Below are 52,647 nucleotides of genomic sequence, written 5' to 3'. Positions count from 1 at the left end.
GAGCTCGATCTCCTTGGCGATCGACACACCGTCATTGGTGATCGTCGGAGCGCCCCACTTCTTCTCCAACACCACATTGCGACCCTTGGGACCAAGGGTCACCTTCACGGCATCGGCGAGCTGATTCATCCCGCGCTCCAGACCCCGACGGGCCTCCTCATCGAACGCGATCATCTTTGCAGCCATAGGCTCCAGTCCTCCCGGAACAAGACGGCCTGATGGATCGAGCCGACGCCCGCGACGGACGACCTCCCCGACGACTGCCATTCCGCCGCCGGACTGAGGCCTCGTCGCCTCGATCCAGACTGTGGGATTGTCACTCTCCACAGTAGAGTGCCAACCGTTTTTTAGCACTCTACCCTGTCGAGTGCAAGCGGCAACCATCGTCACCAGGGGATACCTCGTCCACCATGCCAGACTTGCCCTGACCTGGGGCGGAACCGTCCGGTGCCCCGGAGGGCAGCATAGCCACCGAGTGCCCGGCCCGAGCCGCCACGTCGGCCGCCGGAACGCCGCCGTTCAGCCACAGCGTCAGGCGGGCATGCCGGAGGTCATACGGTCGCTTCGCGAGGGGCGTCTTGAGCTGGGCATCAGTGAGCACGAGCCCGCCGCCGCACGGATTCGTCGCTGACAGGGGCGAGCCGGTTCCCACCGCTGGGCACGGAACAGCCGCCTGTCTTCCGCCGTCCGAACCCTGCGACGTGCGTGAGGAGGATTGCCACCAGCTCCGGTGAGGCCGGGACCGGCCGCTTCGTGTCCTCGTCGCGTGCCTTGAGGCATCGCGGAGTCAAGAGGGCGGCGTGGGCGCCGGTCTCCAGCGGCGCGCGGCGCGCCGCGCATCGGCGCCGCCCCGGCTCGTCGCCCGGCTGACCGGCGGTCACGGGGGCGCGCCACCGCCCGGCAGAATAGGGCCATGACCTGGCGATTCTGGGGGGCTGGGCTGGAAGGGTGCGGTGCCCCGCCGCCGCTGGGGACGCGGTGGTCCGGTTCACGGGCGGCGATGTCGCTTTGCCTGGTCGCGCGTGCGCTGGAGCCAGGCCGTGGGATCGGCGTCGTACTCGCGGCAGGCGACCCGCCAGCACGCCAACTCTCGCGCGATGTGGGCGTCTGGATGGACGTAGCGCCCTCGGCCTCCATGGCCGATCATGTTCGGCGCCTCAGGTGTTGCGGTCATGTCGAAGCCGTGGAGCCGGAGCAAAGCGCTCCAGACCATCGGGTCCGTGACGGTCGCGTGCTCGCCCTCCACCCACTGGAGCGTCCAGGCGTGCACCGCTTCCCGAGTGGCCGACCCGGTCGTCAAGGCGATCCATCGGGCTTCCACCTCGGTCCGGGAGGGAGGGGCGATGCCGTCCATTGGCCAAGCTTCCCAGGCCGCTGGTCCCTCCGGTCTTCGCGTCGCCCTGGGACGACGCGAAGACCGGAGGTCACGCCCGCGGGATCAGGTGTCGTTGGCGGGCTGGGTGTAGGCGCGGCCGTCCAGGGTGGTCGTCAGCGTGCCCGTGGCCTGGAAGAAGTTGGTGAGGACGTCGATGGTCAGGTGGAACCCGTCGGGGCTGGACTTCTTGGTGCCGTGCACCCGGCCGTCCCGGCCCGTCTGGACGAGGTCGGAGTACCAGTCGACCTTGTTCAGGGTCGGGGTGGGGTTCTGGACCCCCACCTTCTCCGTGCCGTTGAGGATGCGGGCGCCGTCGTCGGAGTAGTTCGTGTAGCTGACGGCGACCGTGCTGATGATGGTGCGGCCGGCGTTCTCGGTGATGGTCACCTTGGCCGAGCCGGACTTCTTGCCCTTCAGGGTGTAGGTGCCCTGCGGCGGGTACGGCCGGGCCGGGGTCGGGCTGCCGGGGACGTACGGCGTGCCCCACGGAACGGTGTCCGAGATCGGGGCGACGGGCTTCGGCCGCAGCGGCGTGCGGCTGGTGAGGCGGGCGATCATCATGCGGGCGGTCCGTCCGCCGGGCGCGGTGGACGGCCGGCACGGGAGCGGGTTGTGGCCGCCGCAGGCGGGCGGGACGGTGAGCGCCTGCCAGTACACGATGCTCGTGCCGTCGGGCGACCACTTCGGATCCGCCCTGCCGTTCCACTCCGGGTCGTTCACGCTGCCGGGGCTGCCGTCGCCCGCCGCGTTGATCCGCTGGCCCTGGTAGGAGCCGCGGTCGCCGTACCGGTCGATGAGGTAGGGCTGGAAGAACCGCCGCTGCCCGTTGTTGCGCGTGGACGAGGTGGCGCTGGTGGTGATCAGGTCGGTGACGGGCGGGATGCCGCGCATGCCGGCCAGGAACATCTGGCGGTCGGTGCCGCGGGTGTCCATGACGGCCGTCCACCGGTCGTCGGGTGAGATGTCGACCGGGTCGACGTACTCGGGGTGGGCGGTGAGCCGGCGGACCTTGCCGGTCTTCAGGTCGGCGGCGAAGACGTCGATGTTGGACGACTCGCCCGGGTACCCGACGTAGGTGACCTCCCGGCCGCTGCCGGAGAAGCCGCGCAGTTCGCCGACCGTGATGGCCTCGGGGTTGATCCGCAGCCGGTCGGGGTGGCGGGGGTCGACGCTGACGGGCTGGGTGTCGGCCGGGTCGAACAGCCTGGTGACCTTGACCAGGTCGTAGCGCGGGGCCCGCGGCGTGCCCGTCTCGGGCGCGGGGTTGAACTTCAGGCGGGCCAGGTAGCCGTACTGGTTGAACTTCCCGTTGGTGACGGTGGCGACGTTGAAGCCCAGGTGGACGTTGTCGGGGTGCAGGCGGAGCTCGCGGATGCTCCCGCCCGGCCCGGAGCCGTCGGGGGTGACGTTCCAGCGGATGGGGTAGATGTGGGTCCGCTCAGGGGTGCACGCCTGGCTGGTGAGGCGGTGCGGGCCGCAGTCGATGATGTTCGTGCCGGCGAGCAGGCGCCTGCCGTCGTCGAAGGTCTGGGGGTAGTCCATCGCTTCGCTGCGGCCGACCGCGTTGCCGTCGGGCACCCCGCAGGTGACGCACTTCCAGGCGTCGCCGCCCGGGAAGGTCGTCCCGTCGGTCTTGACGATGATCAGCTGCCGGCCGGTGTAGACGCTCGCCGGGTCGGGCGCGGCGGGTGCGCCCGCGAAGTCCACGGTGGCGGTGACGTGCCTGCCGTCGGGCAGGAAGTCCCCCGACTGGAGGTCGACGGAGCGGCCGATGCATCCGGTCCGGTGCGGGTTGAGCGCGGGGGTGCACGCGCCTTCGCCGGTGGACGGCGTGACCGGGGGCAGCGGCAGCTCGGTGACCTTGATCGGTTCGGGCTTGGGAGCGGGCGGGCTGACGGGCCTGCCGTTGCCGGTGGCCGCCGCGGGCGCCGCGTCGACGGGCTGCCAGGCCGCGCCGCCGAGGGTCAGCGCGCCGGCCAGCAGCACGGCCGCCCAGCCCCGTGACCACCTGGTTCTTCGGCTCGTCATCGTCAGGTACGGCATGAGCACGTCCTCTCAAGGGGGGGTGGTGAGTGACCGCGGTCACACGGCGCGAGCCCAAAATAGAATCGCAATTCGGAATTCGCCTGTCAAGAACCCCGCTCTCGGTGGACGAGAACGCCATCCCGCCCAGTCCGGGCAGGGGGGAGCGCCCGGCGGGTACGCCGCTTCGCGATCCCGGTGATCTCGCGCGGACGTAGACTGCGCGCATGGAACTCAGAGACGCTGCGGGCATGCTCCTCGCGGAGTCGGCCGCCCATCCGGAGCTGCTCCGGCTCTCGCGGCACGCCTACGACGAGCTCGCCGCCGGACGCGCGGTCGACCACACCGTGCTGTCGGAGATGCTCCGCGAGGGCGCGCGCAAGGACGTCTACGGCGTGCTCAAGCGCAAGTACGGCGAGCAGGCCTTCGAGAACATGGTCATGGTGCTGGCCCGGGAGGTCGACCGGCAGGCTCCGGTCGTCGTCCGGCGCTGACCCCGGGCACGGCGAGGGCCCGGCTTCGGGGAAGAAGCCGGGTCCCGCGCGCTCGATCTATCGCCGGTCAGATGGTGCGCACGGACTCCGCCTGCGGACCCCGGTCGCTCTGCGTGATCTCGAATTCCACCCGCTGCCCCTGCTCGAGGCTGCGATAGCCGTCCATCTCGATGGCCGAGTAGTGGACGAACACGTCCCGGCCGCCGTCCACCGCGATGAAGCCGTAGCCCTTGTCCGCGTTGAACCACTTGACTGTGCCCTGCGCCATCAGCAAAACCCGCCGCTCGTCCGTGGCCCCCGGCCACGGTTGATGCTTCGGACCGACGCCCCTTCTACCGCGCGGCCCGGCGAAACCTCGACCGCGTCCCCACCGTTCTCGAAGGACCGTGACGGAGGTCGACGCGGCGTGATCGGGGTCGACCATATAGGCGCCGTGATAGGGACGACAGCCCTTATGACCGAAGACCGGACGGCCGGTAATGGTCACCGTGCGAGGCGCGTACGAGAGGGCGGACTTCCTCCTCCAGACGCCGGGATATCCGTATCCCGTAGCGGGTCTCCAGCCGGTCCCTGGCGCGTACGAATCGGTCGGCGGCCTCTTCCAGGGTGAGCGGAAGCGGCCGGATTCCCATCGGTTCGAGAAGGTGCCGGTTCATTGTGAGGAGTTCTCCACGGACGCGATCGGTCATTCCGTGGTAACGCTTGCTCACCAGCCACAGTGACCAGTCCCAGAAATGGGAATCGATCGCCGCGAGGGTGTCGGGACCGACCCGCCACGGCGGATTCCGGCTGCGCGCCACGTCCGCGAAGAGGAGATCGACCTTGACGGGGCCGGGAAAGATCAGCAGATAGGACTCGCAGTCGCCCAGCGGATCCCATTGGGCCGCGAGCGGACCGTGGGGCGCGACGATTCCGGGGAGATCGGCCGCCACTTCACCGAAGTCCTCGGCGACGACGCGGAAGTCCCAGTCGGACGCTTCGGTGGCGGTGCCGCGCGCCCGGGACCCGATGGGCTCGATCACGGCCACCCCGGGATGCGCCCCGACCGCTTCCGCGATGTCCTCCGCAACTCCCATGCCAACCCTTTACCCGGCCTAGCAGGACAAAAGCCCCCTTTCACGGGTGTTCTCGGAGAGCGACGACGATCGCCACCCGGGCACACCCGTGAAAAGGGGCCTCAGAAGTACGGCATTAGGGGCTTCCCGTTCGGGAGGCCCCCCCACCGGTCAGCCGCCGGCGACGGCCGGGATGATCGAGACCTGGGCGCCCTCGGGGGTCGGGGTGTCCAGCCCCTCGGCGAACCGCACGTCCTCGTCGCCCACGTACACGTTGACGAAGCGCCGGATCTTGCCGTTGTCGTCCAGGACGCGGGCCGCGATGCCGGGGTGGTTGGCCTCCAGGTCGGCCACCACCGCGCGCAGCGTGGCGCCCTCGGCCTTGACCTCGGCCTCGCCGCCGGTCAGGTTCCGGAGGATCGTCGGGATCCGCACGGACACGGTGCTCATTGCTGGCTCTCCAAGATGCTCTCTGGATCGGACAGGACCTACGACGACGGTACGGCGGGTCAGGCGAGACCCGAGGCGCGGAACGCCTCCAGCGACGGCGCGATGTTGGCGCTCGGCCCCACCTCGCCGGAGATGGCGTCCAGCGTCTTGAGCCCGTCACCGGAGTTGATGATGACGGTCTCGGCGGACGGGTCCAGCGCGCCGCTCTCCACCAGCTTGCGCAGCGTGGCCACGGTGACCCCGCCCGCGGTCTCGCCGAAGATGCCCTCGGTGCGGGCCAGCAGCCGGATGCCCTCGACCACCTGCGCGTCGGTGACGTCCTCGACCGCGCCGCCGGTGCGCCGGACCACGTCCAGCACGTAGGGGCCGTCGGCCGGGTTGCCGATCGCCAGCGACTTGGCGATCGTGGACGGCTTGACCGGCCGTACGACGTCGTGCCCGGCCTTGAACGCCGCGGACACCGGGTCGCAGCCGGCGGCCTGGGCGCCGAAGACCTTGTACGGCTTCTCCTCGACCAGCCCGAGCTTGATCAGCTCCTGGAACGCCTTGTCGATCTTGGTGAGCTGGGAGCCGGACGCCACCGGGACGACGATCTGGTCCGGGAGCCGCCAGCCGAGCTGCTCGGCGATCTCGTAGCCCAGGGTCTTGGAGCCCTCGGCGTAGTAGGGGCGCACGTTCACGTTGACGAACGCCCAGTCCTCCTGCTCGCCGGCGATCTCCGAGGCCAGCCGGTTGACGTCGTCGTAGTTGCCGTCCACGGTGATGAACGTGCCGGCGTACACCGCGGTGGTGATGATCTTCTGCTGTTCCAGGTCGGACGGCACGAACACCGCGCTGCGGATCCCGGCCCGGGCCGCCGCCGCGGCGACCGCGTTGGCGAGGTTGCCGGTGGACGGGCAGGCCAGCACCTTGAAGCCCAGCTCGCGGGCCGCCGCCAGCGCCACCGCGACCACGCGGTCCTTGAACGAGTGCGTCGGGTTGCCGCTGTCGTCCTTCACCCAGAGCCGCGACAGCCCCAGCGACTCGGCCAGCTGGTCGGCCCGGACCAGCCGGGTCAGGCCGGGCTCGGTGTTGGGCGTCTCGGCGACGTTGGACGGCACCGGCAGCAGCCCGCGGTAGCGCCAGATGTTGCGCGGCCCCGCCTCGATGCCCTCGCGGGTGACTCCCCCGAAGTCGTAGGAGATCTCCAGGGGGCCGAAACACTCCTCACAGGCGTAGAACGGGCCGAGCTCCCTGCTGTGCCCGCATTCGCGGCACGTCAGGGCGGTCGCTGGGCCGAGGTTCACGGAGGGGTCGCCGGAGCGGGCGGAGTTCGTGCTGGCAGGCGTGAGTGCCATGGAGCGAGGCCTTTCTCCCCATCTTCCCTGTGCCACCTTGGTCACAGGCCGGAGTTGGCACCATCTCCCGGTCGGCCCCGCAGGATCGCGAGCGCGTACGAACCAGGTGGTTGCCGGGGCTTCGCAGGGCCGGTCCCTCCACCCCTCTGGATGAGCGTTATGAAGTTGTGTGGGGCTGAGCTGGAAGACCGGCCCTTTGGCCACTGTGCTCCCTGCACCCCTCTGGTTGAGCGTTATGAAGTTGTGTGGGGCTGAGCTGGAAGACCGGCCCTTTGGCCACTGTGCTCCCTGCACCCCTCTGGATGAGCGTTATGAAGTTATGGGTTATGGATACACCAGAACCCCACCACCGACTGGGCGGTATCGGGTTCTCTGCGTGACTTTACATGATCTGACCGGTTGCCAGACAGGCGGGTCTCACCCGATGAGACGTTACCCGGCCTCGACCTTGATCATTCTTCTCTTTGACCTTGATCGCCCGTCCGGGGGGTCAGCCGACGGGGCGGCGGCCCCGGCGGAGGCGCGCCCGGTGGCGGCGGGCCGCCTCGGCCCGGGCGGCGGTCGTGGCCTCGCTCTGCGTCGGGTCGAGGAAGACGTGCCGGACGATCGGGAGGTCCTCCTGGAGCCGCCGGTCGATCTCGCCCGCGATGTCCTCGGCCTCGTCGGCGCTGATCTCGTCGGAGAAGTGCACCTTGGCGGCCACCAGCACCTCGTCCGGGCCGAAGTGCATGGTGAACAGCTCGTTCACGCCGGTCACGCCGGGCGCCGAGGCGATCTCGGCGCGGATCCGGCGCTGGGTCTCCGGCTCGACCGACTGCCCGATCAGCAGGTTGCGGCTGTCGCGGCCCAGCGCGAACGCCACCACGACCAGCAGCAGCCCGATCATGATGGAGGCGAGGCCGTCCCAGAACACCGAGCCGGTGATCTCGCGCAGCGCCAGCCCGGCGGCGGCGAACGTCAGGCCGATCATCGCGGCGGTGTCCTCGAACAGCGCCGCCTTGAACGTCACGTCCGGGGTCCGCCGCACGTGCTCCACCAGGTCCCGGCCGCTGTCCCTGGTCTCCCGGCGGGCCTGCACGTACGCCCGCAGCCAGGAGGTGCCCTCCAGCAGCGCCGCCAGTCCCAGCACGGTGAACGCCAGCCAGACGCTCTCCCCGCCGCCGGCCTCGTGGCCGGTGATTGTCAGGACGCCCTCGAAGATCGAGTAACCGGCCCCCGCGACGAAGATCCCGAACGCGGCCAGCAGCGACCAGAAGTAGCGCTCGTTGCCGTACCCGAACGGGTGGCGCCGGTCGGGCGGGCGCGCGCTGCGCCGCAGCGAGGCCAGCAGGAACCCCTGGTTGAGGGTGTCGGCGACCGAGTGCGCGCCCTCGGCCAGCATGGCGCTCGACCCGGACACGACTCCGGCGAGCAGCTTGGTGACGGCCAGGATGAGGTTGGCCGTCCCCGCGACGAGCACGGTTTTGGTGGTCTCGGACCTGCTCATCCGCGACCGGTACCCGACGGCGCGTCGGTTAACCGGCGGCCCGCGGCCTCCCGTGGCCGCCCGCCGAAGTACCCGGCGGGCGACATGGTGGTTTCCTCCGGGCCACTTTGATGGGCGCGGTTCGCAACTGAGACCCTGCCGGTATGAGCCAAGTGCTGGTGGCGTCGAACCGGGGTCCGGTGTCGTTCTCGCTGTCGGACGACGGTGCGCTGACCATGCGGCGCGGGGGCGGCGGGCTCGTGTCGGGGCTGGCCGGCGTGACGGAGGCGGGCACCGCGACGACCACGGACGGCGAGAAGGCCCCCGAGGTGCTGTGGGTGTGCGCGGCCCTCGGCGTGGGCGACCGCACCGCCTCGCGCCGCGCCCCGGACGGACGGCTCGACCTGGCCGGGCACGACGTGGGCCGCGCCGCCGTGCGGATGCTCGACATCCCCGCCGCGACCTTCGACCGCGCGTACAACGGCGTGGCCAACGCGACGCTGTGGTTCGTCCACCACCTGCTGTACGACACCCCCAGCGCGCCGCACTTCGACGCGAAGGCACGGCGCGACTGGCAGTCGTACGAGGCGTACAACGCGGCCTTCGCCGACGCCCTCGCCCGCGACGCCGCGCCCGGCGCCAAGGCCGCGATCCAGGACTACCACCTGTCGCTGGCCCCGCGGATGCTGCGCGACCGGCGGCCCGACCTGAGGATCGTGCACTTCTCGCACACCCCGTGGGCCCCGCCCGAGTACTACGGCCTGCTGCCCGACGGCATCGGCGAGCGGGTGCTGGACGGCATCCTGGGCGCCGACCACGCGGCGTTCCTGTGCGACCGGTGGGCGGAGGCGTTCCTGGACTGCTGCGCGGCGCGGCTGCCGGGCGTCAAGATCGACCGCGCCGCCCGTACGGTGACCCGCGGCGGCCGCACCACCACGATCGGCGTGCACGGCCTGGGCGTGGACGGTGAGTCGCTGCGGCGGCGGGCCGCCGAGCCGGACGTCGCAGCCCGTTCGCTGGCACTGCGCGAGCAGGTCGGCGACCGGAAGCTGATCGTGCGGATCGACCGGACCGAGCTGTCGAAGAACATCGTCCGGGGCCTGGCCGCGTACCGGGAGCTGCTGGTCGACCACCCCGAATGGCGGGGCCGGGTCGTGCACCTGGCGTTCGCCTACCCCTCCCGGTACGACCTTCCCGCGTACCGGGAGTACACGGCGGCGGTGCGGCGGACGGCCGCGCGGATCTCCGAGGAGTTCGGCACCCCATCCTGGGAGCCGCTGATCCTCCAGGTGAACGACGACTATCCGCGCTCGCTGGCGGCCTACGGCCTGGCGGACGTGCTGCTGGTCAACCCGATCCGCGACGGCATGAACCTGGTCGCCAAGGAGGGCCCGGTCGTGTCGGAGCGCGGCTGCGCGCTGGTGCTGTCACGGGAGGCGGGCGCGGCGGCCGAACTCGCCGGCGACGCGCTCATGGTCAACCCGTACGACGTGTCGCAGACCGCCGAGGCACTGCACCGGGCCCTCCTCATGCCGGGCGAGGAGCGCGCCGCGCGCTCCCGGCGCCTGGCGGACGCGGCGACCGCGCTTCCGCCGCAGCGCTGGTTCGCCGACCAGCTCGCCGCCCTCGACTGACCCCTCGCGCTACGCGAAGCGGTCGGGGACACGTGGGGCGGGTATGCGTGGGGCGGGGACGGCCGGTGCTTCTGGAGCGCGGGGCGCGGGCACGAGCGGCGCGGCGGCCGCCGGAGGCACCTGCGGGCCGGTGGCCGCGGGAAGCAGGCAGCGGACCGGGTTGGGTTCGCGGCGGCGCCGCCTGCGCTCCTGCAGGTCGGCCTTGCGGTGCGCCAGCCTCCGATGCGCGCTGATCTTCGTGAACGTGGCGAACTGCCTGGCGGACGGGCGGCACGCCTCGTCGCCGGGCTCGTAGCCGTACTCGGCGAGCCGCTCGCCGAACGCGGCCTCCGCCAGGCCCGCCTCCCACGGCTCCAGCCGTCCGGCCCAGGCGCCGACCCGGGCCGTGCCGACCGGCGACAGGGTCAGGTCGTGCCACACCTTCTGGCTCGGGACGACCCACGGCGCCGGGTCCTGCGGCTCGATCATCGCCGGGTGGAAGTCCTCGCCGAGGAACTCGCACAGGCTGGCCAGCTCCTCCACGGGGTCGGCGACGAGCCGCTCGTACTGCAGCTCGTAGTAGGCGTCGGGGCCGAGCCACGCGGCCAGCCCGCGGCCCGCGTCGATCGCCTCCCGCCACATCGCCACGGCGTGGTAGACGTCCTTCCGGAACCAGGGCATCTCCTTGAGCGAGGCCACGCAGTCCCGGCCGTCCCGGATGAGATGCACGAACTGGGCGTCCGGGAACAGCCGCAGCAGCGTGCCCGCGTACCGGACGTGGCCGGGCCGCTTGTCGCCCCAGCGCTGCCTGCCGAACCGGCGGGCGTACGCGCGGAACACGATGCCCAGCGCGGAGCCGAGCGTGGGCGGCCCCTCGACGATCTCCTCGGTCACCGCCGCCGCGTCCAGGCCGAGATCGCCGAACCGGCCCGCCTCCCGCCCGGTGATCCACTCCGCCAGCGCAAGCCTGTTGTCCCTGTCCTCCAGGTCACCGAACTCGCACCGCGCGGTGTAGGCCGCGAGCAGGAACCGGTTCTCCGCCGGGATCGCGATCCGCGGATGGGAGTGCAGCATCAGCTGGAGCAGCGTGGTTCCGGATCGGGGACATCCGATGACGAACACCGGCCGGTCGGACGGGCCGTCCAGGCCGAGGCCGCCCGGGAACGGATCGTCCAGGCCCAGGCTGCTCATGCCTGCCGTGGTTGAGGAGAGCATGAACGCATGCTGGCGGACGCCCCGGCACCCCGTCCGCCGCCTGGCAGACGGTTGCCCGGGACTTGCCGTTGCTTGACGCCCCGGCCCCGGCCCGTACCGCTCCCTCAGCCGCCCCTCAGGTGTAGGACTCGCCCAAGGTCTGCCGCACCTGCTTGCGCGCCTCGTGGATCCGCGACTTGACCGTGCCGAGCGGCAGCTTGAGCTGCTCGGCGATCTCCGCGTACTCCAGCTGGGAGACGTCGCGCAGCACCAGCGCCTGGATCAGGTCCGGCTTGCGGGCCTCCAGGTCCTCCATGGCGTCCAGGATGTCGACGCGGGAACCCGCGATGACGCTGGTACGGCGCGGGTCGGGGCGCTGCTGGGGCAGCTCGCCCGCCTGCTCCACCGACCGCCGCTTCAGCGAGCGGTACGTGGAACGGGCCGAGTTCGCCACCACGACGTGCAGCCAGGTGGAGAACCTGGACCGCCCCTCGAAGCGGTGGATGTTGCGCGCCACCTGCAGCAGCGCGTCCTGGCAGGCCTCCTCGGCGTCCTGCCGGCAGGGCAGGAAGCGCGAGCTGTGCCGCAGCACGTCCGGCTGGATCTTGCCGAGCAGCTCGTTGAGGGCCGCCTGGTCTCCCTGGGCGGCCTTGACGGCCAGCTCCTCGGTCCTCTCATCGAATGCCATCGCCGCGCCCCATGCTCGTTCGCACACACTCCCCGTTTGTTGGGCATGATACGGGAGTGTCCTTCCCTCCTACGGTCGGCCGTTACCGAATCGATCGCGTCCTCGGCTCGGGGGCGTTCGCCTCGGTGTGGCTGGGCCACGACGACGCCCTCGACTCCCACGTCGCGATCAAGGTGCTGTCCGGAAGCCTGATCGACGACCTCGACGTGCGCAATCGCTTCCTGGAGGAGGCGCGGATCCTCCGCCGCGCGGACTCGGCGCGGCTCGTGCGGGTGCACGACATCGGCGAACTGCCGGACGGACGGCCCTACTTCGTCATGTCGTACGCCGACCGCGGGACACTGGCCGACCGGATGCGAGAACGGCCACTTCCGGTCGCCCAGGCCCTTGCGCTCGCCGAGGAGATCGCCTACGGGGTCGAGGTGATCAACACCCTCGGGGTGATCCACCGTGACCTCAAGCCGTCCAACGTGCTGTTCCAGTCGGCTCCGGACGGCGGGGAGCGGCTCCTGATCGCCGATCTCGGGCTGGCCAAGGCGCTCGCGCACGCCTCGGGCGCGTTCACCCTCCCGGTCGGCACCCCCGGGTACATGTCGCCCGAGCAGGCGCGGTTCGGGGGCGGTCTGGACGTGCGGGCCGACGTGTACGGCCTGGGGGCGCTCACCTACCACATGCTCACCGGCCGTCCGCCGGGGCCGCCGCCGGTACGGGTCGCGCCGAGTTCGCTGCGGGAGGATCTGCCGCCCGCGTTCGACCAGGTCGTCCTGCGGGCGCTCGAAGTCGAGCGTGAGAAGCGCTGGCCTACCGCCGAGGCGTTCGCGGAGGCCCTGTCGACGCTGCGGCCGACCGTGACGCCCTCCGCCTCGCAGCCGATCCGGCCCACGCCCCCGCCCCCGCCCGTGGAGCCAGAGGCGCCGCAGACGATTCAGGACCAGTTCTACCCGCCTTCCTACTCGCAGGGGCCGAGCCAGGGGCCGCCCCCGCCGCCGACCGGCCATGGTCGTCCCGGCCCTCCGCCTCCGCCGCAGCAGGGGCAGGGTTACCAGCAGCCTCCCCCGTCCCAGCCTCCCGGGTATCCCGCCCCGGAGCCGCCCACGCGCGAGGACGCCCCGAGGTCGGAGGATTCGCTCCGTACCTCGGAGATGTCGCCCCCGCCGAGCCAGAGCCAGAACCCGAGGACGTTCGTCGACGACCAGGACCAGACGGTCGTCGACCACCCGAGCAGCCAGTACCGCCAGCCCCCTCCCCCTTCGCAGGGAGACGTGGACGACGGCCGTACGGTCTCGCTCCCCATGCCGCAGCCCCCGCATGGACCCCAAGGCCCCCAGGGGCCGCAGGGACCGCAGCCGCCGGAGGACGGGAAGACCGCGGTCTTCCCCGTTCAGGGCCCCACGGGCGGCCCTCCCCAGGGGCAGGGTCCTGGCCCCGGTCCTGGCCCCGGTCCTGGGCCTGTGCAGGGGCCGCTTCCCACGGGGTTCCAGCCTCCTCCGCCGCAGGGCGGCACGCCGTCCGAGGGCGGCCTGAAGGGACGGCTCAAGAAGATCGGCCTGCCCGGGCGTCCCGGCGGCACCGCGGGGCCGGGCGGCAAGAAGAACAGGGCGCCGCTGATCATCGGCGCGGTGGTGCTGGCGATCGCCCTGGTCGGCGGGCTGGCGCTCGGCACGGTGCTGAACGGGGAGGACAAGCCGACGGGGCCGGAGAAGCCGGCCGTGCCGAAGGACTTCGTCCAGCTCGCCGACGCCAGCGGCAAGATCAGGGCGGCGGTGCCGAAGGTCTGGCCGCGCGGGCAGGAGTCCACCTGGCCCCCGTCGACCGTCGGGCTGGCCGACCAGCAGCCCCGGCCGGTGCTCCGCGCCACCCCGAGCGTCCAGGGGTTCGTGGGCGACGGCAAGACCCCCGGCGTCTTCATCGGCCTCACCACCGACCTGACCGCCGGCAAGCTGCCGCCGCCGAGCGCGACCCGCCACGGCACCTGCACCAAGGGGACCCCGGAGAACTACACCTCCCCCGACAAGGCGCTGACCGGCACGATCACCCGGTACACCGGCTGCCAGGCCGGTACCCCGACGGTCGTGGAGGTCGGGCTGCGCGACAAGAGCGGCAAGTTCGGGGCGTGGGTCCGGGTCAAGGAGACCGACAACCGGAACGCCACCAAGGACATCCTGGACAACCTCAAGCTCGCCGCTCCCTGATCGAGCCTCGCACCGCTCCCTGATCGCGTCTCGCCGCGGGCAGCGGGGTCGAGCGCTGCTCCCCTGCTGATCGTCCGGCCTGCGGTGTGCCCTGCGCGCACACTGCGCCGCACACCGCCCTCTGCCACCGCATGCTGTCCGCTGTGCGCCCTCTCACGCCCTCTCCCCGTCTCGGAGTTGCATCGCGAGCGTTCACCGATATATCGTTAATGCATCGCAACCGATCAGATCAGAGGAGACTGCGATGAGACACGCACGATTCATCACCTCGGAGGAGCGGCCCCGCCGCGGCGACCCGTTCGGCCCCTGGGGCGGCGGGCCCGGCTTCGGCCACCACGGCGGCCGGGGACGCGGCGGCCGCGGCCGGCGCACCCGGCGCGGCAACGTCCGGGCCGCGCTGCTGGCCCTCCTGGCCGAGCGGCCCATGCACGGCTACGAGATGATCCAGGAACTCGACGAGCGCACCGGCGGCGTCTGGCGTCCGAGCCCCGGCTCGGTCTACCCGACGCTCCAGATGCTGGAGGACGAGGGCCGGGTCACCAGCCAGGAGCAGGGCGGCAAGCGGCTGTTCGCGCTGAGCGAGAGCGGCCGCGAGGAGGTCGCCGCGCAGCCCGCCGCGCCCTGGGAGGAGGTCACCGAGGCCGCGGGCGAGAACGCGCTGCGCGGACGCGAGGCCGTGGGGCAGCTGATGGGAGCCCTGCACCAGGTCATGAGCGTCGGCAGCGAGAGCCAGAAGGCCCGCGCGCTGGACGTCGTCAACGACGCCCGCCGCCGGCTGTACGGCATCCTCGCCGACGACCCCGAAGCCGAGTGATCACCTCGCGCCGGGCCGCCGGGCCCGGCGTCCACCGGGGACTCGACGCGCGAAGGGCCCGGGCCATGCGGCCCGGGCCCTTCCGTGCTCGTTCGCGGAGCGCGGGCGGCGGTCAGCGCGGGAAGGGCGCCTCCTTGGCCAGCCGGTCCGCCATGTAGAGCTGCTTCCAGATGTAGAGGCGCAGGTCGGACCGCCTGATCCCCTTGGCGACCGGCACGTCCACCGTCGCCCGTACGAGATAGGACGCTCCGGGCGGCATGTACCTGTCGCCGCCGTCGCCCGGCTCCAGCCGCCCGCCGGAGAGCGTCCGGACGACCTCGCTCCTGATCGGCGGCGTGCACATGGTCTCGGGCACCCCGGCCTGCCACATGCAGCGGCCGCGGGCCTGCGGCGCCACCAGGGCGCGGCGGAGGAAGACGTCGCCGGGGAAGTCCAGCAGCACCCGCTGCCGCGACGGGTTGGTCAGCACGTAGTCGATGTACGGGGAGGACGCGCGCACCGGCGCCGAGGACTGCTGGGGCGCCACGCCGCCATCGTCGGCGCCCGCCGTGACGGCCGCGATCCGGTACCGGGACCCGTCGGCGGTGCCGACCTCGACCGGCGTGCCCGTGCGCGGCGGCCGTCCCTTGGAACCGGTGCCCGGAGCGGTGCCCGAGCCGGTTCCGGAGGTGCCGCCGACCGACTGCGGCTCCGGCCTGACCTCCACGCCCGTCGACCTGGGCAGCAGCACGATCGCGCCGGCGACCAGCGCGGCGGCGGCGATGCCCGACACCAGTCCGGCGACCGCGAACGTCTTGCGCCGCCGCCTCCGCGGGCGGGGCCCCGGCCCGGGCCCGGGGTCGCCCGGCCACCCCGGGGGCGGCTGCCGCGGTGGGACGGCGGGAGCATGGTCACGCGAACGGTCGCGGCCGCGGTTCTTCTGGCCGCGTCCTCCGCGCGTGCCCAGGCGCACCTGGACGCCGCTGGTCTCGCGGGCGCCGAGCGCGCTGGACGGGCGGGCGCGCCGCGCGGGAGGGACGGGCGGTGTCACCCGCCGCTGGTCAGGGCCTCGCGGCCGACGGCGCGGATCTTCAGGCAGGCTCGGCGTTCCCGGCTCCGTGTCCACCTCACGCTCCTCTTCCTCTCCCCCCGACAGCGCACAGTCTTGCGCAGTCAGCACTCTTCACCTGCACGACCCCCCGAAGTAACGCAAAAAACGCCAATCGCACATTTCACTCTTGTGCGGATCCGACAAATCCACCGGGCGGGCGTCAGGGGTAGAGAGCGGGCGGTGCTCAGGCGGGGAGGAGCGTCCCCAGGAGGCCGACCACCCCGGCGGGGCCGTCGACCACGAGGTCGGCGCGTTCGGCCAGGGCGGTCACCTCGGCCGAGCCGCTGCAGACCTTGACCCCGGGCACCCCCTCGGCACGGTAGGCGTCGACGGCGTCGTACGCGGCCAGATCGCCCAGGTCGTCCCCGGCGAACAGCACCGCGGACGGGCCGCCGCCCCCGGGCCGCAGCCCGTCGACGAAGTCGCGCAGCGCCCTGCCCTTGTCCATGCCGGGCGGCCGCAACTCCAGGACGAACCGGCCGGGCTCCACCACCAGACCGGCACGCTCGGCCAGCGCGTCCAGGAGGCCGCGGAGGCGTTCGAGCGCGACCTGGGGCTCGGCGCACCGGCGGGTGTGCACGGCCAGCGCCTGCCCCTTGTCCTCGACGAAGACCTCGGCGGGCGCGCCGGACGCCTTCAGGATCTCGGGCACCTTGGCGCGGGCCTCGGCCACGCCGGGCGGGGGCTCGGGCACGGTCAGCTCGCCCGACTCCCAGCGTTCCAGGCCGTACTGGCCGAGCACCACGAGCCCGTCGATGCCCGCGAACCCGCCGTACTCCACCGCCACGGCGGCGGGCCGGCCGGTGATGATGACCAGCGCGCCGACGCGCGGCGCCAGGCCGGCCAGGGCGGGGGCCGCCTCGGGGTGGGCGCGGGCCGCGGCCGGATCGTCCACGATCGGCGCGAGCGTGCCGTCGAAGTCGAAACCGAGCACGGCCCGGGCCGGGTCGTCACGGAGGGCGTCGAGGCCGGCGGCACCGGCGGCCGTGAGGGGATGCGAAGGGTTCACATGACCAGTGTTGGTCACGTCAGGGCCGGATGCCGAGGCGGCGCGCGGCACGTTGCCGCTGTCGCTGCGAGCGCATCCGGCGCAGGCGCTTGACCAGCATCGGGTCGTGCTCGAGCGCCTCGGGCCGGTCGATGAGGATGTTGAGCAGCTGGTAGTACCGCGTCGCCGACATGTCGAACAGCTCGCGGATCGCCTGCTCCTTGGCGCCGGCGTACTTCCACCACTGACGCTCGAAGGCGAGGATCTGGCGGTCGCGCTCGGACAGCAGATCGGCCGGGAAGGCTTCGTCGGCTTCCAGACCTTCGGTCACCGGTTCCAGGGCTGAGCCATCGTTCATGCTTCCGTCCTGCCGGGGACTCTCTCCGGGGCCTGGCGCCTCCCTCATTGAGGTCCCCTCTGTGGTCACTAATCCCGGGTCGTCCGGGTTCGGCGGTGCCATGCTACGCGTCCCCGCCGGCATCGTCCGGCGTTCGCGCGGAACGGGCAGGGCCGTCCCCGAGAAGGGGTGTAACGCTTCCGGAAGGACGGGAACCAGGGAAGTGCGGGGTCCGTTTGAACACATGCAGGCTACATGCGTCATGCTGGGTACAACACGGGCGACGAACGCGCGGTGAACGGGAGACCATGGGAACGACCAGGGAGAACAGCTCGGCGGACGCCTTGCCCGCGGAGTTCTCCGACCCCGCCGGGCAGGCGCCCGACCCGGTGACCGACATCTCCATCGCGCTGTTCCATCTCAGGCGCGTCTGGGTCAAGCCCGATCTGATGAAACGGATCCGGGCGCAGACCTCCGCCGGTCCGGGCGGCCGGCCGCTGCAGCAGTCCAACCTCATGGTGGTGCACGCGGTCGCCGCGCTGAACGCCGCCGCGGCCGGCCCCGGCGACGAGGTCACCGTGGGCGCGGTCGCCGAGCGCCTGGAGATCGACCCGTCCACGGCCAGCCGGCTGGTCGGGCACGCCATCGACGCGGGCCTGGTGTCGCGGCGCCCGTCCCCCGTCGACGCGCGCCGCGCCAACCTCGGCCTGACCGACGCGGGCGTGCGGGTCAAGCAGGTCGCCGACCGGTTCCGCCGCGCCTACCTCGCGGAGCTGATGGCCGACTGGAGCCCCGAGGAGCGCGCCGGCTTCGCCCGCCTGCTGACCCGGTTCGCCGACGCCGCGGCGCAGGCGCCGATGGACCCCGACAGCGTCGACAAGATCTTCAGAGAGGCCATCGCCGACTGAGCCGCCCGGGTCATGTCCCGTAGCGGAGGGCCGACAGGCGGGCCTGGTACTCCTCCTCGTCGATCTCGCCGCGGGCGAAGCGCTCGGCCAGCACCGAACGGGCCCGCGTCATCGGGTCGGACGCGGCGGCCGCCGCCGCGGCGTTCGCGGTGATCCGGCGGCGCACCAGGTAGAACACCCCGATCGCCACGGCCACCCAGAACAGCCCGAAGGTGATCGGGAACACCGGCCACCAGGCGGGGGCGTCGGCCGCCCCGCCCTCGTGCCACGGCCCCGGACCCGGGCCGGGGTGGACCTGCGCCGCCAGCGCCGTCAGCGTCGTCATCATGGTCATCGACCTCCTCTTTCGCGGATGAGTCGATGCTCGGCGACGGGTCAGGCCCGCGGCATCGTCCGGCCGGAGACTCCGCGGCTACGCCCGCCGTAGTAGCGGGACGCCGCGCCCCGCGCCGCGATCACCACCAGGGCGACCGGTGATCGCCGTCCTCGCCGGACCGGGGCCGGTGGCCGTGCTCGTCCTCCGGGCGTACGGGCGGCGGAGGGTCGTGCGGCGGGGGCCGGTACGGGTCTCCCGGGCCCTTCTCCTCCTGGGGTACGCGGTCGTCCTCGTCGTCGAGACCGGAGCCTTCGAGCGCGCTGCGCCGGAATCTCTCCCACTCCTCGTCGTCGAGGATCGTGTAGTCGGTGTTCCCGGCACCGCCCGCGGGCGCCTCCTCGTACGGCGGCGGCTCCTCGTACCGGACGGGCTCCTCGTACGGGGGCGTCGGCCCGGCGGCGGGCGGCGGGGCGCCGGAGCCGTTCAGATTCGCGAGGTTGTGCGAGCCATTGACGGCGTGCCCGTTCGTCTCATGCCGGTTCGTCTCGCGTCCGGCCGGGTGCTCGGGCAGGTACGGGCGCAGCTCGCTGGGAACGGGCGGCTGCGGCCACGACGACACCGGAGGCTCCGGCGGCTGCGCGGCCCGTGGTGCCTGGAGCGGCTCGTGGGTGGGCGTCCGCGGCGGCGTCGGCCAGGGCGGGACCGCGCCGTTCCGGTACGGCGGCGCCTCCGCCACGCGGTCGGACGCGGCGGGCGGCATCCCCGAGTAGACCTCGTTGCTCTGCCAGAGCGGCGCGTTGACGGGGGCCGCCGCCTGCCGGTGCGGTGGCATCCCGTGCCCGGCCACCGCCCCGGCCTGCGGGGACGGGCGCCGGGCGCCCAGGCCGTAGTCGTCGAGATCGTCGCGGTCGTACTCGTCGTCGTAGCCGTCGTAGTCGCTCTCGGGCCTGCGGCGCTGGCGCCAGGCCAGCAGCACCCCGACGGCGACGAGCGCCCCACCGCCCCCGAGCACCGCGGCCAGCAGCCACCCGCCGTCCTCCTCGGCGGGCTCGACGGCGGGCGCCGGGGACGCGGAGGTCGCGGCGGGCTTCGCGCCGGGGCCGTGCGCGGTCTGCTCGATCCGCCCGGCGGCGGCCAGGGCGCGGACCGCGTCCAGCGGCCCCGCGCAGGCGGGCGAGCCGGTCGGCCGGTTCGGGACGACGCCCTTCACCAGCGCCTGCCGGACCTCGTCCGGGGTGAGCCTGGGGTGGCGGGCGCGGACCAGCGCGGCGACCCCGGCGACGATGGCCGAGGAGGGGCTGGTGCCCGTCCCGATGACGTACCCGCTGCTGGAGTCGGCGCTGACGATCTCGACGCCGGGCGCGCAGACGGCCACGTACGGGCGCCGGTTGCTGTCCTTCCACATCCGCAGCCGCCGGTCGAGGGCGCCGACGGCGATCACGCCCTTGTAGGCGGCGGGGAAGTTGTTGCGGTTGGGGCCGGCGCCGTCGTTGCCGGCCGAGGCGATCAGCACCACGCCCCTGCTCAGCGCGTACCGGATCGCGCTCTCCTCGGTGGAGTTGCCGTCGTAGAACAGCCGCCCGCCGCCGAGGGACATGTTGATGATGTCGGCGCCGTGGTCGACGGCGTACCGGATGCCCTGCGCCACCGCGTCCCGGTTGCGGGCGACCTGGCCGCCCTCCTGGCGCTGCGGGTCGTCGTTCTCCCAGGTCACCCGGATCGACAGGATCCGGCTCTGGGGGGCGACGCCGATGACGCCGCGCTGCTGGCCGGGGCCGTTGCCGTGCCCGGCGATGATGCTGGCCATCGAGGTGCCGTGCAGCCCCCAGAACCTGCCGCCGGGACGGCGCGTGCCGCCGGTGAGGTCGGGGCCGGTGGTGACGCGGCCGACCAGGTCGGGGTGGCGGCGGTCGACGCCGGTGTCGAGCACGGCCACGGTGACTCCGGCGCCCTTGGACAGCCGCCAGGCGCGCGGGACGCGCATCGCGCTCAGGTGCCACTCGCGGGCGCGGATCTGGTCGACCGGCGCGGCCCCGGCCGGCTGGGCGGGATCGCCGGGGGCGGCCCGCCGCGCGGCGGTGGCGGTGTCGTCGGGGAGCATCGCCGCCGGGACGGCGAAGGCGGCGACGAGCGTGAGGGCGGTGGTGGTGGCGGCGAACGCGACGCCGGGCAGGACGGTGCGGCGGGCTCGTGCGGATCGGCGACGACGACCGGCATACGACACGCCAGCGCACCTCCTCCCGGCCGCAGTACGTCGGTGGAGCCTCCCGCGACGGGCCGGCACCCGCCCGCGGGATCACCGAGCGCACCGGCCCCTGGGGCGCGGCCCCTCGTCCCGCCCCGTCGAGCCCGTGAGGCAGGAGCCAACATTGTGCCATGGGCCGGTGTCCGGGCCCGGTCACCCGGCGCATTCGGGCACGCTCCAGGACAGCGGGGGCCTTCCGCTCCCACGGCCACCTGCCCCGACCGGGCCGCCTCTGTGATCTAGTTCACCCGCCGTGCCGTTCACCCCGCGGCCGACGGGCGCCCGCCGCGCGGGCCGCCGCCCTGCGTCCACCCGGCGTTTAACGGGCCGCGCCGCGCCGGCGGCTAGCGGTATTGTGAGCCCGTCGGCGCCCGCGCCGGCAGGCCCCTGTAGCTCAGCTGGCCAGAGCAGCCGCCTTGTAAGCGGCAGGTCGCCGGTTCGAACCCGGCCGGGGGCTCCACCAGTACCTTTCTCCCGGCCCGTCCTCGGGCTCGGCCCGGCAGCCCCCGGGCGGCGATGCCGCAGGCGGCGTGCGGGCATCCGGCCTCGGCGCGGTTAGTATCGGCGTGACCTGTGGGTTCGCGGTCGCGCAGCGGTTCGCGGGAACACAGCGATTACAAGTGTCGTTGTCACCGTTGATGCCCGTTCGCCCCAAGAGAGCCATGGAAACCGATCTACCGACCCCCGCACGGACCCTTGCCCCCGACCCGCGGGCGGCCCGCCGGTGACCACCGCGCTGTCCCTGCTGCTGGGCGTGACGGTGGTGCTCGTGATCACCGCCGCGACCGGCTACTTCGTCGCCCAGGAATTCGCCTACATGGCCGTGGACCGGTCGCGGCTGAACGCCCGCGCCGGCGGCGGCGACGCCGCGGCCGGACGCGCCCTGGCGGTCACCCGGCGCACCTCGTTCATGCTGTCGGGCGCCCAGCTGGGCATCACCGTGACCGGGCTGCTGGTCGGATACGTCGCCGAACCGATGATCGGCCGCGCGCTGGGCGACGTCCTCGGCGTCGCGGGCGTGCCGGCCGGCACCGGCGTCGCGGTCGGGACGCTCCTCGCGCTCCTGCTGTCCACGCTGGTGCAGATGCTGTTCGGCGAGCTGTTCCCCAAGAACCTGGCGATCGCCCGTCCCGAGCCCGTCGCGCGCCGGCTGTCCCGGTCCACGCTGATCTACCTGAAGGTGTTCGGCTGGCTGATCTGGGTCTTCGACCAGTCGTCCAACCTGCTGCTGCGGCTGCTGCGGATCGAGCCGGTGCACGACGTCGAGCACGCGGCCACCGACCGCGACCTCGAGCACATCGTGGCCGACTCCCGGCGCAGCGGCGACCTGCCGCCCGACCTGTCGATGCTGCTGGACCGGATCCTGGACTTCCCGCGGCGGGACGTGGAGCACGCGATGATCCCGCGCTCCCGCGTCGACACCGTCGACGAGCACGAGCCGATCGCCGAGGTGAGGCGGGCGATGAGCACCGGCCACTCGCGCTACCCCGTGCTCGGCGAGGACGAGCGCGTCGTCGGCGTGGTGCACCTCGACCAGGTGCTGACCGCGGGCGACGGCACCCGCCCGGTGTCGACGATCATGCGGCCCGCCACCGTGCTGCCCACCCTGATGACGCTGCCCGACGCGCTGACCAGGCTGGCCGGGGAGCGGCAGCAGCTGGCCTGCGTGATCGACGAGTTCGGCGGGTTCGCCGGCGTCCTGACGCTGGAGGACCTGGCCGAGGAGCTGGTCGGCGAGATCACCGACGAGCACGACACCGGCGAGGAGGAGCCCACCGCCACCGCCGCCGGGAACGCCTGGATCATCCCGGGCGGCTTCCACATCGACGAGGTGGAGCGGACCATCGACCACCGGCTGCCCGAGGGCGACTACGAGACCATCGCCGGGCTGGTGATCGCCGCGCACGGCGCGCTGCCCGAGGTGGGCGCCGAGCTCGACATCCGGCTCCCGGACGACCCCGCGGACCTGGCGCGCAGCGACGATCCGCCGCCGCGGCACATCCGCGTCCAGGTGCTGGAGGTCGACAACCACGTGCCCTCCTCGATCCGGCTGGAGATCGTCGCCGGGAGCCCCGAGGACGCCGCCGGGCGGGAGCGTGAGGAACGTTGAGCAACCCGTGGGTCGTGCTCGCCGCGACCGTCGCGATCATCGCGGCGAGCGCGTTCTTCGTCGCGATCGAGTTCGCGCTGATGGCCGCCAAGCGGCACCGGCTGGAGGACGCGGCGCCGTCCAGCCGGGCCGCCCGCGCGGCGCTGCGCAGCGCGTCCGAGCTGACCGTGCTGCTGGCGGGCGCCCAGCTCGGCATCACCGCCTGCATGCTGGCGCTGGGCGCGATCACCAAGCCGGCCATGCACCACTGGCTCACCCCGCTGCTGGAGTCCTGGGGGCTGGCCCTGTGGGCGGCGGACGTGGCCGGGTTCGTGCTGGCGCTGATCATCGCCACGTTCCTGCACCTGGTGATCGGCGAGATGGCGCCCAAGTCGTGGGCGATCGCGCACCCCGAGCGGTCCGCCACGCTGCTGGCGCTGCCGATGCGCGGCTTCATGCTGCTGACCAGGCCGCTGCTGCGCGCGCTGAACAGCGCCGCCAACTGGTGCCTGCGCAAGGTCGGCGTCGAGCCCGCCGACCAGGTCGCCGCCGGGCAGGACCCGGACGCGCTGCGCCATCTGGTCGAGCACTCCGCCAACGTCGGCGCCCTCGACGCCGCCTATTCGGCGCGGCTGTCGGAGGCGCTGGAGCTCCAGGACCTGCGGATCGGCGACCTGGTCGTCACGGGCGCCGAGCTGACCGCCGTGGCGCCGTCGGCCACCGTCGCCGACGTCCAGGCCGCCAGCCACGCCTCCAGCCACCTGCGCGTCCTGGTGCGGGCGGACGGCACCGACTGGGGCGTGGTCCACGTGCGCGACACGCTGACCGAGCCCGACGACGCCGGCATCGGCCGGATGGCCCGGCCGGCGTTCCTGCTGCCGGCCGACACGCCCGTCTACAGCGCGCTGACGCAGATGCGCGAGACCAGCAACCAGCTGGCGCTGATCACCCAGGACGGCCGGGTGCTGGGCGTGGTCACCATCACCGACATCCTCCACCGCCTGTTCTCCCGGGCGGGATCGCGGCCCCTCCCGGCCGCCCGCTGAGCCGGGCCCGCGTCACGCCCAGGCGAGGTCGGCGCCGGCCGTGCCGGTGGGGTCCGCGATGGCGGCGGCGTCGGGTTCGGCGGCGCGGCGCCGGCGCGCGGACAGCCGGGTGAACGGCTCGACGCGCAGCGACAGCCGGCCGCGGGACCGCCGCTGCCGCCACACGCCGGAGATCTCGCCGTCGACCAGCAGGACGCCCGGGTTGGCGGCGGTCCGCCACACCTGCTTGCGCTGGGCCGGGTCCGGGACGAGCAGCTCGCGGTCGGCCGGTTCGGTGACGGGATCGTAGGGCGGCAGGAGGCGGACGCCGTCCGGGGCCGGCGCCGATTTGAGGGCCTCCTGGTGGTCGGCGTGCGTCCAGTACTTGGCGCCGTCCACCGTGACGGGGGTCAGCTCGGCGGCGACCGGCTCCCACCAGCGGCGGGCGGCGGCCGGGGTGAAGGCCAGCCAGGATGCCAGCTGGGCCGGGCGGGACGGGCCGGACGTCGCGAGGAAGGCCCGGACCAGTGCGGCGCGGGCGTCCGCCGGGTCCGCGGGCTCGAACGGCTCGGCCGCGCGGAAGCGGAACCGGCTCGGGAGGTCGTGGTCCACCTCGATGACCAGGCCCGCCTGGAGGGTGGCCATCCGGAACAGCTTGTCCTGGACGTGGTGCACGCCGCAGCCCTCGCACCAGGGCGCGAGCGGCGCGGCGACCCGGGGGCTGACCGTCCCGCTGAGCTCGCCCTTGGTGGGCGAGCCGCCGCCGGCGACGGCCTCGCGCATGGCGGCGGCGACCTCGTCCAGCGCGGCGCCGAAGGCGATGCCCGCGCCGGCGAGCTCGGCGCCGAACGGGCCGATCGCCTGGGGCGGCAGGTCGCGGCCGTCCTCGACGCGCAGCGCGGCGGCCAGCCGGGCCAGGTCGGCGGCGCGGTGCAGGTGCATGGCGCCCCGGATGGAGTGGACGAGCACCGTGGACGGACCGGAGGGATCGGCCGTGCCGGTGCGCAGCCGCAGGGCGGGCACCGCGGTACGGCCGGGCGGGTAGTCCTGGAGGCCGGTGGCCAGGACGGTGTCGCCGCGGCCTCCGCCGGGTGCGAGGTCGTGCGCGGTGTACCGGTAGGCCAGCACCTGCGCGCGATCCACGGCGCTCATGCCGCTGTGTTGCAGAGTCCCGGCCTACGGCGCTCGCCTGGCGGCTCGCACCTGACCGGGCCTGTGCGAGCGCGGCGTCGCTTCGCGATCCGGCCGCTGAGGCTCGCCTTCGGCGTCGCCTCACCGGCCAGGTGACGCGCTCGCGCGGTTGTCGGCATGCCCTCACGATACGGCTGGGCGGGGTGGTCCGGCGGCGTGATCGTCGTGGCGGTCCGGCCGGGCCCTTGTGGCGCCCCGCACAGTGGACTACTGTCCAGTAACCCAAAGTCTGAAGAATCTTCATGTCTCGGCGGGGCGCCGCCTCCCCCCACGTCCTCCCCACGCCCCCGGGAGGCGAGCGGCGCCGCGTTCACCCACCCCGGAGGTAGAAGATGCGCTTCTCGACGTTCCGGCGCGCCCCCCGATCCGCCGTGCTGGGCGGAGCCGTCCTGGCCGCGGCGGCGGTGACCGCCGCCACCGCCGCCCCGGCCGGCGCGGCGGCCCCCTCCCAGGCCCCCTCCCAGGCCGCCGCCCAGGCCCGGGGCCAGGCCCCCGCCCAGGCCCCGGGCCGAGCCCCCGCCGCCGCGCTGCGCGAGGTGATGTTCGTCGGCAACAACTGGGACGGGACCGCCGACGTCATCCGGTCCAGCGGGACCTTCGCCAGGATCGGCCGGATCAACGTCATCCCCGACAAGGACGAGCGCCTCCGCGAGATCTACTCCGACCCGATCCGGCTCGCCTTCTTCCTCGGCATCCGCCAGACCGTCGGCGAGGGCCACGACCAGTACGTCGACGACATGTACTCCACGCCCGACGGCTCCGCCGTCGTGGTGTCCCGCCCCAGCTTCGCCGACGTGGTCTCCGTCGACGTGACCACCGGCCGGGTGAACTGGCGCTTCCCCGTCTCCGGGTACCGCTCCGACCACATGGCCGTCTCGCCGGACGGGACGCGCGTCGCGGTGTCGGCCTCCACGTCCAACACCGTCCACGTGCTCGACATCCGCACCGGCCGGCAGGCGGGATCGTTCAAGACCGGCGACAAGCCCCACGAGAACGTCTTCTCCCGCGACGGCCGGTACATCTGGAACATGTCGATCGGCGAGGTCAACACCGACTTCGACGCCCCCTGGCTGGACTGGACCAAGGGCGACCGCCGCATCACCGTCGCGGACGCCGCCACGTTCCAGCAGGTCAAGGTGATCGACATGCGGCAGCGGCTGGACGCCTTCGGCCGCTCCGACATGTCCGACGCGGTCCGCCCGGTCGCCTTCACCCCCGACGAGTCGAAGCTGTACTTCCAGGTGTCGTTCTTCAACGGCTTCTTCGAGTACGACGTCGCCACCGACGCGATCACCCGCTGGAAGACGCTCCCGGAGAACCCGGACACCAGCGACGACCGCACCACCTTCGTCAACGACTCCCGGCACCACGGCCTGTCGATGAGCCCGCGCGGCGACAAGCTGTGCGTCGCCGGGACGATGGACGACTACGCCACCGTCGTCGACCGGGCCACGCTGCGGGAGGGCCCGCTGGTGACCGCGGCCAAGCCGTACTGGGCGACCGTCAGCGGCGACGGCCGGGCCTGCGTGATCTCCGAGAGCGGCGCCGACCAGGTCACCGCCATCGACTTCGGCACCGGCCGGAAGATCACCTCGGTGCCGGTGGGCGACCACCCGCAGCGCGTGCGCGTCGGGCACGTCCCGGCGGACTGGACCGGCCCTGCCGCCGGGTAGTCCGCCGGGACGCGCGGTCATCCGCTCACCAGGTGACGGGGAGTTCGACCGGGCCCTGGATGAGCTGGTTCGTCCGCCACCGGACCTCGGCCGGGTCGACGGCCAGCCGCAGGCCGGGGAAGCGCCGCACCAGGCCGCCCAGCGCCGTCCGCAGCTCCGTGCGGGCGAGCTGGGAGCCCAGGCAGAAGTGCGGCCCGTGCCCGAAGGTGATGTGCCGGTTGTCGACGCGGCCGAAGTCCATCGTCTCCGGGTCGTCGAACACGGCGGGATCGCGGTTGGCCGTGATCGACGAGGCCGCGACCATGCTCCCCGCGGGAATCGGCACCCCGCCGATCTCCGCGTCCCGGAGGGCCATCCGCGGGCTGGAGACCGACACCGCCGGGATGAGGCGCAGCAGCTCCTCCACCGCCGACGGCACCAGCGACGGGTCCCGGACCAGCCGCGCGTACCGCTCCGGCTCGACCAGCAGCGCGTGCACGCTGCCGCCGAGCTGGTTCAGCGTGGTCTCGTGCCCGGCGATCAGCAGCGCGATCCCCAGGCCCACCAGCTCCGGCTCGGTGATCCGGTCCTCCTGGTCGCGGACGACCAGCAGCGCGCTCAGCAGGTCGTCGCCCGGTTCGGCGCGCTTGGCCGCGACCATGTCGGTGAGGTAGGCGTGCAGCTCGCGCCGGCACCGGCCGACCTCCTCCTGGGAGCGCCCGGTCCACGACATGATCGCCTCGACCCATTCGCGGAAGGACGCGTGGTCCTCGTACGGGACGCCGAGCAGCCGGCAGATCTCGGTGAGCGGCAGCGGCGTGCACAGCACCTGGACCAGGTCCACCGGCGGCCCGGTCTCGACCATCCGGTCCAGCAGGCCGTCCACGGCCGCGGCGATCTCCTCCGCCAGGCCCTGGACGCGGCGGCGGGTGAACTCTCTGGCCACCACGCGCCGCAGCCGGGTGTGCTCGGGCGGGTCCATGTTGAACAGCGAACTGCCGGAGCCGACCTGCTTGCGCGCCAGTTCCCTGGGCGCCCCGGGACGCATCACCGCCGCGCGGCTGAACGCCGGGTCGGAGAAGAACTGCTGGGCCTCCTCGCAGCGGGTCACCAGGTAGCCGGGGTCGCCCGACATCATCCGCACCCGCATGACCGGCCCGACCTCGCGGACCTCGGTGATCAGCGGCAGGGCCTCGGCGGCCGTCGTGTCGCTCATCGCACCTCCCTCCCTCGCGGCCGCGGCGTGCCGCCGGGCAGGTTCCACGTGATGATGCGCGCGGCACGGATCCGGATGAGCTCGTCGTCGTGGTGCGGCGCCAGCCGCTCCTCCGGCCCGCGGACGGTCCGCGCCTCGGCGCTGCCGCGGATCTCGATGCCCCGGCCGAACCCGGGGCTGGGCGCCTCCGAGCCTTCCGGGGCCACGTCGTCGAGGACGAACGCCGCGCGCGGGTTCGCGAGCAGGTTGTGGTACTTCTGCGTGGTGGCCAGGTGCTTGCCGCCGATGTCGAAGGTGCCGTCGCCGGTGTTGAACCGGAAGGCCACCGGCCGCACCTGCGGGGCGCCGTCGGGACCGACCGTCGCCAGCCGTCCCAGCCGGTGCTCCCGGATGTAGCTGATCTCCCCGTCGGTGAACGGATTGCTCGTCTCGCTCATCTCTCTCCCTCGTCTGCCCTCTCCCCCGGGGCGCCTCGGGGCGCCGCGGACCGCGGTCACCAGGCGCCGAGGACGGCGCCGGTGGAGGTGAAGAGCACGGTGTGGAACGCGGCGTCGATCATGATCAGCGGGCGCGGGCGCTTCTCGAACACCATCGAGCTCGCCAGCGCGCCGCCGGCGATGCCGACGCCGGTGAGCAGCCCCGCGAGCGCACCCGCGGCCAGGCCCGCGTCGCGTCCGAGCAGGAGCGCCAGGACGAAGGCGCCGGCCACCGAGGTCAGGAACGCGAACGCGAACAGGCGGGGCAGCCCGCGGCGGCGCATCGCCGTGGAGTCGAGCCCGACCATGTGCTCCCACGGCCGGCCGAACAGGAGCGGGGAATGCCACAACCCGGCGAGCGGCACCCGGATGGCGGCGGCGGCGAACACCGCGAAGTAGTTGACCTCGTCGAGGGCGGTCAGCGTGTTCATCTGGCCTGTCCTTCCAGTCGGTCCGCCCGGTCCGGGCGGATGTACATGTGGGTCACGCGGACCGGGTCGCCGAGCGCGCGGCTCGCCTCGGCGAGCTCCCGGTGCTCGGGGCTGCGCAGGAAGCGCTGGAACGCCTCCTCGCCCGTCCAGTCGCTGATCACGTAGAAGAGGTCCGCGTCGGTGCGGTCGCGGGACAGCGACTGCGCGAGGTTGTCCGGCCACGCGAAGATCGGGGTGATCAGGCGCCGCCACGTCCGCTCGTACTCCTCGCCGCGGCCGCCGTTCACCCGGAACTCCAGGACCACCCGGAAGGTCGCGGGCGGCGGGCCGGACGACCAGTGGTAGAACTCCGTGGCCTGGGCCTCCCGCATGCTCGGGATCGCGGGGTCGTACGGGGTGAGCAGCTCGGCCATCCGCTGGTCGATCTCGCGGAACAGCGGGTCGTCGCGGGAGGCGAACATGTTGTCCTGGAGGTTCCGGTCGCCCTCGATCAGGTGCAGGTAGAGGCCGTGGTAGTGCAGCAGGGTGCGGGCCCTGACGCCGATGCGGGCCGGCAGGTCGGTGCGGTCGTGGTCGCCGAACGCCGCCGCCACGGCGTCCAGGTTCGCCGGGTCGACCCGGCGGATCATCAGCGCCCGGTGGGTCGGCCGCGATGTCTTGTCGAGCGGTGCCATGTCGTCCTCCTTGCGGGTGGGTCGCGGGTGGGTCGCGGGTGGGTCGCGGGTGGGTCGCGGATGGGGCGGCTACCAGGTGATGGGGAGCGAGAGCAGGCCGCGTCCGAACGACGCGCGGTCCCACTCCAGGTCGGCGGGCGGCACCGCCAGGCGCATCCCGGGCAGCGTGTCGAGCAGCGCGGAGATCGTGATGCCCAGTTCGGCGCGGGCGAGCTGGGCGCCCAGGCAGCGGTGGGTGCCGTGCCCGAACGCGAGATGGCCGCGGGGCCGCCGGTCGACGCGGAGCTCGTCGGGGTCGGGGAACACCTCCTCGTCGCGGTTGGCCGAGTCGATGGCCGCGATGACGGTGTCGCCGGCCTTGATGACGACATCGCCGATCGGGACGTCCTCCAGCGCCACCCGCGGGAAGCCGCCCACCGCGATCAGCGAGGTGTAGCGGACGATCTCCTCCACCGCCGCCGGGATCAGCTCCGGCTCGTCGCGCAGCCGGTCCGCCATGCCGGGGTGGGTCATCATCAGGTAGGCCGTGTCGGCGAGCTGGTTGGCCATGGCGTCGTGCCCGGCGACCAGGATGGCCATCACCAGCAGGATCGCCTGGTGCGGTGCGGCGTCCTCCCGGTCCACGGCCTGGACGAGGGCCGACACCAGGTCGTCGGCGGGGACGGCGCGCCTGGCCTCGATGAGCCGCGCCACGTACTGCCCGAGCCGCTGCCGGGTCGCCTCGATCTCCTCGCCGGCGTCGGCGGTGGACAGCAGCGCGTGCGACCACTCGATGAACCTGCCGTGGTCGGCCTCGGGGACGCCGAGCAGCCGGCACAGCACGCTCATCGACAGCGGCTGGGCGTACCCGGAGACCAGGTCGGCGGGCGGGCCCTGCCGCGCCAGCCGCGTCGCGAGCCGTTCGGCCCGCTGCGCGATCCACGGTTTGAGGTCCTCGACCCGGCGGACCGTGAACGTCTTGTTCACCAGGGCGCGCACCGCGGTGTGCTCGGGCGGGTCCAGGGCGAACAGGGACCCGGCCGGCGGGTTGATGCCCTGGAAGTCGTCCTTGTTGGCGCACGAGGCCGCCCGGCTGAGCCGCTGGTCGGCGAACACGCGGCGGGCGTCGGCGTGCCGCGTGACCAGCCACGCCCGTCCTCCGCTGGGCAGCCGCACCTGGAGGACCGGGCGCTCGGCGCGCAGCCGTGCGTACGCGGGAGCGGGATCGACGCCTTCCCAGTCGCGGAAGGGGAAGGCAGGGCACTCTTCGGCGGCGGTGGTGGTCGGGTCGGTGTCGGTCATGCGGGATCTCCCGTTCTGATGTCGCCGTCCTCGGTGAGCCCGGCGAGGAACGCGGTGTCGTGCGAGGCCTCGGAGAAGCGGGGGTGCCGCAGCACTTCGCGCAGGAAGTCGCGGTTGGTCCGGACGCCGGGCCCGGTGATCCGGCACTCGGCCAGCGCCCGGTCCATCCGCGCCAGCGCGCCCGCCCGGCCCGGCGCCCAGACCACGACCTTGGCCAGCAGCGGGTCGTACTCGGCCGGGACGGCCGACCCGGCGCTCACGTGCGTGTCGACGCGGACGAACGGCCCGGCGGGCAGGGCGACCTCCACCAGCCGGCCGGGGGCCGGGCGGAAGTCGCGGGCGGGGTCCTCGGCGTTGATCCGGCACTCGATCGCGCAGCCGCGCACCCCGTCGGGCGCCCCCTCGCCGGTGGGCCCGTGCGCGACGAGGGGCTCGCCGGCCGCCACCCGCAGCTGCTCGTGGACGAGGTCGACCCCGGTGACCATCTCGGTGACCGGATGCTCGACCTGGATCCGGCAGTTGGCCTCGATGAACCAGTACGCGCCGTCCGGCTCGACGAGGAACTCGAACGTCCCGGCGCCGTGGTAGCCGATCCCGGCGGCGCAGCGCACCGCGTCGGCGGCGATGCGGTCGAGCAGCTCGGCGGGCAGCGCGGGCGCCGGGGCCTCCTCGACGATCTTCTGGTTGCGGCGCTGCACCGAGCAGTCCCGGCTGCCGAGGTGGACGACGGTCCCGTGCCGGTCGCCGAGGATCTGGATCTCCACGTGCCGGGCGCTGCGCAGGAACCGTTCGACGAACACCCGGTCGTCGCCGAAGAGCGCGGCGGCGGCGGACCGCACCCGGGCGAGGGCGGCGGTCAGGTCACCGGGGGCGTCCACCGCCTCCATGCCCCGGCCGCCCCCGCCGGACGCCGCCTTCAGGATCAGCGGGAAGCCGGTCCGCGCCGCCTGCGCGCGGACCGCCTCGGCCGAGCCGACCGGCTCCGGCGAGCCGGGCAGCACCGCCAGCCCGGCCGCCGCGGCGACCCGGCGCGCGCTGATCTTGTCGCCCAGCGTGCGCAGCGCCTCCGGCTCGGGGCCGACGAAGGCGAGCCCGGCGTCCCGGCACGCCTCGGCGAAGTCCGCGTCCTCCGACAGCAGGCCGTAGCCGGGGTGCACGGCGTCCGCGCCGGTGATCCGCGCGGCCTCCAGGATCGCCGGGACGTTGAGGTAGCTGAGCGGAGCGGGCGGCGGCCCGATCCGCACGGCCCGGTCGGCGGCGGTCACGTGCGCGGCGCCGTCGTCGGCGGCCGAGTGGACGGCCACCGTGCCGAGGCCGAGCTCCCGGCAGGCGCGGATCACGCGCAGTGCGATCTCGCCGCGGTTGGCGACGAGCACCCGGGTCACCATGGCGCACCCACCCCCTCAGCCCGCGGGCCGGATCGACAGCAGCGGCTGGCCGTACTCCACCGGCGTCCCGTCCTCGGCGTGCACGGCCGTGACGGTGCCGGCCACCGGGGCCTCGACCGGGAGCATCAGCTTCATCGCCTCCACGATCGCGATCTGCCGGCCCTCCGCCACGGTGTCGCCGACCTCGACGAACGGCGCGGCCGACGGCTCGGGGCGGAGGTAGAAGGTGCCGACGTTGGCGGCCTTGACCTGCACCACGTCATCCGGTGCGGGTTCGTCGCGCGGTGCGGATCCGGCGGGCGGCGCGCTCCCGGCGGGCGCCTGGAGCGGCGGCGCGGGATCCTGGACGGGGCCGGGCCACTCGATCTCCAGGCCCGGCGGGTCGAGGTGGAGCACGATCCGCAGGGGCGGCCCGGGAAGGGCCTCGACGAGCCGCAGCACGTTGCGGCACATGCCGTCCAGGGCCTCGTTCGGATCGTTCTGGGGGCGGCGGCCGCGGGCGGATCCGCCCTCGGCGTCGCGTTCGGTCCTGGTCGCGTTGCTCACAGGCATGGGGCACCGTTCCCTTCCGTGCCCGCCGCCACGAGCTCGCCGTCGGGCGTTCCGGGGTCGGGCCCCGGCATGGCGGGGGCGTCGTTCTCGAGGAGGCCCGCCAGGCGCCGCTCGACCAGGTCGGCGGTCCCGCCCAGGTGGGCCAGCTCGGCCGCGACCGCGTCGCCGACCGCCCGCATCACGGCCTCCCGGTCCGGACGGCCCGCGGCGGTCACGGCCTCCGGGACGACCCCGTCGACCACCCCGGCGCGCAGCAGGCTCGCCGGGTCGAGCCGGAGCGCGGCGGCGGCCCGCGGCGCGGCCGCCTCGCCGCGCCACAGGATCGCCGCGCACCCCTCGGGGCTGATGACGGAGTACACCGCGTTCTCCAGGATCAGCAGCCGGTCCGAGACCGTCAGCGCGAGCGCGCCGCCGCTGCCGCCCTCGCCCGTGATGACGGCGACGATCGGCACCGGCAGCCCGGCCATCAGCCGCAGGTTCGCGGCGATCGCGCCGGCCTGGCCGCCGTTCTCGGCCTCGACCCGCGGATCCGCGCCGGGGGTGTCGACGAAGGTGACCAGCGGGCAGCGCAGCTTGGCGGCCAGCCCGGCCAGGCGGGCGGCCTTGCGGTAGCCCGCCGGGGTCGCCATCCCGAAGTTGCGGTCGGCCAGCTCGCCCGGCGTCCGCCCCTTCTGGTGGCCCATCACCACGACCGTCCGGCCCCGGAAGCGGGCCGGGCCGCCGACCAGCGCCGGGCAGTCGGCCCCGGTGCGGTCGCCGCGCAGTTCGTGGAAGTCGGTGCAGAGGTAGGCGATGTAGTCGAGCGTTGTGGGCCGGTCCAGTTCGCGGGCGCGCCGCACCCGGTCCCAGGGCTCGGCGGGGACGAGCAGGTCCGGGTCGCGGATCACCCCGCCGTCGCCCGCGTCGGCGGCGCGGGCGGGCGGGGCGTCGCCGTCCCGCCGCGCGCACGCGAGCAGGGACGCCAGCACCGGCCGCAGCGACCGCCGCGGGACGACCCGGTCGACGAGCCCGAGGCCGGCGAGCGACTCGGCGGTCTGGAAGCCCGGCGGCAGCGCGGTCCGCGTGATCTGCCGGACGACGCGCGGCCCGGCGAAGCCCATCCGCGCGCGCGGCTCGGCCACGATGACGTCGGCGAGGGTCGCCACCGACGCCGCCACGCCCCCGTACGTCGGGTCGGTCACCACCGTGACGGTGAGGATCCCGGCGCGGTCGAGACGGGCGAACGCCGCCGCGATCCGCGCCATCTGCCGCAGCGAGAAGATCCCCTCCTGCATCCGGGCGCCCCCGGACGCGGTGACGGTGACCAGCGGCACCCCGCGCTCCAGCGCGGCCGCGGCGGCGTCGCACAGCCGCTGCCCGGCGGCCATGCCCAGGCTGCCGCCGAGGAAGGCGAAGTCCATCGCCGCCACCACGGCGGGCCGGCCGCCGATCTCCCCGGCCGCGGCCACGACGGCCTCGTCGATCCCGGTCGCGTCGCGGGCGCGGCGGAGCCGTTCGGGGTAGGGCAGGGTGTCGTGGAAGCGCAGCGGGTCGTCCAGCGCGCTCGCGGCCCCGGGCAGCGGCACGGCCGTGCCGGGGTCGAGGAGCTGCCCGAGCCTGGCCCGCGCACCCACCCTCAGATGCGCGGCGCAGCCGGGGCACACGCGCAGGTCGCGGGCCAGCCTCGGGGCGTACTGCGGCGAGCGGCAGGCGGGGCAGAGCAGCCACTGCGGCTCGGCGGAGGTACGGCCGTTCATCTCGGCTCCTCCGTTTCCCCGGTCTCCTCGGCGGGACGGCATTCCAGGACGGTCCAGTGGCCCTCGCCGGGCCGGTTGACCAGCTCGAACCCGCACCGGCCGAGGAGCAGCCGCCATTCGTCCAGCCGCCGCTCCCGGCCGCCGAAGAGCACGAGCATGTCCAGGTCGAGGAACTTGGCGTGGTCCCAGCGGTTCCCGCCCGACACCACCTGCTCGACGACGAACAGCCGGGCGTCCCGGTCGCCGATCGCCGTCCGCACCGCCCGCAGCACCCGCTCGGCCCGGCCGTCGGGCAGGCCGTGCAGGACGGCCTTGAGGACGTAGGCGTCGCAGTCGTCCGGCAGCGGGTCGGTGAAGAAGTCCCCGCCGACGCGCAGCACCCGTTCGAGGACCCCTTCCGCGGCGAGCGTCGGGTCCACCCGCGGGATCACGCCGGGCTGCTCGAACAGCACGCCGGACGCGTCCGGGGCCCGCCGCAGCGCCGCCGCCAGGAAGTGCCCGTGCCCGCCGCCGATGTCGGCGATGCGGCCGAACCGCTCGGGCCGGACGGCGTCGAGATGCCGGTCGGTCTCCCACCGGCCCAGGTCGGTCATGACCCGGTCGAAGCACTCGCCCTCGTCGGGGTGGTCCTCGAAGTGGCGCCAGATGTCGGAGCCGAGCGCCGCGGTCGTCGCGGGCTGTCCGGTGCGGACGCTGTAGGCCAGCGCGCCGTAGGACATGGTGACGAACGGCTGCGCGCTGAGCTCGGCCAGCGGTAGCAGGCTGAACGGCCGGTCGGAGCGCAGCGCCTCGGCCAGCGGCGTGCTCTCGAACCGCCCGTCGGGCAGCTCGGCCATGATCCCGACGGACGCGGCGCAGCGCAGCACCCGGTACAGCGCGTCCGGGTGCGCCCCGCTGAGCTCGGCCAGCTCGGCGACGCCGCGCGGGCCGCCGCCGGTCAGGTCGGCGATGCCCAGCTCCGCCAGCGCGGTCACGACCGCCGCCAGCCGCAGCCCGCAGGTCAGGTACAGCAGCCGCTGCGCGTGCAGGTCGCCGGGGCCGTGCTCGGCGCCGTCCCGGGCGCGGCTCTCCAGCACCTGCTTGATGTGCGCCATCTGCACGGCCGTGTTGCGGTTGAGCCGGTCCCGCATGCCGTCCTCGGTGATCGGGGACGTGCGCTTCACCGCGAACTCCTGGATCCAGCGCATCGCCACGCCGGCCGCCTCCTGGCGGTACTCCCAGCGGATGTCCATGAACTCGAACGGGCCGGTCTCGATCCGGTGCGCCCGCACGGTGCGGGTGGCGGGGTCGGGCGTGCGCCGCGACACCCACGACCAGACCGTCCCGTCCGGGTCGGGATGGGTGGTGAGCCGGAACGTCACCGAGTCGCCGTCGTGCTCGAGGATCTCCGCGGCGGCGTACTCGGTGAACAGGTCCGGCCAGCCGGCGACGTCGTTGGTGTGCTCCCAGACAAGGTCCATGGGGGCGTTCACCAGGATCTGGTTGTCGATGCGAACGGGCATCCTCATGCCTCCCCGGTTCCGGACGCGGCGCGGTTGAGGTAGCGGACCAGAGCGGCGGGGGTGACCTTGTCGGCGAGCTCCTCGTCGTCGAGGTCCAGGCCGAAGCGCTCGGCCATCCGCGCGGAGGTCTCCAGCAGCGCGATGGAGTCGTAGCCGAGCTCGGTGAAGGTGCGGTCGGCGATGTCGCCGCCCAGGTCGACGTTCTCGTCCTCGCCGGCGCATTGGCGCAGCACGGTCACCAGGTCGGTCAGCGTGATCCGGCCGTCGTCGGTCATCTCGCCTCCTTGGGTCGGTTCCGCGCGATCCGCGGAAGCGTGGAAGGGCGCGGGGTCGTGGAAGGGTGCGGGGCCGTCGCGGCACCCGGGGGCCCGACGGGCCGCGTGGCCGCGTCAGGGCGCGTGACCTCGGCGGGGCGGGCGGTCTCCGCGGAGCGCAGGGCCCGCGCGGGGCGCGGCGCGGGCGAGGGGTGCGCGGCGCCGTGCACGGGGCAGGGCCGGGTGAGCACCAGCGCGCTGTTGAAGCCGCCCTCGCCGCGCGCCAGGATCAGCGCCCGGTCGATCCGGGCCGGCCGGGGCCGCCCGGTGACCAGGTCGATCCGGTACGCGGGGTCGGGCCGCACGCCCGCGGTGGGCGGGACGATCCCGTCCCGCATGGCCAGCAGGCAGGTCGCGACGTCCACCGCCGCGCCGCCCGCCGACAGCCGCCCGGTCATCGCCTTGGGCGCGGTCACCGGCACGCCGCGGTCGCCGAACAACCCGGCGATGGCCTCCGCCTCGACCCGGTCGAGCGCGGGCGTCCCGGCGGCGTCGGCGAACACCACGTCGATGCCGTCCGGTTCGACGCCGGCGTCGGCGAGGGCGAGGGCGGCGGCGGTGCGCAGCGTGGACGGGCGGCCCGAGCCGGGCGGCGGGTCCAGCGTCGCCGCGTACCCGGCGACCCGCCCGTAGCGGCGGCGGGCGCCGCGGGCGCGGGCGCGGTCCTCGCGTTCGAGGACGAGCACGGCGCCGCCCTCGCCGATCACGTACCCGGCGGCGCCGGCGGCGAACGGCAGGTACGCGGTCGCGGGGTCGTCGCCGGTGGACAGGTGGGGCAGGGCCAGCTGCGCGGTGACGCCCCACGAGCACACCGGGGCCTCGAACCCGCCGGTCAGCACGCCGTCGGCGCCGCGCCGCAGCGCGCGGCGGGCCTGCCCGATCGCGTCGAGCCCGCCGGCCTGGCCGCTGACCAGCACGCCGCTGGGGCCGCGCAGCCCGTGCCGGATGGAGATCTGGCCGGTGTTGACCGCGTAGAACCAGGCGAACGACTGGTACGCGCTGACCTTCTCCGGCCCGATCGACCACAGCTTGCGCAGCTCGTTCTCGCCGAACTCGAAACCGCCCGCCGAGTTGGCCGTGATGACGCCGTAGCGCAGCGACTCCTCCGGCGACGGGGACAGCCCGGAGTCCTCCATCGCCCAGTCGGCGGCGGCCAGGGCGAGCCGGGTGAGGTGGTCGGTCTGCGGCAGCAGCCGTCCGGGGAGGTGCTCGCGCGGGTCGAAGCCGGGGACCTCGCCGGCCAGCCGCACCGGGTAGCCGCTCGCGTCGAACCTGGTGATGGGGCCGATCGCGACGTGTCCGGCGAGCGTCCCGGCCCAGTGCCGCCGGGTGCCCAGCCCGCTGGGCGAGGCGATGCCGAGCCCGGTGACGACGGCGTGGTCCTCGCAGGCGCCCGCCACGGGCGCGCGGGCGGTCACGACCGCCACCGCCCGGGGGCGCCGAGCACCATGGCGCTCTGGAAGCCGCCGAAGCCGCTGCCGACGGTGAGGACCGTGTCGACCCGCAGTTCCCGCGCCGTCCCCGGGACGTAGTCCAGGTCGCATTCCGGGTCGCGGTGCCGCAGGTTCGCGGTGGGCGGCACGACGTCGTGCTCGATCGCCAGCGCGCTGGCCGCCACCTCGATCGCGCCGATCGCGCCCAGCGAGTGGCCCACGACCGACTTGATGGAGCTGACCGGGACGCGGCGGGCGTGGTCGCCCAGCGCGCGTTTGAACGCGGCCGTCTCGTGCCGGTCGTTCTGCTTGGTGCCGGAGCCGTGCGCGTTGATGTAGTCGACGCCCTCGACCGGGATCCGCGCCTGGTCCAGCGCCGCCTCGATCGCGACCGCCATCTCCGCGCCGTCCGGCCGCAGCCCGGTCATGTGGTAGGCGTTGCACCGGGACGCGAACCCGCGGATCTCGGCGATGACGCGGGCGCCGCGCGCGAGGGCCGCGCCGGGTTCCTCCAGGACGAACATCGCGGAGCCCTCCCCGAGCACGAACCCCGACCGGGTGGCGTCGAACGGCCGGCAGGCCCGCACCGGGTCGTCGTTGTCGGGCGAGGTCGCCTTGATCGCATCGAAGCAGGCCACCGTGATCGGCGAGATCGGGGCGTCGGTCGCGCCGGCCAGGACGATGTCGGCGGACCCCTCGCGGATCAGCTCCATGCCGTGCGCGACGGCGTCCAGCCCGGAGGTGCAGCCGGTCGAGACCACGCAGACGGGGCCCTCCGCGCCCGCGTCCCAGGCGACCTCGCGGGCCAGCGACGCCGGGACGAAGTAGTCGGGCAGGTGCCGCGAGGCGTAGCCGGGGTCCACGACCGGGAGCCGGCCGCCGTCGCTGACGATGCTGTACTCGCGGTCGAGCGACACCGTGCAGCCGACGGCGCTGCCGACCGAGACGCCGGTGCGGGCGGGGTCGAGGTCGCCGGGCGCCAGCCCGCTCGCGGCCAGCGCCTCCCGCGCGGTGACGATGGCGAACTGGGCGGCCCGGTCCATCCGGCGGCGCTGCCGGAGCGTCAGCCCGTGGTCGCCGGGGTCGAAGTCGATCTCCGCCGCCACCCGGGACCGGAACCGCGCCGGGTCGAAGGCCGTGATCGTGCGGAACGTGGGCCTGCCGCCGGTGACGGTCTCCCAGAAGCCGCGGGCGCCGGGCGCGCCAGGGGTCAGCACCCCGATTCCCGTGATCGCCACGCCGCGGCCCGTGCCGCGGCCCGTGCCGCGACCCGTGCCCCGGGTCATGGCAGGTCCCCGACGCGCGGCGGGACCGAGCCCGGGGACTGCGGCTCCTCGGTCTCCACGTGCCCGAGGTCGGGCCGGGGCGCCGTCGGCCCGAGGAACAGCACGGCGGTCACGGAAGTGCCGCCGCGGTTCTCGTACCGGTGCCGGGCGCCCCGGCGGATCAGGACGGCCTCCCGCTCCCCCACGGCCAGCTCGGCACCGTTGACGATCACGACCAGGTCGCCGCCGGCGACGTAGACGTGCTCGTCGGTGTACGGGTGGTAGTGCTCGCTGACATGCTCACCGGGCTCGAGGTCGAGCAGCGCGAGGAAGCCCGCCGTCGACAGCGCCGAGCCCGGGGACAGGAGCACCCGGGTGGCGCCTCCCAGCCGGCGGTTCGGCTCCACCTCGCGGGCGGTCACCCTGGTGGCTTCGAGATGGGTCTGTGGACGCTTCACTTCGTCGTCTCCCCATGCTGTTTTCCCTGGTCGGACGGTGTGCCGCCCACCTGGAACGACGCTAGGCAGGGCCGCCGACGGACCGCCGACGCGTCACCGACCGTCCACCGACACGCGGCGAGACAAACCGCAGGTCAGCGCGTTGCGGAGGGGGATGCGGGGGTGCGCGGGCAGCACGGAACGAGGTGGAACGAGGCGGAACGGGGCGGAACGGGGCGCGGCCGGTCAGCCCTCGCGGCCGCGGTACTGGGAGGCGTGGATGCCGACCAGGCCGGACACCCGGTAGCGGGACTCGCCGCCGCCGGAGTCGACCGGCTCGACGAGGTTGGCCTCGACCAGCCGGTCGAGCGCCTGGACGCCGTCGCCGCCGGCCAGCGCCAGCGCGGTGGCCTCGACGAACTCGCCGCCGCGCAGCGCGCCCAGGCGGCGCAGCAGCGCCCGCGCCCGGGGGTCCAGGGCGGCGTAGCTGGCGTCCAGGACGGTGCGCATCTGCAGGTCCTGGGTGGCGAGCTCGTCCAGCCGCCGGGTCTCGTCGCGCAGCGACCCGGCGAGCCGGGCCAGCGACTGGGACGGCCGCAGCGCCAGCCGCGCGCCCACGATCCGCAGCGCGATCGGGAGATGCCCGCACAGCGCGGCGATCTCCTCGGCGACGGCGCGCTCCCGGTCGATCCGCCCGGCGCCGATGAGCCGTTCCAGGAAGGCGAGGGCCTCGTCGGGGGCGAGCGGGCCCGGCCTGACCCGTTGGACGCCGGGCAGGTCGACCAGCCGGTGCCGGCTCGTCAGCAGGACGCCGCAGCCGCGCGTCCCCGGCAGTACGGCCGTGGCCTGGGCGGCGTCGGCGACGTCGTCGACGACGAGCAGGATCCTGCGGTCGGCCAGGCGCTCGCGCAGCAGGGCGGCGCGGCCGTCCAGGTCGCCGTGCCGGGCGGCGGACTCGCCCAGGCCGTCGAGCAGCTCGCCGAGGGCGTCCCACGGGTCGCGGGGGCGGCCGGTCGCGCCGCCGAGCCGCACGTACAGCTGGCCGCCGGGGAACCGCTCGCGCAGCGCGTGCGCGGCCTTCACCGCGAGCACGGTCTTGCCGACGCCGGGGCTGCCCACCACGGCCACGATTGGAACGGTCCCAGCACGACTGCGATCAGCGAAGTGGGCCGCGATCGCACGCAGCTCCGCGGCGCGTCCCACGAAGTCGCCGATCTCGGGCGGCAGCTGGCACGGCGCGCCCGGCCGGATCTCCCAGCGGGCGGCGGGCACGCGCACCTCGCGGTGCGGCTGCGGGCCGGGCAGCTCCACCGCGCGCCGCAGGATCGCCTGGTGGAGGTCGTGCAGCTCCTGCCCCGGGTCGAGGCCGATCTCCTCGCGCAGGACGGCGGCGCACGCGTGGTAGCACTCCAGCGCCTCCCGCTGCCGCCCCTGCCGGTAGAGGGCCTTCATCAGCAGCGCCCACAGCCGCTCCCGGAACGGTTCGGCGGTGGCCAGCTCCCGCAACTCGCCGATCACGTCGCCGCCGCCGTCGAGCTCCAGTTCCAGCTCGTAGCGGCGCTCGGCGGTGCGCAGCCGCTGCTCGACCAGCCGGGGCACGTCGCTGCGCTGCACGTGGTCGGACGGGACGTTGCTGAGCGGGCGGCCGCGCCACAGCGCCAGCGCCTCCCGTAGCAGCACGACCTCGCGCCGGGGGTCCTCCTCGCGCCGGGCCCGCTCGACCAGCGCCACGAACCGGGCGAGGTCGAGGTCGTCGTCGGCCACCTCGATGACGTAGCCGTTGGTGTCGGTGCGGATCATCCGTCCCACGGCGCCGCCGGACGCGCCGAGCGTGCGGCGCAGCCGCCCCAGGTGCACCTGGGCGGTGCCGCGCGCGTCGCTCGGCGGGTGCGCCCAGAGCCGGTCGATCAGCTCGTCGACGGTCACCAGGCCGTTGGCGTTCAGCAGCAGCGACGCGAGCAGGATGCGCTGCTTGGTCGAGCGGATGGGCAGGCGCCGGTCGCCCACGGTCACTTCGAGTGGGCCCAGCGCGCGGAAGAGCTGTTGGGGGTTCCGGTCCATCCCTTCGGGGATTTCTCTCGAGGGCGGATGTCCTTCTGGATATGCCCCACGGAGCGCAATCGGAGAGTCACCGAGGGTAGATCATTGGAAGATCTGACCAGGTGGACGACGGGGCGTCAGCGCTCCGCCGAGGCGTCCGCGACCAGCTGGGGCAGGACCCGCTCGATCAGGTTGAGCAGCACCTCCTGGAGCAGGAAGTGCACCTGGGCCCGGGTCAGCGCCTCCCGATTGAGCCACTCGCGGGTGGTGGTCACGGCCATGGCCGAATAGGCGCGGAACGCCGACCGGATCTCGGGGTGGACGCGCGACAGCGGGGTCAGGCCGACGACCTCCGTCATGTGGTCGACGGCGCGGTCGCGGGCCTCCTCCAGGATGTGCTCCAGATCGGCGTCACCGCCGGAGGAGGTCATGTCGAGCGCGGTGACCCACGTCCCGCGGTTGCGCTCCAGCAATTCCAGCCAGGCGTCGATGCTCTGCGCCACGCGCTCGCGGACGCCCGCGCCCTCCACGAACGCCGGGATCGGGATGGGCGGGACGCTCATCATCTCGCTCACGGCGGCCAGGTACAGGTCGCGCTTGGTGCCGAAGTAGTGGTTCAGCAGCCCGCGGCTCACCCCGGCGGCGGCGGCGATCTCGGTGTTGGAGACCGTCCCGTACGGGCGGCGGCTGAACAGGTCGCGGGCGCAGGCCAGGATCTGGTCACGCCGCTCGTCGGGCTCCTTGCGGACGCGGCGCGGCGCGGCGCCGCCCGGCGTGCGCTCGCTCATCGTGTCCTCACCGCCCTCCCCGCCTCGACGATACAGGCGCGCCCGGCGCCGGCCGGGCCAGCGATGTTAGCAGAGTGCCAGTAATCACTGGCACTAAGACAAGCGCACCCGATGACCGCCGCGGGCACGCGAGGACCGACGTGCCGCGTCCACAACGGCATCGCCCGCGTAGCCGCAGGACCGGCACCGGAACTAGGAGCGGATGCGGGCGACCTCGTAGAGCGCGATGCCGGCGGCGACGCCCGCGTTGAGCGACTCGGCCCGCCCCGGCATCGGGATCGTCACCAGCATGTCGCAGGTCTCGGCGACCAGCCGGCCCAGGCCCTTGCCCTCCGACCCCACCACCAGCACGAACGGCCCGGTGGCCAGCTCCAGATCGGCGACCGCGACACCGCCGCCCGCGTCCAGCCCGGCGACGAAGCAGCCCGCCTTCTGGTACGCCTTGAGCTGCCGCGACAGGTTCGTCACCTGCGCGACCGGCACCGACGCGAGCGTCCCGGCGGACGCCTTCCAGGCGCCCGCGTTCACCCCGGCGGCGCGCCGCTCGGGCACCACCACGCCCTTCGCGCCGAACGCCGCCGCCGACCGCACGATCGCGCCGAGGTTGCGCGGGTCGGTGATGCCGTCCACCGCGACGATCAGCGGCGCCGACCCCTTGAGCAGGTCGTCGGCGTGGGCGTAGCGGTACGGCCGGACCTGCAGCGCGACGCCCTGGTGGACGGCGCCGTCGGTGAGCCGGTCGAGCTCGTTCTTGCCGGTCTCCAGCAGCGGGATGCCGCGGTCGGCGGCGATCTGGATCGACTCGCGGATCCGCTCGTCGCCGCCGGACATCACATACAGCGCGGTGCCCGGCACCCCGGCGCGCAGCGCCTCGACCACCGGATTGCGGCCGGTGACCAGCTCGGGCGCCTCACCGCTGGCGCGGCGCGCGCCCGCCGGACGGCCCTGCCGCGCGGGCTCGGCGGGCTTGCCGCGTCCGACCGGCCCCACGGTCGGGGTGCCGGTCCGCTTGGCGGACTTGACCGCACGGGCCCGCTGCCGCTTGGCATGCCAGTGCCGGTCCTCCGCCTTCGGAGTGGGACCCTTGCCCTTGCCCTTGGCCATTTCTCGGTACGCCCCTCGCGCTTGCGTCTCGGCTCAGGGCGGCGCATCGGCGGACGCCCCCAGAACACTCGATTCTAGGCGCCGCGGCCACCTGGAACGTTCAGCCCCGCTTCAGCTCCCACCGGGGACCGTTCGGGGTGTCCTCGACCAGGATCCCGGCCGCCGACAGCCCGTCGCGGATGGCGTCGGCCGCGGCGTAGTCCTTGCGGGCACGGGCCGCCTGCCGCTGCTCCAGCGCCACCGCGACCAGCGCGTCCACCACCGAGCGCAGGTCGCCCTCGCCGGCGTGCGACCACTGCTCCGACAGCGGGTCCAGACCCAGCGCGCCCGTCATCGCGCGCACCACGGCCAGCTGCCGCCGCACCGCCTCCTCGTCGCCGGACGCCAGCGCGTTGTTGCCCTCGCGCACCGCCTCGTGCACGACCGCCAGCGCCTGCGGGACGCCCAGGTCGTCGTCCAGCGCCGAGACGAACGCCTCCGGCAGCTTCTCCGCCTCGGCGCCCGCGCCCACCACCTCGGCCGCGCGCGTCACGAACCCCTCGATCCGCTGGTACGCCGACACCGCCTCGGCCAGGGCCGCGTCCGTGTAGTCCATCAGCGACCGGTAGTGCGCGGAGGCCAGGTAGTAGCGGACCTCGGCGGGACGGGCCTTGCCGAGCAGGTCGGGCAGCAGCACCACGTTGCCGACCGACTTGCTCATCTTCTCGCCGTCCACCGTCAGCAGCCCGTTGTGCAGCCAGTAGCGGGCGAACCCGTCACCGGCCGCGCGGGACTGCGCGATCTCGTTCTCGTGGTGCGGGAAGATCAGGTCGACGCCGCCGCCGTGGATGTCGAACGCCGGCCCCAGGTACTTGGTCGCCATCGCCGAGCACTCCAGGTGCCAGCCGGGACGCCCCTCGCCCCACGGCGTCTCCCAGGACGGCTCGCCCGGCTTGGCCCCCTTCCACAACGCGAAGTCGAGCGGGTCGCGCTTGAGGTCCTCGTTGGGCGTGTCACCGGCCGAGCGCATGTTCTCCAGCCGCTGGTTCGACAGCGACCCGTACTGCTCCGCCCAGGACCGCACGTCGAAGTACACGTCCCCGCCGGACGCGTAGGCGTGCCCCCGCTCCACCAGCCGCCGCATCAGCACGATCATCTCCGGCACGTGGCCGGTGGCGCGCGGCTCGATCGTCGGCGGCAGGCAGCCGAGCAGGTCGTACCCCTGGGAGAAGACCCGCTGGTTGCCCTCGGCCACCGCGAACCACGGCACGCGTTCCTCCGCCGCCACCGCGATGATCTTGTCGTCGATGTCGGTGACGTTGCGGGCGAAGGTCACCTCGTACCCGGACCGGCGCAGCCAGCGCAGCAGCACGTCGTAGATGACGCCCGAGCGGAGATGGCCGATGTGCGGCGCGGCCTGCGGCGTCGCACCACAGACGTACATCCCCACGCGGCCCTCTTCCAGGGGCTCGAACGCGCGGACGGTACGGGTGCTGGTGTCGTAAAGGCGCAGGCTCACACGACCAGGTTATGGGATGGCCCGCGCACGCGCCGGGACTAGCGCGTGTAGAGGCGTTCCGCCGTCACCCGCACGATCACCCGCTCCGCCGGGCCGTGCTCCTGCCACGGGTTCCCGGTGTACGCGCGCGACAGCTCGTCGATCAGCGCGCCGTCCGCGTCGTCGGTGATCGTGGCGGTGCCGCGCACCTCGGCGTAGACGTAGGGGTCGGCGATGTCGAACACCGTCAGGTTGATCCGCGGGTCGCGCAGCAGGTTGGCGTGCTTGCGGCGGCCCTTCACGGTCGAGAACAGGATCGCGTCGCCGTCCGTCCTCGCCCACACGACGCTGGCCTGCGGCGCCCCGTCCGGGTCGACGGTCGCGACCGTCACGAAGTTCGGCGGGCTGAACAGCGTGCGGGCCTTGTCGTCCAGGGGGCGCGGCATGGTTCTCTCCTTCGTCGCTCTCGCCGATCTTGACACAGGGAATGCTACGGACGCGGGACCGCGTCCTCGTCCTCGCCGTCTCCGACGCCCGCGCCGACCTCTTCACCGGCGGCCAGAGCACGGCACAGCTCGACGAACGCGACCGTGTTGGGCACCTGCGCCGCGATCGCCGTCAGCGAGCAGACATCGTCGCGCGTGCGGACGTACACCACCCCGTTGTCGACGCCCGCCTCCCCCAACGCCGGCCACGCGAGCCGCTCGCCCTCCTTCTCGACGGCCTCCGCGCAGACCTCGAACGGCCCCATCCGCACGGTCTCACCGCCCCGCACCCGCTCCAGCAGCCTCGGCAGCGCCCGCCCGGCCACCTCCATCAGCACGGTCTCACCGAGGTCGCGCACGTCGGGAAGCCCCCGGTCCAGCACGATCTCGCTCCCGTCGGCCGCGACCACCAGGAACCGGTACCTGGTGCGCCCCTGCGTGGCGTGCCGCACCCCGGAGACGCCGACCGACACCAGGTCGTCCCACCCGTACGCGCCGCCCGGCTCCACCACGAACCCGCCGCCGAACAGGTACACGACCCGGTTCCTGGAGCGCAGCTCCGCCGGCACCCGGACGGGCTCGATCCCCCGCGACCGCGCGAAGGAGACCACCGCGCCCGCGGCTCCGACGGCGAGGACGGCCGACGCCGTCCCCAGCGCCGAGTGCCCGGCGGCCAGCAGCACCACCGCGGCCAGGACCAGCACCGGTCCGGCCAATACGGCGGGCCCCGCCCACACCAGCGCGCGCCTGAGGCCGACACGCCCGTCAAAAGCCCGTACGGGCTCCCCGAGCTTGCGATCGGCCGCCCGTTCCAGGACCGAAGGGGGAAAGGACATGGAAGTGCGACTACCCGACTCTCTACAGTTAACGGGGAAATTCGTACGACGCTAGCGCGTTATCCGGCCGCACGCGCCCACGTCCAGGCGTATTCGGGGTCCTCGCAGCGCCGCGCCGCCGGTCCGAGGCGCAATGGCCGGAATGTGTCGATCATGACGGCCGTCTCCGTCGTCCGGTCGTGGCCCTGCCTCACCGCCTCCACCACGGCCTCCACCGCACCCGGCTGCGGCCCGTGCGTGAACCCCGACGGATGCAGCGAGACCGACCCGATCCCGATCCCCGAGCCGCGCCGGGCCGAGTAGTCGCCGCCGACGTAGAACATCATCTCGTCGCTGTCCACGTTGTGATGGTTGTACGGGATCGGCACGGCCTCGTCGTGGAAGTCCAGCGGCCGCGGGCAGAACGAGCAGATCACGAAGTTCGGGCCCTCGAACGTCTGGTGCACCGGCGGCGGCGCGTGCGTCCGCTTCACGATCGGCTCGAAGTCGCCGATGTTGAACGCGTAGGGGTACAGGTAGCCGTCCCACCCCACCACGTCGAACGGATGGTGCCGGTACGTCAGCCGCGACAGCCCGCCCCGGTTCCGCACCAGCACCGGCACGTGGTCGCCCTCCACCAGCAGCGGCTCGCCCGGCCCCCGCAGATCCCGCTCGCTGTAGGGCGCGTGCTCCAGGAACTGCCCGTACTGCGACAGGTACCGCCTGGGCGGCCGGATGTGCCCCCGCCCCTCGATCACCAGAGCCCGCACCGGCCCCCGCGGCACCCACCGGTGCACGGTCCCCGTGGGCACGACCACATAGTCGCCGCTCCCGACCTCCAGCACCCCGAACGCGGACTCGAACCGCGCCGCCCCCTCCTGGACGTACACGACCTCGGCGCCCGTCGAGTTGCGGTACAGGTCGCCGACCCCGTCCCCCGCCACGAACGACAGCCGCACGTCCTCGTTCCCGAACAGCACCTGCCTGCCCCGCACCAGATCACCGCCCGCGGGCAGGTCCTGCGTCCGGTAGGCGCGCGGCTGCAGCGGATGGTTGGGCACCAGATCCGACCCGTCCGGCGCCTCCTCCACGCCCTCGCTCTTCACGATCGCCGTGGGCGCGTACCGGTGATAGAGCAGGCTCGAATCGGACGAGAACCCCTCCTCGCCCATCAGCTCCTCCGCGTACAACCCCCCGTCGGGGCGGCGGAACTGCACGTGGCGCTTCCGCGGAACCTCTCCCACGACCCTGTAGTACGGCATCGCTGCCTCCCCACGGGAACCGAACCCTCTCCCATAACGGTACGACCCGCCTCGTACCCGATACAGCGCGAGAAGATCACTCCGAAGTTAGGAGTATGCGTCCCCGAGGCTGGCTAATCTCGCCAGGGAGATCACGTGCCACGCCCCCGGAGACGAACCCGCATGGACCACCGCCCCCGCCCCCTCCTCACTGCGGCCGCCGGCCTCGTCGTGGCCGTCCTGCTCGGCGGCGCGTTCGCGCTGACCTACGACCTGCTGCGGGAGTTCGCCCTGGCGGGCCGCGCGAGCCGCCGCTGGGCCCCGGTCTACCCGGTCATGGCCGACGCGCTGGTCGTGATGACCATCCTGTCGCTGATCGTGGCCCGCAACGCCCCCTGGTGGTCCCGCTGGCTGCGCGGCGCCCTCCTCCTGCTCCTGGTCTCCGGCACCGCCGCGATCGCCGTCCAGCACGCCCTGTGGGGCTTCACGTCCCTCCCCGCCGACCCGGTACGCGCCGGCGTCGCGGTGGCCCCCCACATCATGCTGATCATCGCCGTCTGGCTGTGGTTCCGCATGATCAAACACCTCCGCCCCACCCGGAGCACCCCGGCTCCCCAGGAACCGGCCCCCAAACCGACGCCCCCGCCCCTGGCCCTGGACCCCACCGACGCCGCACCCGAGCCCAACACCACCCAACCCGACATGATCATGCCGGTCACCCTGGACAAGCACACCCCGAAGGCCGACGAACAAGACGAAGACGAAGAAGACGAGCCCGACCCCACCGAGACCACGGGAATCGACACCTCGGCCGACCTCCCGATCTGGGACTGGGACCCCCCATCAGGCTCCGTCAGAAGCTCCCCCACCCCACCCACCGACTAGCCGACGGTCATCGCACGGCGTTGATGCCGCCCTCCGCCAACGCCCCGCGACGACCGCGACGGCGACCGCGAAAACTGCCCGGCCCGGGGCGGAGGGACGGGACAGGCGCAACGATCCCGCAGCGAGCCCCCAGGCGAGCGAAGAAGCGCCCCGCGCCGTCCCATGGCTTGTGGAGGTCTCCCCCACAATGACAAGCCCCGCAACGACCGCAACGGCGACCGCCGAAAACTGTCCGGCCCGGAGCGGAGCGCTAGCGGAGTGTAGGGACGGGCAGGCGGCGGGGAGCGGGTCCGCAGCGAGCCCCCAGGCGAGCGGAGGAGGCGTTCACCGCCGTATCGGGGGGTGTGGGGGGTCGTCCCCCCACAATGACAAGACGAGAGCCACGGCCGTCGCGGCCAGGCCTTCGCCTCGGCCGGTCAGGCCCAGGCCGTCGGTGGTGGTGGCCGAGACGCTGACGGAGGCGCCGCCGAGGGCTTCGCTCAGGGTCTTCTCGGCTTCGGCGCGGCGTTTGCCGATCTTGGGGCGGTTGCCGATGACCTGGATGGAGACGTTGCCGATGGTGTGGCCGGAGGCGGTGACCAGGCGGGCGACCTCGGCGAGGAGGTCGGGGCCCGAGGCGCCGGACCAGCGGGGGTCGGCGGTGCCGAAGACGGCGCCGAGGTCGCCCAGGCCGCAGGCGGAGAGCAGGGCGTCGCAGGCCGCGTGGGCGGCGACGTCCCCGTCGGAGTGGCCGGACAGCCCTGGGCCTTCGCCGGGCCATTCGAGGCCGGCGACCCACAGCGGGCGGTCCGCGTCATGCGCGAACGGGTGGACGTCCGTTCCGACGCCCACCCGTGGCAGCCCGATGTTCAACTCAGCTGGTGAGGATCTCGTCGAGCAGTGCCTCGGCCTTGTCCTCGTTGGTCTTCTCGGCCAGCGCGAGCTCGCTGACCAGGATCTGGCGAGCCTTGGCCAGCATCCGCTTCTCGCCCGCGGACAGGCCACGCTCCTTGTCGCGCCGCCACAGGTCACGGACGACCTCGGCGACCTTGTTCACATCTCCGGAGGCGAGCTTCTCAAGATTCGCCTTGTAGCGCCGCGACCAGTTGGTCGGCTCCTCGGTGTAGGGTGCGCGCAGCACCTCGAACACCTTCTCCAAGCCTTCCTGGCCGACGACGTCCCGAACGCCCACGTCCTCGACGTTCTCCACTGGAACCTGCACTGTCAGGTCGCCCTTGTCGACCTTCAAGACCAGGTAGGTCTTTTCCTCACCCTTGATGGTGCGAGTCTCGATGGCCTCGATCCGAGCAGCCCCATGGTGGGGGTAGACGACGGTGTCGCCGACCTGGAAAGTCATGTGACAAGTACCCCTTCCGCTACTACCAGGGTAGCACGGGCCCGGCGGTGACCGCACCGACCTTATCGACATATCCGCAGGTCAACCCACATATTGGGGTCTTGACAAAGGGTATGGAGGGTGCATTCGGGCCTTGTTCGACGGCGAAATGGCAACGGAAACACCCCCGTCACGCACCGCTTCCGGGGTCCGCGCGGGGCGTGCGGAACTCGTGCCGGTTCCCCCCTGCCGCTGCGGCGGATGCGGCTCATACTGGAAGGTGAACATGGCGGGTCGCGCGGGTACGAAGCGCCCGTAAGGGCCAGAAGGGGTATTGACGCGCGGGCGGCCCGAGGATAGTGAGGTGCGGCGTGAGGCCAGACGGCGACCCCGATCCCGACGACTACGGGCTCCCCCGGGTCGACGTCGTGGTGCCGGACGACGCCCGCGAGCTCGACCGCGACGTGGTCGCCTACCACCGCGAGGAGCGCCGCCGCAGGCGCCGCGCCCGCAACCGCCGGCTGCTGCGGCCGGTCAGCCGGTACGGGGTGGCCGTCCCGATCATCGCGGGCGCGCTGCTGGTCGCGCTGATCAGCGGGGCGCTGATGACGGTGTTCGGGCCGCGCCCCGCGCCGCGTCCCACCACCGGCCTGCTGGCACCGCACCCCTCCGCGCCGCCGGGACGGGTCAACGGCATCCTGCCCGCCGGCAACGTCGCCGAGGTCGGCGGGGAGCGCCGCACGGTCGCGCTGCGCGAGCTGCGCCCCGGCGTGATCGGGATCGTGCCCCCGTCGTGCGGATGCGAGCGGATCGTGGCCGAGCTGGCCGCGCGCACCCGCGAGTACGAGCTCAACTTCTGGATGGCCGCCGACCGCCGCAAGGACCCCGCGCCCGCCGCCGAGACGCTCAAGGACCTCCAGGCGCTGGCCGGCAGCGCGCACGGCGGCACGCCCAGGGTCGTCGACGACGGCCAGGGAATCCTCGCGGGCACCTATGGCAGACCACCCGGCTCCCCGGGTCTCACGGCGGTCCTCGTCCAGCCGGACGGGGTGGTGACGCACGTGATCCACTCGCCCCAGCCGGGCGCCGATCTGAACGAGAAGATCAAGTCGCTGAGCTAGCGTCCCGTACCGCGCGGAACCGGAAAGTACCCCCCGAACCGGATCACACGCCTGACCTCGCTAGGCTTCCCCTGGCGTATCTCGCCAACCTGACAGCCTTCCAACGCCCCCTCGCGAGGAGATCGACGCCCGTGATCCGAAACAGCCGTCGAGTGGTCGCACTCGCCATCGCGGGTGCCGTCGCCATCGCACCGGTGATCTCCGGCTGCGGCGCCGGCAGCGAACCCCAGAGCGCCGCACCCACCCGCCTGACCGAGGGGGTGAACGCCTCGGTGCCCGAGAACGCCGCCCCCGCCCAGGTCGACATCCGCAACATGTTCCTGCTCGGCCCCAAGCCCGACCAGATGTTCAACGCGGGCGCCTCGGTGCCCCTGTACGGCACGATCATCAACCAGGTCAAGGGGCGCCAGGACCGGCTGGTCGGCGTGAGCTCGCCCGACTTCGCCCAGGTGCGGATCACCGGTGACGCCGTCACGCTGCCGCCCGCGCGGCCGTCCGGCGAGGGCGTGCCGGTGGCGCTGACCGGGCAGGCCCCGGCGGGCCCGCCGACCGGGCGGCCCACCGGGACGCGCTCGTGGCGGCCGGAGGGCTCGCCCTCCGCCCAGCCCACCGGCGGGACGACCGCGCAGCCGACCGCCCAGCCGAGCGGCGGCGCGACCGCGCGGCCCACCGGCGAGGCCACGGGCCAGCCGACCGGGCGGCCCGAGGCCGGCGCGACGACGTCCCCGTCGCCGGGCGGTTCGCCCGCGGCGACCGGCGGGACGGCGACGGCGCAGCCGGGTGCCAAGGCGCCGCTGATCGTGCTGTCGGGCCTGAAGGAGCGGCTGCTCGGCGGCGAGCACATCCGCGTGCAGCTGCGGTTCGAGCAGGCCGGCGGGATCGAGCTGATGGTGCCGGTGGTGCCGCAGCAGTTCGAGTACGCGGGCCTCACCGCGGTCTCCGAGGGCGTCCCGGCGCCCGGCGCGTCCCAGGGCCACGGCACCCCGGCCCCCGAGGGCCCGGGCGGGCACGGCACCGCTCCCGGCGGCCACGGCGCGAGCCCCTCGCCCGGCGCCTCGACCGCGCCGGCCTCCCCCGCCCCCGAGGGCACCGGCGGCGCGACCCCGGCCGGCGGCGGCTCGGAGAGCCCGGCCGCGGGCGGCCACTGACCTGCACCCGGCACGGCCCGGACGACGACGGGGGCCGGACGGCGGAATCGCCGTCCGGGCCGCGTCGTTTCGCCGTGCCCCTTAGGGCTCGAACTTGTAGCCGAGCCCGCGGACGGTGACGATGTACCGCGGCGTGGACGGCGTCTCCTCGATCTTGGCGCGGAGCCGCTTGATGTGGACGTCCAGCGTCTTGGTGTCGCCCACGTAGTCGGCGCCCCACACCCGGTCGATGAGCTGCATGCGGGTCAGCACGCGGCCGGCGTTGCGCAGCAGCACCTCCAGCAGCTCGAACTCCTTCAGCGGGAGCTGCACGCCGTCGCCGCCGACGCTCACCACGTGCCGCTCGACGTCCATGCGGACCGGGCCGGCCTCCAGGATGGCGGGGGCCAGCTCCTCGACCTCGCCCTGGCGGCGCAGCACGGCGCGCATCCGGGCGATCAGCTCGCGGGTGGAGAACGGCTTGGTGACGTAGTCGTCGGCGCCCAGTTCCAGGCCCACCACCTTGTCGACCTCGCTGTCCTTGGCGGTCAGCATGATGACCGGCACGTTCGAGCGCGCGCGCAGCTCGCGGCACACCTCGGTGCCGGGCAGGCCGGGCAGCATGAGGTCCAGGAGCACGAGGTCGGCACCGTTGCGCTCGAAGATGTCCAGCGCGTCGGGGCCGGTGGCCGCCACGGCGACCTCGAAGCCCTCCTTGCGCAGGTTGTACGAAAGTGCGTCGCTGAACGACTCCTCGTCTTCGACGACGAGCACACGGGTCACGGTGTTGCCTCCCGGGCGGTCTCGCTCACGGCTCCCCCTCGGGGCCGGTCGCTCTCGTTGATCGCGAACTCGGTGAACGCGAACGCGGCGTCCATGACTGCGGTGGCCGCGTTCGCCGCGGTCACGGTCGGAGTGTTCATGAGTGCCTGGTCATCGCGCCGGTCCTTCAGGGTCTCAGGGGAATCGGGGTTCGGGGTCGGGACGTTCAGGGGGCGGGCGGG

51 protein-coding genes, 1 tRNA gene and 1 riboswitch are annotated in these 52,647 nt (G+C 73.6%); of the genes, 12 read left to right on the top strand and 40 right to left on the bottom strand.

Annotated elements, in window-relative coordinates:
- The 3 genes from ACFPZN_RS42370 to ACFPZN_RS42360 all read right to left on the bottom strand — a co-directional run.
- The coding region (locus ACFPZN_RS42370; RefSeq protein WP_378288253.1) for a TCP-1/cpn60 chaperonin family protein at window positions 1-186 on the bottom strand (186 nt) is incomplete at its 3' end.
- A gap of 802 nt (window positions 187-988) precedes the next feature.
- Window positions 989-1,354 (bottom strand): hypothetical protein, encoded by a 366-nt coding sequence (locus ACFPZN_RS42365; protein ID WP_378288252.1) that lies wholly within the window; start codon window positions 1,352-1,354, stop codon window positions 989-991.
- Between the two features lie 84 nt (window positions 1,355-1,438).
- A complete protein-coding gene (locus tag ACFPZN_RS42360) occupies window positions 1,439-3,418 on the bottom strand; it encodes a TolB family protein (protein ID WP_378288251.1) in 1,980 nt (659 codons plus the stop codon).
- A gap of 206 nt (window positions 3,419-3,624) precedes the next feature.
- Here ACFPZN_RS42360 and ACFPZN_RS42355 point away from each other — a divergent pair, with 206 nt between their 5' ends.
- A complete protein-coding gene (locus tag ACFPZN_RS42355; RefSeq protein ID WP_378288250.1) occupies window positions 3,625-3,891 on the top strand; it encodes a hypothetical protein in 267 nt (88 codons plus the stop codon).
- 67 nt (window positions 3,892-3,958) lie between these two features.
- Here the strand turns inward: ACFPZN_RS42355 and ACFPZN_RS42350 are convergent, their stop codons facing one another.
- The 5 genes from ACFPZN_RS42350 to ACFPZN_RS42330 form a co-directional block, all read right to left on the bottom strand.
- Window positions 3,959-4,159 (bottom strand): cold-shock protein, encoded by a 201-nt coding sequence (locus tag ACFPZN_RS42350; protein WP_378288249.1) that lies wholly within the window; start codon window positions 4,157-4,159, stop codon window positions 3,959-3,961.
- Between the two features lie 184 nt (window positions 4,160-4,343).
- A complete protein-coding gene (locus ACFPZN_RS42345) occupies window positions 4,344-4,913 on the bottom strand; it encodes a hypothetical protein (RefSeq protein WP_378288248.1) in 570 nt (189 codons plus the stop codon).
- A gap of 204 nt (window positions 4,914-5,117) precedes the next feature.
- On the bottom strand, window positions 5,118-5,396 hold the full coding sequence (locus tag ACFPZN_RS42340) for a MoaD/ThiS family protein (protein ID WP_378288247.1): 279 nt from the start codon (window positions 5,394-5,396) through the stop codon (window positions 5,118-5,120).
- 59 nt (window positions 5,397-5,455) lie between these two features.
- Window positions 5,456-6,733: a threonine synthase gene (gene thrC / locus ACFPZN_RS42335; protein WP_378288246.1), complete on the bottom strand. Its 1,278-nt coding sequence runs from the start codon at window positions 6,731-6,733 to the stop codon at window positions 5,456-5,458.
- A 15-nt stretch (window positions 6,734-6,748) separates the two neighbouring features.
- Window positions 6,749-6,890: riboswitch (SAM riboswitch) on the bottom strand.
- 333 nt (window positions 6,891-7,223) lie between these two features.
- Window positions 7,224-8,219, bottom strand: coding sequence for a cation diffusion facilitator family transporter (locus ACFPZN_RS42330; RefSeq protein WP_378288245.1), 996 nt, complete (start codon window positions 8,217-8,219; stop codon window positions 7,224-7,226).
- 143 nt (window positions 8,220-8,362) lie between these two features.
- On the opposite strand from ACFPZN_RS42330, the gene ACFPZN_RS42325 reads away from it, so the two are divergent.
- Window positions 8,363-9,832: an alpha,alpha-trehalose-phosphate synthase (UDP-forming) gene (locus ACFPZN_RS42325; RefSeq protein ID WP_378288244.1), complete on the top strand. Its 1,470-nt coding sequence runs from the start codon at window positions 8,363-8,365 to the stop codon at window positions 9,830-9,832.
- Window positions 9,833-9,841: 9 nt separating this feature from the next.
- On the opposite strand, the gene ACFPZN_RS42320 is transcribed toward ACFPZN_RS42325, so the two are convergent.
- Together ACFPZN_RS42320 and ACFPZN_RS42315 are read right to left on the bottom strand one after the other, a co-directional pair.
- Window positions 9,842-11,002, bottom strand: coding sequence for a sulfotransferase family protein (locus ACFPZN_RS42320; protein WP_378288243.1), 1,161 nt, complete (start codon window positions 11,000-11,002; stop codon window positions 9,842-9,844).
- A gap of 139 nt (window positions 11,003-11,141) precedes the next feature.
- Window positions 11,142-11,693 (bottom strand): RNA polymerase sigma factor, encoded by a 552-nt coding sequence (locus ACFPZN_RS42315; protein WP_197015461.1) that lies wholly within the window; start codon window positions 11,691-11,693, stop codon window positions 11,142-11,144.
- Between the two features lie 56 nt (window positions 11,694-11,749).
- On the opposite strand from ACFPZN_RS42315, the gene ACFPZN_RS42310 reads away from it, so the two are divergent.
- Together ACFPZN_RS42310 and ACFPZN_RS42305 are read left to right on the top strand one after the other, a co-directional pair.
- A complete protein-coding gene (locus ACFPZN_RS42310) occupies window positions 11,750-13,885 on the top strand; it encodes a serine/threonine-protein kinase (RefSeq protein ID WP_378288242.1) in 2,136 nt (711 codons plus the stop codon).
- A gap of 244 nt (window positions 13,886-14,129) precedes the next feature.
- Complete coding sequence (locus ACFPZN_RS42305; RefSeq protein WP_378288241.1) at window positions 14,130-14,699, top strand: PadR family transcriptional regulator; 570 nt, start codon at window positions 14,130-14,132, stop codon at window positions 14,697-14,699.
- Window positions 14,700-14,811: 112 nt separating this feature from the next.
- Here the strand turns inward: ACFPZN_RS42305 and ACFPZN_RS42300 are convergent, their stop codons facing one another.
- From ACFPZN_RS42300 to ACFPZN_RS42290, 3 genes are all read right to left on the bottom strand, one after another.
- Window positions 14,812-15,729, bottom strand: a complete 918-nt coding sequence (locus tag ACFPZN_RS42300) for a hypothetical protein (RefSeq protein WP_378288240.1) — start codon at window positions 15,727-15,729, stop codon at window positions 14,812-14,814.
- A gap of 244 nt (window positions 15,730-15,973) precedes the next feature.
- Entirely contained in the window at window positions 15,974-16,798 is an 825-nt protein-coding gene (otsB, locus tag ACFPZN_RS42295) for a trehalose-phosphatase (RefSeq protein ID WP_378288239.1), read from the bottom strand.
- Between the two features lie 19 nt (window positions 16,799-16,817).
- A complete protein-coding gene (locus tag ACFPZN_RS42290) occupies window positions 16,818-17,135 on the bottom strand; it encodes a DUF3263 domain-containing protein (protein WP_378288238.1) in 318 nt (105 codons plus the stop codon).
- Window positions 17,136-17,422: 287 nt separating this feature from the next.
- Between ACFPZN_RS42290 and ACFPZN_RS42285 the strand changes: the two genes are divergently transcribed.
- On the top strand, window positions 17,423-18,022 hold the full coding sequence (locus ACFPZN_RS42285; RefSeq protein WP_378288237.1) for a MarR family winged helix-turn-helix transcriptional regulator: 600 nt from the start codon (window positions 17,423-17,425) through the stop codon (window positions 18,020-18,022).
- A gap of 10 nt (window positions 18,023-18,032) precedes the next feature.
- Here the strand turns inward: ACFPZN_RS42285 and ACFPZN_RS42280 are convergent, their stop codons facing one another.
- The gene (locus ACFPZN_RS42280; protein ID WP_378288236.1) at window positions 18,033-18,356 is read right to left on the bottom strand and encodes an SHOCT domain-containing protein; all 324 of its coding nucleotides are present in this window, start codon (window positions 18,354-18,356) and stop codon (window positions 18,033-18,035) included.
- Between the two features lie 121 nt (window positions 18,357-18,477).
- Window positions 18,478-20,562: a S8 family serine peptidase gene (locus ACFPZN_RS42275; RefSeq protein ID WP_378288235.1), complete on the bottom strand. Its 2,085-nt coding sequence runs from the start codon at window positions 20,560-20,562 to the stop codon at window positions 18,478-18,480.
- Window positions 20,563-20,966: 404 nt separating this feature from the next.
- Between ACFPZN_RS42275 and ACFPZN_RS42270 the strand changes: the two genes are divergently transcribed.
- The 3 genes from ACFPZN_RS42270 (at window position 20,967) to ACFPZN_RS42260 (ending at window position 23,718) form a co-directional block, all read left to right on the top strand.
- Window positions 20,967-21,043: transfer RNA gene (locus ACFPZN_RS42270), tRNA-Thr, on the top strand.
- Window positions 21,044-21,307: 264 nt separating this feature from the next.
- The gene (locus ACFPZN_RS42265) at window positions 21,308-22,693 is read left to right on the top strand and encodes a hemolysin family protein (RefSeq protein WP_378288234.1); all 1,386 of its coding nucleotides are present in this window, start codon (window positions 21,308-21,310) and stop codon (window positions 22,691-22,693) included.
- Complete coding sequence (locus ACFPZN_RS42260) at window positions 22,690-23,718, top strand: CNNM domain-containing protein (RefSeq protein WP_378288233.1); 1,029 nt, start codon at window positions 22,690-22,692, stop codon at window positions 23,716-23,718. Before ACFPZN_RS42265 ends, ACFPZN_RS42260 begins: the two co-directional genes overlap by 4 nt.
- Before the next feature lie 12 nt (window positions 23,719-23,730).
- Here ACFPZN_RS42260 and ACFPZN_RS42255 read toward each other — a convergent pair whose 3' ends face one another.
- Window positions 23,731-24,849: a DNA glycosylase AlkZ-like family protein gene (locus ACFPZN_RS42255; protein ID WP_378288232.1), complete on the bottom strand. Its 1,119-nt coding sequence runs from the start codon at window positions 24,847-24,849 to the stop codon at window positions 23,731-23,733.
- A gap of 371 nt (window positions 24,850-25,220) precedes the next feature.
- Between ACFPZN_RS42255 and ACFPZN_RS42250 the strand changes: the two genes are divergently transcribed.
- Complete coding sequence (locus tag ACFPZN_RS42250) at window positions 25,221-26,561, top strand: YncE family protein (protein ID WP_378288231.1); 1,341 nt, start codon at window positions 25,221-25,223, stop codon at window positions 26,559-26,561.
- Between the two features lie 25 nt (window positions 26,562-26,586).
- Here ACFPZN_RS42250 and ACFPZN_RS42245 read toward each other — a convergent pair whose 3' ends face one another.
- The 20 genes from ACFPZN_RS42245 to ACFPZN_RS42150 form a co-directional block, all read right to left on the bottom strand.
- Window positions 26,587-27,756, bottom strand: coding sequence for a cytochrome P450 (locus tag ACFPZN_RS42245; protein WP_378288230.1), 1,170 nt, complete (start codon window positions 27,754-27,756; stop codon window positions 26,587-26,589).
- Complete coding sequence (locus tag ACFPZN_RS42240) at window positions 27,753-28,193, bottom strand: PPOX class F420-dependent oxidoreductase (protein ID WP_378288229.1); 441 nt, start codon at window positions 28,191-28,193, stop codon at window positions 27,753-27,755. The genes ACFPZN_RS42245 and ACFPZN_RS42240 overlap by 4 nt, the downstream gene beginning before the upstream one ends.
- 56 nt (window positions 28,194-28,249) lie before the next feature.
- The gene (locus tag ACFPZN_RS42235; protein WP_378288228.1) at window positions 28,250-28,663 is read right to left on the bottom strand and encodes a DUF1761 domain-containing protein; all 414 of its coding nucleotides are present in this window, start codon (window positions 28,661-28,663) and stop codon (window positions 28,250-28,252) included.
- The gene (locus ACFPZN_RS42230; protein ID WP_378288227.1) at window positions 28,660-29,337 is read right to left on the bottom strand and encodes a TcmI family type II polyketide cyclase; all 678 of its coding nucleotides are present in this window, start codon (window positions 29,335-29,337) and stop codon (window positions 28,660-28,662) included. The genes ACFPZN_RS42235 and ACFPZN_RS42230 overlap by 4 nt, the downstream gene beginning before the upstream one ends.
- 69 nt (window positions 29,338-29,406) lie before the next feature.
- Entirely contained in the window at window positions 29,407-30,618 is a 1,212-nt protein-coding gene (locus tag ACFPZN_RS42225; protein WP_378288226.1) for a cytochrome P450, read from the bottom strand.
- Window positions 30,615-32,006: an acetyl-CoA carboxylase biotin carboxylase subunit gene (locus ACFPZN_RS42220; RefSeq protein WP_378288225.1), complete on the bottom strand. Its 1,392-nt coding sequence runs from the start codon at window positions 32,004-32,006 to the stop codon at window positions 30,615-30,617. Before ACFPZN_RS42220 ends, ACFPZN_RS42225 begins: the two co-directional genes overlap by 4 nt.
- 15 nt (window positions 32,007-32,021) lie before the next feature.
- Window positions 32,022-32,558, bottom strand: a complete 537-nt coding sequence (locus ACFPZN_RS42215) for an acetyl-CoA carboxylase biotin carboxyl carrier protein (RefSeq protein WP_378288224.1) — start codon at window positions 32,556-32,558, stop codon at window positions 32,022-32,024.
- Entirely contained in the window at window positions 32,549-34,294 is a 1,746-nt protein-coding gene (locus tag ACFPZN_RS42210) for a carboxyl transferase domain-containing protein (protein WP_378288223.1), read from the bottom strand. The genes ACFPZN_RS42215 and ACFPZN_RS42210 overlap by 10 nt, the downstream gene beginning before the upstream one ends.
- Window positions 34,291-35,796, bottom strand: coding sequence for a methyltransferase (locus tag ACFPZN_RS42205; RefSeq protein ID WP_378288222.1), 1,506 nt, complete (start codon window positions 35,794-35,796; stop codon window positions 34,291-34,293). Before ACFPZN_RS42205 ends, ACFPZN_RS42210 begins: the two co-directional genes overlap by 4 nt.
- A gap of 2 nt (window positions 35,797-35,798) precedes the next feature.
- Entirely contained in the window at window positions 35,799-36,071 is a 273-nt protein-coding gene (locus tag ACFPZN_RS42200; protein ID WP_378288221.1) for an acyl carrier protein, read from the bottom strand.
- Entirely contained in the window at window positions 36,068-37,528 is a 1,461-nt protein-coding gene (locus ACFPZN_RS42195) for a ketosynthase chain-length factor (RefSeq protein ID WP_378288220.1), read from the bottom strand. The genes ACFPZN_RS42200 and ACFPZN_RS42195 overlap by 4 nt, the downstream gene beginning before the upstream one ends.
- Complete coding sequence (locus ACFPZN_RS42190) at window positions 37,525-38,829, bottom strand: beta-ketoacyl-[acyl-carrier-protein] synthase family protein (protein ID WP_378288219.1); 1,305 nt, start codon at window positions 38,827-38,829, stop codon at window positions 37,525-37,527. Before ACFPZN_RS42190 ends, ACFPZN_RS42195 begins: the two co-directional genes overlap by 4 nt.
- Entirely contained in the window at window positions 38,826-39,266 is a 441-nt protein-coding gene (locus tag ACFPZN_RS42185; protein WP_378288218.1) for a cupin domain-containing protein, read from the bottom strand. Before ACFPZN_RS42185 ends, ACFPZN_RS42190 begins: the two co-directional genes overlap by 4 nt.
- A 225-nt stretch (window positions 39,267-39,491) precedes the next feature.
- Complete coding sequence (locus ACFPZN_RS42180) at window positions 39,492-41,306, bottom strand: AfsR/SARP family transcriptional regulator (RefSeq protein WP_378288217.1); 1,815 nt, start codon at window positions 41,304-41,306, stop codon at window positions 39,492-39,494.
- Between the two features lie 116 nt (window positions 41,307-41,422).
- Window positions 41,423-42,073 carry a TetR/AcrR family transcriptional regulator gene (locus ACFPZN_RS42175; RefSeq protein WP_378288216.1) on the bottom strand — a complete coding sequence of 217 codons (651 nt, stop codon included), beginning with the start codon at window positions 42,071-42,073 and terminating at the stop codon, window positions 41,423-41,425.
- A 192-nt stretch (window positions 42,074-42,265) separates the two neighbouring features.
- Window positions 42,266-43,177 (bottom strand): 23S rRNA (guanosine(2251)-2'-O)-methyltransferase RlmB, encoded by a 912-nt coding sequence (gene rlmB / locus ACFPZN_RS42170; protein ID WP_378288215.1) that lies wholly within the window; start codon window positions 43,175-43,177, stop codon window positions 42,266-42,268.
- A 100-nt stretch (window positions 43,178-43,277) separates the two neighbouring features.
- Complete coding sequence (gene cysS / locus ACFPZN_RS42165) at window positions 43,278-44,675, bottom strand: cysteine--tRNA ligase (protein ID WP_378288214.1); 1,398 nt, start codon at window positions 44,673-44,675, stop codon at window positions 43,278-43,280.
- A gap of 38 nt (window positions 44,676-44,713) precedes the next feature.
- Complete coding sequence (locus ACFPZN_RS42160; protein ID WP_378288213.1) at window positions 44,714-45,100, bottom strand: PPOX class F420-dependent oxidoreductase; 387 nt, start codon at window positions 45,098-45,100, stop codon at window positions 44,714-44,716.
- A 44-nt stretch (window positions 45,101-45,144) separates the two neighbouring features.
- Window positions 45,145-45,975 carry a DUF6585 family protein gene (locus ACFPZN_RS42155; RefSeq protein WP_378288212.1) on the bottom strand — a complete coding sequence of 277 codons (831 nt, stop codon included), beginning with the start codon at window positions 45,973-45,975 and terminating at the stop codon, window positions 45,145-45,147.
- A gap of 59 nt (window positions 45,976-46,034) precedes the next feature.
- The gene (locus tag ACFPZN_RS42150) at window positions 46,035-47,282 is read right to left on the bottom strand and encodes a homogentisate 1,2-dioxygenase (protein WP_378288254.1); all 1,248 of its coding nucleotides are present in this window, start codon (window positions 47,280-47,282) and stop codon (window positions 46,035-46,037) included.
- A gap of 96 nt (window positions 47,283-47,378) precedes the next feature.
- Here ACFPZN_RS42150 and ACFPZN_RS42145 point away from each other — a divergent pair, with 96 nt between their 5' ends.
- On the top strand, window positions 47,379-48,080 hold the full coding sequence (locus ACFPZN_RS42145) for a DUF2637 domain-containing protein (protein WP_378288211.1): 702 nt from the start codon (window positions 47,379-47,381) through the stop codon (window positions 48,078-48,080).
- 324 nt (window positions 48,081-48,404) lie between these two features.
- Here ACFPZN_RS42145 and ispF read toward each other — a convergent pair whose 3' ends face one another.
- Window positions 48,405-48,911, bottom strand: a complete 507-nt coding sequence (ispF, locus tag ACFPZN_RS42140) for a 2-C-methyl-D-erythritol 2,4-cyclodiphosphate synthase (RefSeq protein ID WP_378288210.1) — start codon at window positions 48,909-48,911, stop codon at window positions 48,405-48,407.
- A 22-nt stretch (window positions 48,912-48,933) separates the two neighbouring features.
- The gene (locus ACFPZN_RS42135; RefSeq protein ID WP_285701713.1) at window positions 48,934-49,416 is read right to left on the bottom strand and encodes a CarD family transcriptional regulator; all 483 of its coding nucleotides are present in this window, start codon (window positions 49,414-49,416) and stop codon (window positions 48,934-48,936) included.
- 350 nt (window positions 49,417-49,766) lie between these two features.
- Between ACFPZN_RS42135 and ACFPZN_RS42130 the strand changes: the two genes are divergently transcribed.
- The gene (locus tag ACFPZN_RS42130) at window positions 49,767-50,516 is read left to right on the top strand and encodes a hypothetical protein (RefSeq protein ID WP_378288209.1); all 750 of its coding nucleotides are present in this window, start codon (window positions 49,767-49,769) and stop codon (window positions 50,514-50,516) included.
- A gap of 131 nt (window positions 50,517-50,647) precedes the next feature.
- Window positions 50,648-51,664, top strand: coding sequence for a hypothetical protein (locus ACFPZN_RS42125; RefSeq protein ID WP_378288208.1), 1,017 nt, complete (start codon window positions 50,648-50,650; stop codon window positions 51,662-51,664).
- Between the two features lie 81 nt (window positions 51,665-51,745).
- On the opposite strand, the gene ACFPZN_RS42120 is transcribed toward ACFPZN_RS42125, so the two are convergent.
- Window positions 51,746-52,417: a winged helix-turn-helix domain-containing protein gene (locus ACFPZN_RS42120; protein ID WP_464044026.1), complete on the bottom strand. Its 672-nt coding sequence runs from the start codon at window positions 52,415-52,417 to the stop codon at window positions 51,746-51,748.
- Between the two features lie 5 nt (window positions 52,418-52,422).
- On the bottom strand, window positions 52,423-52,647 hold a 225-nt coding region (locus ACFPZN_RS42115), incomplete at its 5' end, for a hypothetical protein (RefSeq protein ID WP_378288206.1).

This window comes from Actinomadura rugatobispora, assembly GCF_042656285.1.
Classification (GTDB): Bacteria; Actinomycetota; Actinomycetes; order Streptosporangiales; family Streptosporangiaceae; genus Spirillospora; species Spirillospora rugatobispora.
Note: the sequence above shows the minus strand (reverse complement) of the source record. Positions and strands in the feature narration are given on the sequence as shown.

Coding starts and splice junctions, on each gene's coding strand:
- ACFPZN_RS42245 (WP_378288230.1), bottom strand. CDS start 27,756: ATGAGCGACACGACGGCCGCCGAGGCCCTGCCGCTGATCACCGAGGTC.
- ACFPZN_RS42215 (WP_378288224.1), bottom strand. CDS start 32,558: ATGCCTGTGAGCAACGCGACCAGGACCGAACGCGACGCCGAGGGCGGA.
- ACFPZN_RS42175 (WP_378288216.1), bottom strand. CDS start 42,073: ATGAGCGAGCGCACGCCGGGCGGCGCCGCGCCGCGCCGCGTCCGCAAG.
- ACFPZN_RS42160 (WP_378288213.1), bottom strand. CDS start 45,100: ATGCCGCGCCCCCTGGACGACAAGGCCCGCACGCTGTTCAGCCCGCCG.
- ACFPZN_RS42220 (WP_378288225.1), bottom strand. CDS start 32,006: ATGGTGACCCGGGTGCTCGTCGCCAACCGCGGCGAGATCGCACTGCGC.
- ACFPZN_RS42235 (WP_378288228.1), bottom strand. CDS start 28,663: ATGAACACGCTGACCGCCCTCGACGAGGTCAACTACTTCGCGGTGTTC.
- ACFPZN_RS42360 (WP_378288251.1), bottom strand. CDS start 3,418: ATGCCGTACCTGACGATGACGAGCCGAAGAACCAGGTGGTCACGGGGC.
- thrC (WP_378288246.1), bottom strand. CDS start 6,733: ATGGCACTCACGCCTGCCAGCACGAACTCCGCCCGCTCCGGCGACCCC.
- ACFPZN_RS42190 (WP_378288219.1), bottom strand. CDS start 38,829: ATGACCCGGGGCACGGGTCGCGGCACGGGCCGCGGCACGGGCCGCGGC.
- rlmB (WP_378288215.1), bottom strand. CDS start 43,177: ATGGCCAAGGGCAAGGGCAAGGGTCCCACTCCGAAGGCGGAGGACCGG.
- ACFPZN_RS42250 (WP_378288231.1), top strand. CDS start 25,221: ATGCGCTTCTCGACGTTCCGGCGCGCCCCCCGATCCGCCGTGCTGGGC.
- ACFPZN_RS42285 (WP_378288237.1), top strand. CDS start 17,423: ATGGGAACGACCAGGGAGAACAGCTCGGCGGACGCCTTGCCCGCGGAG.
- ACFPZN_RS42240 (WP_378288229.1), bottom strand. CDS start 28,193: ATGAGCGAGACGAGCAATCCGTTCACCGACGGGGAGATCAGCTACATC.
- ACFPZN_RS42225 (WP_378288226.1), bottom strand. CDS start 30,618: ATGACCGACACCGACCCGACCACCACCGCCGCCGAAGAGTGCCCTGCC.
- ACFPZN_RS42210 (WP_378288223.1), bottom strand. CDS start 34,294: ATGAACGGCCGTACCTCCGCCGAGCCGCAGTGGCTGCTCTGCCCCGCC.
- ACFPZN_RS42325 (WP_378288244.1), top strand. CDS start 8,363: ATGAGCCAAGTGCTGGTGGCGTCGAACCGGGGTCCGGTGTCGTTCTCG.
- ACFPZN_RS42350 (WP_378288249.1), bottom strand. CDS start 4,159: ATGGCGCAGGGCACAGTCAAGTGGTTCAACGCGGACAAGGGCTACGGC.
- ACFPZN_RS42280 (WP_378288236.1), bottom strand. CDS start 18,356: ATGACCATGATGACGACGCTGACGGCGCTGGCGGCGCAGGTCCACCCC.
- ACFPZN_RS42290 (WP_378288238.1), bottom strand. CDS start 17,135: ATGAACGATGGCTCAGCCCTGGAACCGGTGACCGAAGGTCTGGAAGCC.
- ACFPZN_RS42305 (WP_378288241.1), top strand. CDS start 14,130: ATGAGACACGCACGATTCATCACCTCGGAGGAGCGGCCCCGCCGCGGC.
- ACFPZN_RS42365 (WP_378288252.1), bottom strand. CDS start 1,354: ATGGACGGCATCGCCCCTCCCTCCCGGACCGAGGTGGAAGCCCGATGG.
- ACFPZN_RS42155 (WP_378288212.1), bottom strand. CDS start 45,975: ATGTCCTTTCCCCCTTCGGTCCTGGAACGGGCGGCCGATCGCAAGCTC.
- ACFPZN_RS42230 (WP_378288227.1), bottom strand. CDS start 29,337: ATGGCACCGCTCGACAAGACATCGCGGCCGACCCACCGGGCGCTGATG.
- ACFPZN_RS42320 (WP_378288243.1), bottom strand. CDS start 11,002: ATGAGCAGCCTGGGCCTGGACGATCCGTTCCCGGGCGGCCTCGGCCTG.
- ACFPZN_RS42205 (WP_378288222.1), bottom strand. CDS start 35,796: ATGCCCGTTCGCATCGACAACCAGATCCTGGTGAACGCCCCCATGGAC.
- ACFPZN_RS42180 (WP_378288217.1), bottom strand. CDS start 41,306: ATGGACCGGAACCCCCAACAGCTCTTCCGCGCGCTGGGCCCACTCGAA.
- ACFPZN_RS42135 (WP_285701713.1), bottom strand. CDS start 49,416: ATGACTTTCCAGGTCGGCGACACCGTCGTCTACCCCCACCATGGGGCT.
- ACFPZN_RS42330 (WP_378288245.1), bottom strand. CDS start 8,219: ATGAGCAGGTCCGAGACCACCAAAACCGTGCTCGTCGCGGGGACGGCC.
- ACFPZN_RS42315 (WP_197015461.1), bottom strand. CDS start 11,693: ATGGCATTCGATGAGAGGACCGAGGAGCTGGCCGTCAAGGCCGCCCAG.
- ACFPZN_RS42200 (WP_378288221.1), bottom strand. CDS start 36,071: ATGACCGACGACGGCCGGATCACGCTGACCGACCTGGTGACCGTGCTG.
- ACFPZN_RS42145 (WP_378288211.1), top strand. CDS start 47,379: ATGGACCACCGCCCCCGCCCCCTCCTCACTGCGGCCGCCGGCCTCGTC.
- ACFPZN_RS42355 (WP_378288250.1), top strand. CDS start 3,625: ATGGAACTCAGAGACGCTGCGGGCATGCTCCTCGCGGAGTCGGCCGCC.
- ACFPZN_RS42255 (WP_378288232.1), bottom strand. CDS start 24,849: ATGAGCGCCGTGGATCGCGCGCAGGTGCTGGCCTACCGGTACACCGCG.
- ACFPZN_RS42340 (WP_378288247.1), bottom strand. CDS start 5,396: ATGAGCACCGTGTCCGTGCGGATCCCGACGATCCTCCGGAACCTGACC.